This is a genomic window from Benzoatithermus flavus, from assembly GCF_037908215.1.
GTDB lineage: Bacteria > Pseudomonadota > Alphaproteobacteria > Geminicoccales > Geminicoccaceae > Benzoatithermus > Benzoatithermus flavus.
Genome location: NZ_JBBLZC010000023.1, coordinates 1 through 54,014, shown reverse-complemented (window position 1 = coordinate 54,014; position 54,014 = coordinate 1). Strand labels below are relative to the sequence as shown.

Here is a 54,014-nt window from a genome sequence, read left to right as displayed (position 1 = left end):
ATCGCTCCCGGTGACGGGCTTCCCGAAGGCTCGGCCGTCGAAGCGATCGTCCGCCCGGAGGCGCTCCGCGTCCAGGCCGTGGGCCTGGGCTCGGGCCTGCGCGCCCAGGTTCTGACCCGCCGTGATCTGGGCCCGGTGCACCTCTTGCGCCTGCGCCTGCCGGACGGCAGCAGCGTCAAGGTGCGCCAGGCGGGCCAGATCGAGGCCGCGGTCGGCGAGGAGGTGGAGATCGTCCTCGATCCGCGCCACCTCTTCGTCTACCCGGCGGCCGACTGAGACCGGCGGCGTTGCCCTTGTGGATTTTTTGCGCCACAAGCTTGCCCAGCGCCACGGCTGGTCCAAGATCGACGGCCGCCCCCTATCCGCGAAGGAGCTGCTGATGAGCGTCGGCTTCTGGCAGGTGGTTCTCATCCTCCTGATCGTCCTGATCATCTTCGGCGCTGGCAAGCTGCCCACCGTCATGGGCGACCTCGCCAAGGGCGTTCGGAACTTCAAGGCGGGCATGAAGGACGAGGACGGGAACGCGGCGGCATCGAAGGCGCCGGCCCTGGAGCAGAGAGCGGCCACCGAGCCTGTGGCCAAGAACGACGGGCCGGCCGTCAAGGGCTGACCCGCCGCAGCCAGATTTGGAGCATGGGTCGATGTTCCTAGACATCGGCTGGTCGGAGATGGCCCTCATCCTGATGGTCGCTCTGATCGTCATCGGACCCAAGGACCTGCCGCGCGTGGCCCGGCAGATCGGCAGATGGACCGCCAAGGCCCGCAGCATGGCGCACGAGTTCCAACGCTCGCTCGACGACATGGCGCGCGAGGCCGAGCTGCAGGACCTCAAGGCCGAGATGGAGAAGCTGAGCCGTACCGACGTGCGGCACGAGATCGAGAAGACCATCGATCCCGAGGGCGAGCTGCGCAAGAGCCTCGCCGCCCCGATCGATCTCGACGGCAAACCGGCCGCGCCGCCCGAGGCCAGCCTCGCCAACCCGGCCACGCCCGAGGCGGTGCCGAACCCGCCGCCTCCAGCGCTCGCGGAACCTGCGGCGCCGCACGCGCCTGCGGCCCCGGTGCCGCCGGCGCCGTCCAGCGAGCCTACCCCCTCCACCGTTCCTGCCGGCGAGAAGCGCTGATGCCGCTCATCAAGGACATCGACGAGCGCGAGATGCCGCTGCTCGAGCATCTGATCGAGCTCAGGAACCGGCTGATGTACTCGGCAGCCGCGGTGCTCCTGGGCTTCCTCGTCTGCTATTTCTTCGCCGAGGACATCTACGGCTTCCTGGTCCGTCCGCTCGCCAAGATCTACGAGAGCATGGGCTACCACGACCGGCGGATGATCTATACCGGCCTGACCGAGGCCTTCTTCACCTACGTCAAGGTCGCGTTCTTCGCCGGTGCTTTCATCACCTTCCCGTTCGTCGCGATCCAGCTCTGGCTGTTCATCGCTCCGGGCCTCTACCGGCACGAGAAGGAGGCGTTCCTGCCGTTCCTGATCGCGACACCGATCCTGTTCTTCATCGGCGGCGCCTTCGTCTACTATTTCATCTTCCCGATGGCCTGGAAGTTCTTCTTGAGCTTCGAGACTCCTGCCGGGGGACCGGCGGAGATCCCGATCCAGCTCGAGGCGCGGGTCGGCGAGTATCTCGACCTCGTGATGAAGCTGATCTTCGCCTTCGGCATCGCCTTCCAGCTCCCGGTGGCACTGACGCTCCTCGGCCGTGTCGGCATCGTCTCCGCCGATCAGCTCGCAAGGGGGCGGCGCTACGCCATCGTGCTGAACTTCGTCGCCGCGGCCATCCTGACCCCGCCCGACGTGATCAGCCAGTGCAGCCTGGCGCTCCCGCTCCTCGCGCTCTACGAGATCTCGATCTTCCTCGTGCGCCGGATCGAGAAGCGGCGGGCCGCCAAGGAGGCGGCCGAGCAGGCGGCCGAGAGCGAGAGCCGCGACATCCGGCCGGCCGGCTGAAAGGAATCGCTCATGTCGGCCCCATGGCACGGCATCGTCCGTGGGGCTCTCACCCCACGGGACCAAGCTCGTGATCGATCTCAAGTGGCTGCGTGACAATCCGGACGCGTTCGATCGGGCGCTGGCCCGCCGCGGCCAGCCGCCGGCGGCGGCCGAGCTGCTGGCACTCGATGCCGAGCGCCGCGCGCTCGAGACCCGACTCCAGGAGGACCAGGCCACGCGCAACCGCCTCTCGCGCGAGATCGGCTTGCAGAAGGGCAAGCCCTCGCCCGAGACACTGGCCGAGATGGCGGCGCTCAAGGAGCGGGTCAAGCAGGGTGAGGAGACGCTGCGCGAGCTGCAAGCACGGCTCGACGCGCTGCTTTCGACCTTCCCCAACATCCTCGCCGACGACGTCCCGGACGGGCGCGACGAGCGGGACAATGTCGAGGTGCGCCGCTGGGGCGAGCCCCGCAGCTTCGCCTTCACCCCGCTGCCGCACGACGAGCTGGGAGGGCGCCTCGGCATGGACTTCCCGCGCGCGGCCAGGCTCTCCGGCGCGCGCTTCGTCGCCCTCTGGGGCCAGCTCGCAGCCCTGGAGCGCGCCATCGCCCAGTTCATGCTGGACCTGCAGACGCGCGAGCACGGCTACACCGAGGTGGCCGTGCCTTTTCTCGTCCGCGACGAGGCCCTGTTCGGCACCGGGCAGCTCCCGAAGTTCGGCGAGGACCTGTTCCGCACCACGACCGGCCACTGGCTGATCCCCACAGCCGAGGTGCCGCTCACCAATCTCGTGGCGGGCGAGATCCTGGACGAGGCGCGGCTCCCCTTGCGCCTCACCGCCTGCACGCCCTGCTTCCGCTCCGAGGCCGGTGCCGCCGGCAAGGACACGAAAGGCATGATCCGCCAGCACCAGTTCACCAAGGTCGAGCTGGTCAGCATCACCACGCCCGAGGAGTCCGAGGCCGAGCACGAGCGCATGGTGGAGTGCGCCGAGGAGGTCCTGAAGCGCCTGGGCCTGCCCTACCGGATCGTGCTGCTCTGTGCGGGCGACACCGGCTTCGGCTCGCGCAAGACCTACGATCTCGAGGTCTGGCTGCCGGGGCAGGGGGTGTATCGCGAAATCTCGTCCTGCTCGAACTGCGGCGAGTTCCAGGCGCGGCGCATGAACGCCCGCTGCCGCGCCAAGGACGAGAAGCGCACCCGCTTCGTCCACACGCTGAACGGTTCCGGCCTCGCCGTCGGCCGCACGCTGATCGCCATCCTCGAGAACTACCAGGAGGAGGACGGCAGTGTCACCGTGCCCGAGGCGCTGCGGCCCTATCTTCATGGACGCGAGCGCCTGACTCCCGGGGAGCGCGGCGCATGAGCCGGCCGCTCCGGATCCTCGTCAGCAACGACGACGGCATCAACGCGCAGGGCATCAGGACGCTCGAGCGGATCGCGCGGGCGCTCAGCGACGACGTGTGGGTGGTCGCCCCCGAGACCAACCAGAGCGGTGCCGCCCACTCCTTGACCCTCTCGCGCCCCTTGCGGGTGCGCCGCGTAGGCGAGCGGCACTTCGCGGTCGACGGCACGCCCACGGACTGCGTGCTGTTGGCGCTGCAGCGCATCGTCGAGGGCCCGCCCGTCGATCTCGTTCTCTCCGGCATCAATCACGGTGCCAATCTCGGCGAGGACGTCACCTATTCCGGCACGGTCGCGGCCGCCATGGAGGCGATCCTGTTCAAGGTGCCGGCGGTCGCCCTCAGCCAGGTCTGCGAGAGCCGGCGGCACATCAGATGGGCGACCGCCGAGCACCATGCGCCGCGCGTCATCGAGCGCCTGCTCGCCGCGAAGTGGCCCGAGGACGTGCTGATCAACGTCAACTTTCCCGATTGTCCTGCCGAAGAGGTCGCAGGCATCCGCGTGACCACGCAGGGCAAAAGGAAGATCGGCGATACCCTGATCGAGCGGATCGATCCGCGCGGCGAGCCTTATTTCTGGATCGGCGCGCTCCGCGAGGAGACCGAGCACCGCGCGGACACCGACCTCGCCGCCGTCGCGGCGCGCTACGTCTCGGTCACGCCAGTGCATCTGGATATGACGCACCGGCCGAGCCTCGCCGTCCTGCGCGAGCTCATGGAGTAAAGTCCGGAGCGGATTTCATCATCGGTTGAGCGGATCGGGTCGGTATCCCGATTTCGGCAATTTTGCGCGCTGGATGCTGCAGCGGAGCCACGATTTCCAGGCTCGGAGCCGCCACCGGCGCCTTGATCGCCGATTGCCGTCAATCCTATGGTGACGCGGAACCCGAGACCGGGCGGGAGTCGAGACCGTGCGCAACTCCTGTGCGATCCTGCTGCTGCTTGTGATCGGCGCGTGCACGAAGTACCAGCCCGTCGCGTGGAACGGGCAGGGGAGCTGGGCCCAGGCCCGGGCCGAGGCGATGGTGCGTGCCGCCGCCGCCGAGCAAGTGGCCGCGCGCCGAGCGCCGAGCGCCGCCGATGCGCCGCGCCGGTTCGTCGCCGATGCCTCTCCCGGGTCCGACGGCGGGCAGCGCTACGTCGTCGCCTCGGGCGAAACCCTCTCGGGCATCGCCGCACGCTACGGGGTGCCGCTCGCGGTTCTGGCCAAGCGCAACGGGCTGTCGCCGGATGCCAGGGTCCAGGCCGGCCGGACGCTGATCGTCCCGCGCGCGGCCCCGAGCATGCCGCCGGACGGGCGCGTCGCCGTCGCGGCGACCTCGTCCCCGGCGCCGGCGAGCCCCCGTCCGGCTGCGCCGACCGTCGCATCCAGCGGGCTGCCGCCGCCCGCCGGGGACGAGAAGCGGGTCGCCGCGGCTCTGCGCAAGCTCGCGCCGGAGGCGGGCGCCATCACGGTCTCGGCGCTGCCGGCCGCCGTCCGGCCGTCGCCGCGGCTCGAGACCGCAGCGCTCGAGAGCCCGCCGCCGATGAGCCACGAGCAGGTGGAGGCATCCAAGCGCGCCGTCCGCAAGACCCCGCCGCCGCTCTCGGGCGACGGTTTTCTATGGCCGGTGCGCGGCGAGATCGTGAACGCCTTCGGCGAGAAGCCCAACGGGGCGCGCAACAACGGCATCGACATCAAGGCACCTCCGGGCACGCCGGTGCTCGCGGCCGAGAACGGTGTGGTGGTCTATGCCGGCGACGAAATTCCGGGCTATGGCAACATGCTCCTGATCAGCCACGCCCAGGGCTTCGTCACTGCCTACGCCCACAACAAGGAGCTTCTGGTCCGCGTCGGCGACGTGGTCACGCGCGGCGAGCGGATCGCCACCGTCGGCGCCACGGGCGGCGTGGCCGCGCCGCAGCTCCATTTCGAGCTGCGCGAAGGCAAGAAGCCGATCGACCCTGTGGCCCACCTCGACAGCGCCCGCACCCGTATGGCGAGCTCGCGCTAGAGGCTGCTTCGCCCGGGTCGAGAACGTCCTTTCCTCCTCGTCATGACCGGGCAAGGACCCGGCCATCCGGCACCTTGCCCTGTGACCTCGATGGCCGGCTCGAAGGCCGGCCATGAGCGACACGGGCAGCGATGCTGGGGCTTTAGGGCAGCATGTCGGCCACGGGCAGCCGCAGGCCCGGCAGCGCCTCGGGCTCGACCTCGTCGCCGCGCGTCGCGTAGCGGACCGAGCAATAACGGCTGCCGCGAGGGTCGCGGTGGACCTCGACCGTCTCGGCCGGCAGGTCCACCGGGCAGACCTCGGGCACGCCGGCGGCGGCGTAGCGTGACAGCTCGTCCCGCCGGTCCTTCGGGACCGTGCTGTCGGCGACCTCGATCAGCAAGAGCACGTCGCCCGGCCCCGGATGGGCGGTGGCGTAACCATCGGGGCTGGGCCGCAGGAGCATGACATCCGGTTGCGGCTCGTTGTGCGCGTCGAGCCGCAACCGGATGTCATGCACGGCGATGGTCGCCCGAGTCGCCGCCGATCCGTCCAGCAGGCGCGTGATCGCGCGAACGGTCCGGGCGTGCAGGCTGCCGATCGGGCTCATCTCCACCACCACCCCATCGATCGGCCCGACCCGGTCGTCCGCCGAGAGCAGCCCCACTTCGGCCATGCGATGGTACCCGTCCACCGTCCAGCGATGGGTATCGCGAACCGCCTTCACGGGGCCTCCTCGCCGTTTGCCGTCGCCTGTCGCGGTCGTGCTTCACCTTATCCCAGGCGGCGTTCATGGCAACGGGAGCGGCACCCGCCGCTATCCTCTCGGCGTGATGTCGAGCGGTATGCCGAGCCTGCCGGCCACGTCCTGGACGAGCTGCCAGGCGACCCGACCGGAGCGGCTGCCGCGCGTCTTCGCCCATTCCAGCGCCTGGCACCGGAGCTCTTCGGTGGCGATGGGCAGCCGGAAATGGGCGGCGTAGCGCTCGACCATGGCGAGATAGGTGTCCTGGCTGCAGGGATGGAAGCCGAGCCAGAGCCCGAACCGGTCGGAGAGCGAGACCTTCTCCTCGACCGCTTCGCCCGGATGGATCGCCGTGCTGCGCTCGTTCTCGATCATCTGCCGCGGCATGAGATGGCGCCGGTTCGAGGTAGCGTAGAACAGCACGTTCGGCGGCCGGCCCTCGATGCCGCCCTCGAGCACCGCCTTCAGCGACTTGTAGCTGGTCTCGCCGGCATCGAACGAGAGGTCGTCGCAGAACAGGAGGCAGCGGCGCGGCTGCAATGCCAGAAGATGCAGAAGCCGCGGCAGGCTCTCGATGTCCTCGCGGTGGATCTCGATCAGCGCGAGGCAGCTCGGCTCCTGTTCGTTGAGGCGCGCGTGGATCGCCTTCACGAGCGAGCTCTTGCCCATGCCGCGCGCGCCCCAAAGGAGCGCGTTGTTGGCCGGCAGCCCGTGCGCGAACCGGCGCGTGTTCTCGAACAGGATCTCGGCGACCCGCTCGATCCCGCACAGGAGGTCGTAGGGCACGCCCGCCACGCGCGGCACCGGACGGAGCCGCTCGCCGCGCGCCTCCCAGGCGAAGGCGTCGGCCCCGCCGAGGTCGACCGTCTCCACGGGCGGCGGGGCGATCCGCTCGAGCGCTCGGGCGATCCGCTCGAGCAGGGCTGCGGTCGGCGCAGGTTCCTCCATGAGATCTTCTTTCCGTTGCAGGGTCGTCGTACCGGCGCGGCACGCTAGCAGCGCGCCGAAAGCACGCAAGCCATGGCTGTTCTTCCCGGCAGAAGCGATTCGCTGATCACCGTCCTTTTATTTTGATTACTTTCCTATAAAAGCCGACCCGGCGCGCGAGGCGCTCGCCCGCGACGCCCCGCCCCGGCTCCGAGGCGCGTATCGCGGCTGCTACCGCCCGCCGGTGCCACGAGAGGCGTTCGGCAGCGGTGCGACCGGGGTGCCGGTGATCGACCCTGGGCGCGCGGAGGAAGCGCCGCCCGCTCCGGCCGCCGCCACCGGGCCGGCGCCGGCCCGGTGGCGAGCTTGCGGGCGCGGCGCGTGCGCCTGCTGGACCGCAAGGCGCCGCGGCGGGCGGGGATCGCGATCGATGGCGAGACGCTGAACTGGCTCGGCAGCCGCGAGCTCGAAAAGGCGTGCAAGGCCGCGCAAGGGCCCCGAGGGCCGGGACGACGGGTCCGGGCAGGGCCGTCGGCCCTTCCCGATCGCCTCTCCTGCCGGGCGACGGGCGGCGGCCATGCCTCTCCTTACCCGTGTTCCGTTCATCCGATCGCCCTGGCCGCTACTCCCCGCTGGCCGCGAGCTCCAGGACCGCATCCTTCCTCGGTCGAGGCGGGCGAGGACGGTCGGCGCCGCGGCGGCTCTTGTAGGTCACGAAGGCGATGGTGAGCCAGGTCGCGTGGAAAATGATGCCGGCCAGCAGCACGATCTGCCCTGGCACCGGCCCAATCGCGGCCCGCTGCCAGACCTCGCTCCACGAGGCGATCGGGGTGGGGTGGATCAGGAGCTTGCCGATATAGGCCGCCACCTGGATCGCGAAGATCCAGCCATAGTTGCGGCGCAGCCGTCGGCCGGCCGCCTCCCAGAAGGTGATGTGGAGCTGCGGATGCTGATAGTCCTGATAGAGGATCTCGTTCCAGCCATTGTCGACCCGAACTCCCTGGCCACGCAGGATCGGGCCGAAGAAATGCACCTCGAGCACGTGGGCGCGGATGCGCCAGAAATCGAAGAAGCGGTAGCGTCGCGCCTCGATCCGCAGGAACACGGCGACCAAAAGGCCGACCAGCGCCAGCGGCAGCGGCGAGGCCGAGGCGCTGCTGAAGCTCACCGAGAGAGCGATGCCGGTGGCGACGACCGCCCAGTTGGTGGTGGCGTCCAGCCGCGTGCGCCAGACCGTGCTGCGGTAGATCTCGGCCCGGTAGAGATGAGCGAGCGCCCCGATATCGGCGGCGCTGAATACGGGGCGAGAGGGCGGTGTCGTGCTGTCGTCCATGATTTCAGAGCCTGCCCGAACGCCAGTCGTCGACACCGGCGGCGCCCTGACGACGGCGTGATGCGCGGATGCCGCGGCCGGTCCTTGGTTGCAAACCGGATTCGCACGGCTATAGTCCCCGCCCGACGCGCTGGCCACCGCCATCGAGGACATTGATGCTCATCTCCCCGGCTTACGCCCAGGCGGCAGCTCCCGCCGCCGGCGGTGGCGACATGTTCATGTCGCTCCTGCCGCTGCTCTTGATCTTCGTCGTCTTCTATTTCCTGCTGATCCGCCCGCAGCAGGCGAAGATGAAGGCGCATCGCGAGATGATCGACAATCTCAAGCGTGGCGACCAGATCGCGACCTCGGGCGGCATCGTCGGCAAGATCGTCAAGGTCGAGCCGAACGACGGCATGCTCACGGTCGAGATCGCGCCCAACGTGCAGGTCCGGGTCATCCGCAGCACGGTCGCGGACGTGCTCAACAAGCCGGTTCCGGCGCCGAGCAACGAGAACCGCGCGGCCACGGCCTTCGGCGCCGGCAGCTTCCTCAACAAGCTGCTCGGCAAGAAGTAGGCATCGACGACCATGCGTCGCCCGCTCTCCTGGCGTCCTCTCGCCATCCTCGCCGTCTGCCTGATCGGCTTCCTGTCGATCGTTCCCAACATGGTCTCGCGGGCGACGCTGGATGCCCTTCCGAGCTGGCTGCCCAAGAACCAGATCGTCCTGGGCCTCGACCTGCAGGGCGGCTCCTATCTCCTGCTCGAGGTCGACCTCGAGCCGGTCTACAAGGAGCGGCTCGAGACCATGGTCGGCGACATCCGAGGGGCCTTGCGCACGGCGCGGATCAACTATCGCGGCCTCGGCGTTCAGGGCGACACGGTCGCCTTGAACCTGAACGATCCTGCGCAGCTCGACCAGGCGCTCGCCGAGATCGAGAGGCTCAACCCCTATTCGCTCGGCACGAGCGGCCGAGTGCGCGACTTCGACGTGTCCTCGGATCCGAGCGGGCGGATCGTGCTCCATCTTACCGAGGCCAAGCGTACCCAGCTCGCCCAGTCGGCGGTGAGCCAGTCGCTCGAGGTGGTGCGCCGCCGCATCGACGAGCTCGGCACGCGCGAAGCCTCGATCCAGCGTCAGGGCGCCGACCGGATCCTGGTCCAGGTGCCGGGCGAGCGCAATCCCGAGAACATCAAGCGCCTCCTGGGCAGGACGGCGCGCCTCACCTTCCACATGGTCGATCTCGGCGCCAGCGTCCAGGAGGCGCTCCAAGGCCGGATCCCGCCGGGCGACATGCTCGTGGAATCGGCCGACAAAGATCGCGGCGGCCCCAGCCATTATGTCGTCAAGCGTCAGGTCGACGTCAGCGGCGAGAACCTCATCGACGCGCAGCCGACCTTCCACGACGGCCAGCCCGTCGTGAGCTTCCGCTTCGACAATGCGGGTGCCCGCAAGTTCGCCCGCATCACGCAGGAGAACGTCGGCAAGCCGTTCGCGATCGTGCTCGACGACAAGGTGATCTCGGCACCTCGGATCAACGAGCCGATCCTGGGCGGCTCAGGCATCATCTCCGGCAGCTTCACCGTGGAATCCGCGAACGAGCTCGCCGTGCTGCTCCGCGCCGGCGCTCTGCCGGCGCCGCTCAAGGTGGTCGAGGAGCGCTCCGTCGGCGCCGAGCTGGGTGCGGATTCGATCCGCGACGGCACCATCGCCTGCATCGTCGCCGCCGCGCTCGTCATCACCCTGATGCTGATCTATTACGGCATCTTCGGCTTCATCGCCGACGTGGCGCTCGTCCTCAACGTCGTCCTGATCCTCGGCATCATGACCTTGATGGGGGCGACCCTCACCCTTCCCGGCATTGCCGGTATCGTCCTCACCATCGGCCAGGCGGTCGATTCCAACGTCCTGATCTACGAGCGCATCCGCGAGGAGATGAAGGGCGGACGCACGCCGCTCGCCGCCATCAACGCCGGCTTCGGCGAGGCCATGCGCACGATCGTCGATGCCAATCTCACCGCCCTCATCGCCGCGCTCGCCCTGTTCCAGTTCGGCTCCGGCCCCGTCAAAGGCTTCGCCGTGACGCTGGGCCTGGGCGTCATCACCAACATGTTCACGGCCGTCTATTTCAGCCGCTTCCTGGTCGGTATCTGGTACGACCGGGCCCGGCCCGCGGCCCTGCCGCTCTGAGAGGGCGAGAGCCATGCGTCGACCCCGTCTCGTCCCCGACAACACCAAGATCCCGTTCTTCCGCTATCGTTGGATCGCGTTCGGCTGGTCGCTGTTCGTGCTCGTCGGCACCATCATCCTGGTCGCGACCATCGGGCTCAATCTCGGCATCGACTTCAAGGGCGGCGTCCTGCTCGAGGTCAGGACGCCGGGTCCGGCCGATCTCGCCACCATGCGCTCGGTCCTGAACGATCTCGACCTCGGCGAGATCTCGCTCCAGACCGCGGGCAGCGACGAGCAGGTGATGATCCGCGCCAAGGCCCCCGAGGGCGACGAGCAGGCGCAGCGTCACGCCGTCGAGCTGATCAAGAGCGCTCTCGAGCAGAAGTTCGGCTCGGGCCTCGTCTGGCAGCGCGCCGAGTTCGTGGGCCCGCGCGTGAGCGAGGAGCTCCTGATGAACAGCGTCTGGGCGGTGCTGATCTCGCTCTTGGGCGTTCTGTTCTACCTCTGGTTCCGCTTCGAGTGGCAGTACGGTGTGGGCGCCATCGCCTCGCTCATCCACGACGTTTCGGCTTCGATCGGCATCTACGCCCTCTCCGGGATCGAGTTCAACCTGACCAGCGTCGCCGCGCTGCTCACCATCGTCGGCTACTCGCTCAACGACACGGTCGTGATCTACGACCGCGTGCGCGAGAATCTGCGGCGCTACAAGGCGATGCCGCTCGAGCAGCTCCTGGACCGCAGCATCAACGAGACGCTGGCCAGGACGCTCATGACCTCGCTCACGACGCTCCTGGCCCTGGTCGCCCTGTTCTTCTTCGGCGGCGAGGTGATCCGCGGCTTCACGATCATCATGATCTGGGGCGTGGTCATCGGCACCTACTCGACGATCTATATCGCCACCCCGGTGCTCTACTACCTCAACCTGCGCTCGACCGCCGAGCGGCCACAACCGGCTGCCGCGCCGCGCCAGCCGGCCGGCTGAGGGGAGAGGACCCCATGGTTCAGAGCAGCACGCCCGAGATCGCCCCGGACCGCCAGCTCATCCAGGGCTACGGCAGCGGCAGCTTCACCGTCTCGGGCGTGCGGCACCGGGGTTCGCTCCTGGTCTTTCCCGACCACGTGCTGTCCTGGTCGGTCGCCACCCCGGCCGAGCTCGACCTCGCGAGCTTGGCACCCGTGCGCGACGCCGTGCCCCGGCCCGAGATCCTGATCGTAGGCTCGGGCGCGGGCTTCGCCCTTTTTCCGCCCGACCTGCGCCAGGCGGTCCGGGAGTGGGGGATCGTCGTCGAGATCATGACCACACCCGCCGCCTGCCGTACCTACAACGTGCTCCTCGCCGATGAGCGGCGGGTCGCGGCGGCGCTGATCGCGATGCCGGCGGCCTGAGGGGCCGGCTCAGAAGATTCCGGCGATGCTCCGGGAGAGGCCGGTCACGAGCTGCGGCGCCGCCTCGGGCCAGTCGAGATTGACCTTGTTGGCCGTGCTCACGATCCGGGTGCGGTAGCGCTTGCGGTCGCTGGTGCCGCTGCTGCTCTGGGTGATCGTGCCCGAGCTGCCCTGGGCGATGCTGGCCTGCTCGCTCTGGCTCACGACCGTGCCGGGCGTGCGCTCGGAGACCTGGAGATCGGTCACGATGGTGTAGGTGGTATCCTGGACGTAGGCGTCGGCGATGCCCGAGGCCGCGGCCCCGAGGAGAGCACCGCCGATCGCGGCCACCGTGTCGTTCATGCCGAGATGCGCCCGGCCGAGGCCGTAGCCCGCAGCGCCGCCGACGGCGCCGCCGAACACCGAGCTGCCGAAGCCGCCATTGTAGGCCGCCTCGGCCGCTGTCTCGGAGGAGCGGCCGGCCTGGAGCACGTTGGCCTGCAGGACGAAGCGCGCCTGGCGTGGATCGCTCACGAGCCGGTAGCCGCGCGCGGCCACCGCGTTCCTGATCTGCGCCTCGACATCGAGATCCGGTTTGTCGGAGGTGTTCTTCACCTCGACATAGACCGTCCGCTCATCGGCCGGCACCGGATCCAGGAAGATCGTGTCGGTCATCTTGGTCTGGACGTCGAGGTTGCGCTTGGCCACGGCGGTGGTGGTGGCGGCGCAGCCCGAGAGCACGAGGCCGAGAGCCAGGGCGCTCGCGAGCGCCAGCGGAGCCTTGACGGACGGCATGGGCAACCCCGACGCGAAGAAGGCAGGGCCGGCACGGCGCCGGCCCACCCAGTTTGCGTCAGGCCAGGGCCTTGTGCAACTCGGCCTCGACCTCGTCCCAGTTCACGAGATTGTTGAGGAAGGCGGCGACGTACTCGGGCCGGCGGTTCTCGTAGTCGAGATAGTAGGCGTGCTCCCACACGTCGAGGCCCAGGATCGGCCGCATGCCGTGCACGAGCGGGTTCTCGCCGTTCGGGGTCTTCATCACCTTGAGCGTGTCGCCGTCCAGCGCCAGCCAGGCCCAGCCCGAGCCGAACTGGGTCACGGCCGCGGTCTTGAACTGCTCCTTGAACGCCTCGAACGAGCCGAAAGCGTCGTTGATCCGACGCGCGAGCTCGCCGCCCGGCGCACCGCCGCCGCCCTTCTTCATGATCCGCCAGAACAGGTTGTGGTTCCAGTGCTGGCCGGCATTGTTGAAGATGCCCTGCTTGGCGGGGTCGCCATAGGAGCCGGTCACGATCTCCTCGAGGGACTTGCTCGCGAACTCCGTGCCCTCGATCAGGTTGTTGAGGTTCGTGACGTAGGTCTGATGGTGTTTGTCGTGGTGGAGATGCAGCGTCTTCGACGACATGTAGGGCGCTAGCGCCTCGTAGTCGTACGGCAGATCGGGGAGCTGGAACGCCATGTCAGCCTCGCCTTTCCCTGTGATGGTGGCGGTTCGAACGCGGTATCGAGGGGCTAGATAAGCGCTCCATTCCGGCATGGAAAGGCCCGAATTGCCGTCACGCCAAGGCTTTGCCCGGGCGGAGGGCGAAGGTGCCACATCCGGCGCGCGCCGGGCGGTCTCGCCGGAAGATCCGCCGCCGCGCCGGTGTCCCGCCGGGGGGCATCCGCGAGCCGGCCCGCCCGGGCTCCCATCGGCGCTGCCGTGCAGCGGAGCGACGGTGCATCGTAAAATAATTGGAAAGTCTTTTTAGAATTCGCTCGTGAAGGACTGGTTGTCGCATTCGGCCGGGCGAACGTTGCCCGGATCCAACATCTCTGATGAAATCGACTGCATCGAGAACGAAAAAAGAGGCCGAATCCTGTTTGAAGCATCGCTCGCCAGAACGGCAGGCGGATTTCGGCCGATCGACCAAATTCGAGCTCTTTGGATCTTTTCCGGGCCGTCCCTCATCGGGCTTCGGGCTGCTCGCGGAGCTTTGCCCGGTGTGACCGGTCCCGGTCCGGGATCCCTTGCCGAAGGAATTCCCTGCATGGTTCGCACGCTTTCCGCTGCCGTTCTCGCTGCTCTTCTCACCGTGGCCACCGGGCCGGCCGATGCTGCCACCACCACCTGGACGTGGACCTGGAGCACGGCGTCGCGCCCCGTTTTCGGCACCAGCCTCACCAGCCCCAACTTCACCAGCCCCAAGCCCGCCGGCGCCAGCCCCGGCAGCGCCACCAGCCCCGGCACCACCACCGGCACGGCGACCGTTGCTGCCAGCCTTCAGGCCGCGCTGAACCGCATCAACAGCCTGCGCGCCCAGGCCGGCGCCGGACCGCTCGTCTTCAACGCCGCCCTCAACAGAGCGGCGCAGGCCTTCGCCGAGGACATGGCCGCCCACAACTACTTCTCGCACACGGGCCGCGACGGCAGCACGCCGGGCCAGCGCCTCACCGCGGCCGGCTACGACTGGTCCACCTACGGCGAGAACATCGCTCAGGGCTATGCGGACTGGAACGCGGCCATCACGGGCTGGATGAACTCGCCGGGCCATCGCGCCAACATGCTCAATCCCAATTTCCGGGAAATCGGCCTCGGCGTGAAGAACCGCTACTACGTCCAGGATTTCGGCGCCCGGCGCTGAGCCGGACCCGACCGGTCGACCCAGCCGCGGGCAGGCGGATCGGGTCCCGGCGCCGGGACCCGATCCGAACGGCCGCTCGATCCGTCCGCTCACGAGGGCGCGGCACGCCGGCAGCGATTCCTCACCGCACCTTCCCGACCAGATCCCCGATGCCCACGAGCCGCATGTTCTTCTGCTGCTGCACGTACGTCAGGAGCCGCTCGAGGGTGACGAAAGCCTCCTCGTTCATGACGGAGTGATGCGTCAGGAGCCCGACGGGCCTGCCGTTGGCGGCGCGCACCAGCGTCGTGAGCTGCGATACGGCCTGCTCGTAGGTCAAAGCGCCACGCGGCTCGAACCAGTGGTACAGGTCCAGATGGATGTTGATCTGCCGCAAGCCGGGCGCCGCCTCGGCTGCGGGCTCCCGGCCGCAGGTCGAGAGCGAGCTGAATCCCAGAGACGGCAGCATCGACGTCACATCGGGGTCGATCCGGTTCCAAGGAGGTGCCTGCATCGGCAGGAAACGGCCGCCGAAGGCGCTGCTCAGCCGTTCCCGTCCCCATTTGAGCCGCTCGGCCAGAAGCTTCCGGTCGATACGCCCGCCGAGCTCGATCTGCTTGCCGCTCGCGGCGTTGTTCGCATGCGCGATGCCGTGCTGCACGACCGTAGCTTGCGGACAGTTGAGAATGCGCGCGGTACAGCTCGCCTTCAGGTTGGCCGGCACCACCGCGAGCGCCACCGGCGCCTGCCGTCGCTGTGCCAGGGCCAGAAGGCGCACGAACTGCAGCGTGTCGACCCCGACATCGTCGCTGCGCCACCATATCGTCGCCGGCCCCGGCGCTGCGGCGAGCTTCGCCGCCAGCGCCACCTCGGGGATCATGGCCGTCAACGCAGCCGCCGTCCGCAGGAACGCACGGCGGCTGCCGACGGGCAAGCCGCCCGGGTTCCAGGCCGTGATTTGACCGACCTGATCGAAGTATTTGCTGTTGTTCATGGTGTTTGGTTCTTGATCGAGTAATACCGTTACGATGTTCGATGCCGACTGCACAATGACTATACAGCGTACCGCATAGGCTCATAGGTAGATTGGTTTCTCCGACGGCAAAATCTCGAGTTAATCGCCTTCGGGTATGCTGCCGGGCGGCGCCGTGCTCCGCTCCAAGCGCAACCCTGGCGTGGCCGCGGATCGAGCGGACGGCCCGAGTATTGCCCTGTGATAGAGAGGCCCGGCGGATGCAGGGCGGAAAGGTTGCCCTCGCATGGTGCCCCGGCATGGTCGACCGGCCGGGAGCGAGCTGGTCCCACCCGAGCGCCCCTCCGCCCGATGGCCGCGTGCCGACGCAGCTCGCACCTTGACGCTGCCGGCCGTTTGCGCCAATAGAGCGGCACCGCGGGCGCGGCCCGCGCATTCGACCTCGTGGCGGGCGTAGCTCAGTTGGTTAGAGCGCCAGGTTGTGGCCCTGGAGGTCGTCGGTTCGAGACCGATCGCTCGCCCCATTCTCTTTCCTCTCGCGACGGCTGCATGCCTCGTCCACCGCGACGGCATCCGATCGGCGGCGGCTCGGCAGGGTTCCTGCCAGGGATCGCGCGGCGTTCCTTCCTGCGCGCAGCATGCGCCGCCGGCATCTCGGCGGCGACCCGGGCGGGCGCGGCGGACAGGCCGGTCGTGGAGCTGCGGGCCGCGGCGTTCGGGCTGCGTTCCGATGCGATCGCCGATCAGAGCACGGCGCTGCTCCGGCTGCGGAACGCCATGACGGCCGACCGGACCAGGCACTACCGGGTCGTGTTCGAGCCCGGCGACTACCGCTACACCAACAATCGCTGGCTCTTCGGCGTGGTGTCCGTGACGATCGAGGCGAACGGCGCCAGCTTCGGCTGCCTGTCGCCCAGCGATGCCGAGCAGAACGCGAGGCCCTTGAACGTCAACTCGATCTTCCAGGACCATGGCGATCGGCCGTGGCCGGACGGGCTCACCTACCACACGGGCTGGCCGGCGGCCCGGAGCCTGCCGGCCGGCAGCGGCATCGTGCCCCTGCAGCGGCCCGACGACAGCCGCCGCTGCCGCGTGGGCGCGCCTGTGCTGGTGCACAGCTTCGACCAGCAGTTCGGCGGCTTTCCGCCCAATCTGCGCCGCTTCGAGTGGCGCCGGGTGGCGGCGGTGGATCGGGTGGCCGGCACGGTGGCCCTCGATGCGCCGCTCGCCTTCGACCACGACGCTGGGCTGCGCGATACGGTCTACGACGACGGCTCCGGCCTCGCGTTCGGCCGGGCGCGGCTGATGCTGCTCGATCGTCCGGCCTACCGCTATCCGGAGCGGATCGAGATCCTGGACGCGCGCTTCGTGCGCAACCCGTCCCAGCCGCAGGAAGCGGCGAACGGTCTGTGCCTTGCGGCCGACACGCTGATCCTGCGACGCTGCAGCCACGACGGGATGGTGTGGCCGTCCGAGAACCGGGTGGCGCTCTACGAGGATTGTCGGTTCACCGACGTCGAGGTCGACAAGCTCTGCGGCGAGGTGACGTTCCGCGGCTGCAGCTTCGCGCGGCCGGTGACCGGTGCGACGGGAGTGATGAACCTCCTGCTCGAGCGCTGCCGAATCGAGGGCTTCGTCGGCGTCTCGCCACGTCGGGCGCGGATCGTGGGCTGTGCCATCCACACGAGCGCCGACGATCCCTGGGGGGCGATCCGCTGCCATTACGACACGTTCCCGGTCGAGATGCTGGAGTGCATCGACAACGAGATCGTCACGGGCGGTCCGCTCCATTTCGCCATCAACGGCGGCCGCAGCCATACGCTGACCGTCTCGGCGAGCGGCGAGGGAAACGAGATCTTGCTCGACGACACGAGAGCGAACCGCGAGGGGGTGATCTCGCAGCTCGCCGAGGGTGCTCTGCTCCGACTCGAGACGGGCACGGCCACGGGAACGCTCGCGCGGATCGGCTGGACCGGGCGGCAATGGCTCTTATGCGGCGACTGGCCGGTTCGCGTCGCTCCCGGTCAGGTCTGGTCGTTCAGCAACGTCCAGGCGGTCCGCGAGCGCGGCACCCGGCTGATCGGCGCCGAGGCGCCCGTGCTGCGCACGCCGCCCGTGACCCAGAGGCTGCTGTGACAAGCTAGCCCGGCCGCCCGAACGGCCCCAGATGCGCCGCATGATGCTCGGCGCAGGCGAGGCCGAACGGGGTCACGGGCTCGGCAGGCGCGCGGTCGAAGACGGCAAGGCCCGCACGCAGGCCGAAGATGCGCTTGCCGTAGGCGATCAGGTGCTCGAGGCCGCGCATGACGAAGACGATCTCGGGCAGGACGCGGCGGTAATGCGCCTCGGCCACAGCCGCATCGCCCGCCTGCCAGAGCCGCCAGATCCGCACCGCGTGATCGACGATGTCGGGAGCCAGCACGAAGCCGCCGCAGCCGGCGCGCAGCGAATCGACCATCTCGAGCCCGCCCTGGCCGCCCAGCACGAGCAGATCGTCACCGCAGGCTTCGATCACCTGCGCGAGCCGTGCCACGGGCATCTCGCCCTTGAGATGGGTGACGTTGGGGTATGCGCGGACGAGACCCGCGATCCCGTCCACGCCGAGGCCCCGGCCCATGAGCCCCGGCGCGTTCTGGATCGCGACCGGGACGGTGGCGGCATCCGCGAGCCGGCCGTAGGCGCGGACGAGCTCGTGGGCGGGATACTGCCCGAGCGCCGGCGGCTGCAGGATCGTCCAGGCCGCGCCCATGGCTTCGGCCGTGCGCAGGAGGCCGAGCTGCTCCTGGACCGAGTTGCCGTAGATCGTGACCCCCAGGGGCAGGCGGCCGGCGATGTCCTCCGCCGCCCAGGCGATCACCTCCCGCCGCTCGGCCTCGGTCAGCTTCGCGACCTCGGTGGCGAGCCCGAGCACCACGATGCCGTCCACACCGGCAGCGAGGCAGCGCTCGACCTGGGCGCGCATGGCGGCGCGATCCAGCCGCTCCTCGGCGTCGAACAGGGCATAGAGGACGGCGTGGATGCCGGGAAAGCGCCGCCTGGTCATGGGACCGGCCCGCCTCGGGCGAGCCTGGCTTCGTAGCCGGCCGCATCGATCGCGGCGACGAGGCGCGCGGGATCGACCGTGGGCGACGCCTCGACCTCGGCCCAGCCGCCCTCGAGCTCGATCAGTGCCCGCACCACCCCCGGCACGTCCTCCAGCGCCTGCCGGACCGCGGTGACGCAACCCGCGCAGCCCATGCCCTCGACCTCGAGACGGATCGTCCGTGTCGCCTGCTGCTCGCCGCTCATGGATGTGCGCCCTCCGGTGGCTCGACGGCTCGTGATCAGGGACGATGTGCGGCCTGGGGCACCGGCGCGTCAAGCTCTTGCCGGACGGCGGCGGTGATGCAGACTGCGGGGCGAGAGGGAGATGAGGACGAAGCGCATGCGGCTGCTCGCCAGTCTCTGCGGATCCTTGGCACTCGCGGCCGCCGCCTCGGCCGAGGCGGCGGACTGGCGCGTCGATCCCGCGCGCAGCACCCTCACGGTCGAGGTCGACCAGGGCGGAAAGCCGCTTACCGGCCGCTTCGAGCGCTTTGGGGCCGAGATCCGCTTCGATCCCGTCGGTCTCGCGGACTCGCGGGTGGTGGTGACGGTCGATCTCGCGAGCTTCGAGACCGGCGATCCTCAGCGGGACCAGATCGCGACCAGCCACGAGTTCCTGGGTGCTGCCGCACAGCCGCAGGCGCGCTACGAGACGCGGTCGTTCAAGGCGTTGGGCGGGGACCGCTACGAGGTCGCAGCCGAGCTCTCCTTGAAAGGAGTGACGAAGCCGCTCGTGCATCCCGTCACGATCGCGATCCGGGGCGGGGAGGCCCGTGCCACGGGCGAGGTCGTGCTGACCCGGACCGATTTCGGCGTGGGTGCCCGGCAGTTCCCGCACGGCGATCAGGTCGGGCTCGAGGTCAGGGTGCGCTTCGACCTCGCGGCCACGCGGCAGGGTTAGGTGCGACCGTGGCGCTCCTCGACACCACGGCGGAATGGGGCTGGCCGACCAAGCTCCTGCACTGGGTCACCGCGCTCGCCGTCATCGGCATGCTCGGCCTCGGCTTCTCCATGGTCTGGCTCGTGGCGGATCTCGGCGCGCGGTTCCGCCTCTACCAGCTCCACAAGTCCACAGGCCTTCTGGTCCTCGTCCTGGCGCTGGTCCGCCTCGTCTGGCGCAGCCTCAATCCGGTCGTGCCGGAGCTGCCCGCGACCATGCCGGCCTGGGAGCGGACGGCGGCACGGCTCACCCATCGTGGGCTCTACGCGTTCCTCCTGCTGCTGCCGCTCACCGGCTGGCTCATGACCGCCGTCTCGCCGCTCGGCGTGCCCACGGTCGTGTTCGGCCTGCTCACGCTGCCGGATCCGCTGCCGCCGGACGGCAGGCTGGAGGGCGTGTTGCAGGTGGCGCACGCGCTCCTCGCCGTTCTCCTCGTGCTGCTGCTCGTCCTGCACGTGGGCGGCGCCCTCCGGCACCATCTCGTCCGACGCGACGACGTGCTGCGCCGGATGCTGCCGCGCCTGCGGCGGCGATCGCCGGCCGCTCCGGAGGTGTCGCGATGAGGGAGAGAGCGGTGGACGCTCTGGCCTACTGGGCGACCGGTCCGGGCCGCGGCGAGCTGCGCCCCTGTCGGCTGCCGCCGCCCGGCAAGGACGATGTGCTGGTGCGGACGCTCTTCTCCGGAGTCAGCCGCGGCACCGAGGCGCTGGTCGCCGCCGGCCGGGTGCCGCCGAGCCAGCATCAGGTCATGCGCGCCCCTTTCCAGGAAGGCTCGTTCCCGTTTCCGGTGAAGTACGGTTACAGCAGCGTCGGCCGGGTGACGGCGGGCGCGGACGATCTCCTGGGGCGGCTCGTCTTCTGCCTTCATCCCCACCAGACCGCCTATGTCGTCCCGCGCGCTGCGGTGATGCCGCTGCCGCCCGGCCTGCCGCCGGAGCGGGCCGTGCTCGCGGCCAACATGGAGACGGCCCTGAACGCGCTCTGGGATGCGGCCCCTCGTGCCGGCGAGCGGATCCACGTCATCGGTGCGGGGGTCGTCGGCTGCCTCGTCGCCCGGCTGTGCCGGCAGATCCCCGGTGCGGAGGTGACGCTCGCCGACATCCTACCCGAGCGTGCCGATGTCGCCGTGGCGCTGGATGTCGCCTTCGCGCCGCCGGACCGGCTCGCGGGCGATGCCGATCTCGTCCTTCACGCCAGCGGCCAGGGGGAGGGTTTACGCACGGCACTGGCCGTGGCGGGCCGCGAGGGCAGGATCGTCGAGCTCAGCTGGTACGGCACCGCCGAGGTCGCCCTGCCGCTGGGCGAGGCCTTCCACAGCCGTCGCCTCACCATCGCGAGCTCGCAGGTGGGGCAGGTGGCACCCGCGATGCGCCCGCGCTGGAGCCATGCGCGCCGCCTCGCGAAAGCCCTGGAGCTCCTGTGCGACCCGGCGCTCGACGCGCTGCTCACCGGCGAGGTGGCGTTCGGGTCACTGCCCGAGCTCATGCCGCGGCTCCTGGCGCCGGGAGGCCATGCGCTCTGCCATCGGATCGTCTATCCCGGAAGCGAGCAACCGGAGGGGGAGCCGTCCCATGCATAGCGTCGGCGTGCGCGACCATTTCATGATCGCCCACAGTTTCCAGGGCGAGGTGTTCGGCCCGGCCCAGAAGCTGCACGGCGCGACCTACATCGTCGACTGCGAGTTCCGCCGCCCGACGCTCGCCGAGGGCAACATCGTGGTCGACATCGGCCGGGCGAGCGAGGCGCTGAAGGCGATCCTGGCCGAGCTCAACTACCGGAACCTCGACGAGGTCCCGCAGCTCAAGGGCATCAACACCACGACCGAGTTCCTGGCCCGCCACGTCTTCGACCGGATGCGCGAGGCGATCCGGGCGGGCCGGCTGGGACCAGGGGCGGAAGGCGTCACCTCCATGAAGGTGACGCTCTGGGAGAGCCACGTCGCCTGGGCCGCCTACGAGGAGAAGGTATGACCGGCCGCCGCCGGCTCGTCCTGGCCTTTCCCGGGGCGCTTACGACCAGGACCGGCGGCTACGTCTACGACCGCCGCCTGGCGGTGGCTCTGGAAGCGCGGGGCTGGGCGGTGCGAAGGCTGAGCCTGCCCGCGGGCTTCCCGTTCCCGAGCGGGCAGGAGCTCGCCGCGAGCGCCGCGGCCTTGGCCGCGCTCCCGGACGGCGCTTCGGTCCTCGTCGACGGCCTTGCCTTCGGTGCCATGCCGGAGATCGCCGCACGGGAGTCGGGCCGGCTCGACCTCGTGGCGCTCGTGCACCATCCCTTGTGCCTCGAGACCGGCTTGGCACCGGCGCAGGCTGCAGCGCTTGCCGCCAGCGAAAGACGGGCGCTCGCCCATGCGCGCTCCGTCGTCGTCACGAGCCCGCGCACGGCGACGGCCCTCGAGGAGCTGTTCGCCGTTCCGCCGCGGCGGATTCGGGTGGCGCTGCCCGGTACCGATCCCGCGCCGGCGGCGCGCGGCTCCGGCGGGCCGGGCTGCCGGATGGTCTGCGTCGCCACCGTGACCCCGCGCAAGGGCCACGTGCTTCTGGTCGAGGCGCTGGCAGGGCTCGCGGATCTCGACTGGGAGCTGCTCTGCGCCGGCAGCATGCGGCGCGATCCGGCGACCGCGCAGACGCTTGCCGCCGCCGTCGCGACCCACGGGCTCGAGGGCCGCGTGCATCTCTTGGGCGAGATCGACGAGGCGGCCGTCGGTGCGCTCTATGACCGTGCCGATCTCTGTGTCTCGGCCTCGCTCCACGAAGGTTATGGCATGGCCCTGGCCGAGGCGCTGGCGCGCGGCCTGCCGATCGTCGCCGCGGCCGGGGGAGCGGTCGCCGATACCGTTCCCGCCGAGGCGGGTCTCCTCGTGCCGCCGGGCGACGTGCCGGCGCTGCGTGCGGCGCTCCGCCGCTTCCTCGACGAGCCCGGCCTCGCCGCGCGGCTCCGCATCGGCGCGCTTGCCGCGCGTACACGGCTGCCGCGCTGGAGCGACACCGCGGCCGCGGTCGAGGCGGCGCTTCTCGATGGCCGGGCATGAGCGAAGGCTTTTCTGCCGACTGGCTGGATTTGCGCGAGCCCTACGACGCGGCGGCGTGCAGCTCCTTTCTTCGCGACCATCTCGTCGCCTGGTGCCATGGCAGGGAAACGCTCCGTATCGTCGACCTCGGCGCCGGAACCGGCGCGCAGCTGCGCCGTCTCTCGCCGCGGCTCGGCACCGGCCAGCACTGGATCCTGGTCGAGCACGATCCGGCGCTGATCGCAGCCGGCGGAGCGAGGCTCGCCGCCGTCGGCGTGTCTTGGCGCTACCGCTGCCTCGATCTCGCCCGCGATCTCGAGGCCCTGGCCACCGAGCGGGCGGACCTGATCGCGGCCTCGGCGCTCATCGACCTCGTCGCCGCGCCCTGGCTCGGGCGACTCTTGGCGCTCCGCGCAGCAGCCGGTGCCGCGCTTTATCTGACGCTCTGCTACGACGGTCGGATGGTCTGGGAACCGGCGGATCCCGGCGATGCCGAAATCGCGGCCCTCGTCGACCGCCACCAGCGCACCGACAAAGGGTTCGGCCCGGCCCTGGGGCCGGAGGCCGCCGCGAGCGTGCGGGAAGCCCTCGCCGGCCTGCCGGGCGAGCTCCTGACCGAGCGCAGCGACTGGCGGCTGGGCGAGGGCGACGCGGCCATCCAGACCGCGCTGCTCGCGGGCTATCTCGAGGCGGCCGCCGCGATCGCGGCACCGGCGGCGCGCCGGAGAATCGCGGCCTGGGGCGAGCGGCGCGCCCGACTCGTCGCGAGCCGCCGCTCACGCCTGACGGTCGGGCACCTCGACCTTCTCTTCCTGCCGCCCGGCTAGGCGGGCGTAGACGTCCCCGGAATCGCCGGTCGGCTCGCAGGCGAGAAGCCAGGCGCGCACCGTCGCCGCGTCGACCCATTCCGGCAGCACGAAGCGCAGGCTTTCGCCGCGCGAGACGTTGAAGCGGTAGGCGCCCAGAAGCGCGAGCCGGTCGAGGCTCGAAAGCGCACTCGCGAGCGCCGAGGGCACGAACTCGAAGGAAAGTGCCGGTACCGGCCGCGAGAGGCCGGCCAGGACCTGGTGCTCCATCCCCTCGACGTCGATCTTGACGAAATCGGGCAGGCCGTGCGCCTCGACGAGCATGTCCAGCGTGACGGCCGGCACCTCGACGCGCTCGTCCCACCGTACCCAGGCGAAGGAGGGAACGCGCCTCGTCGCCGCGACGAAGTCGGGCGAACCCGTCGTGACCGTGGGCGTGCGTGGGCTCACGAGAAGCGTCACCCTGCCGGGCGAGGCCGCCACCGCTTCCGCGCGCACCACCACGCGCGGGTCGTTCCGGAACAGCCGGCGCAGGAACCGGGCGAAGTCCGGCTGCGGCTCGACGGCGACGACGCGCGCGCCCAGCCGCGACCAGGAGCGCGCGCGGCTGCCGACATGGGCGCCGATGTCGAAGCACAACGCTCCCGGGCGCACGAACGGGCGGTAGAACGCATCGAGCCTCCGGCCGTTTCCGGGCTTCCCGTAGTAGATCCACAGCGACCGGCCGAGGCCGTAGGCCCGATCGAGGAGGCGCATCGCCGGGCCTCAGTCCTGCTTCTCGCGGATCGCCTCGCACTCGATGATGATCTGCACCTCGTCGCCGACGAGGCCGTTGTCGACCCCGTAGGTCATGCCCCACTCGCTGCGTCTGATGGTCGTACGCGCCGAGATGCCGACCACGTAGTTGTCGACATAGGGATAGAGGCCGATCTTGTTGAGCCTGACGTCGAGCGTCACCGGCCGGGTCACGCCGCGGATGGTGAGATCGCCCGTCACCTTGCCGGTATCGAAGCCGGTGGGCTCGGCTCCGGTGCCGACGAAGGTGATCGCCGGATGCCGGGCCGCGTCGAGGAAGTCCTGGCTCCGGACGTGCTCGTCCCGCTTGGCGTTGTTCGTGAACACGCTCGCCGGGTCGATCGTCACCGAGAGATCGGTAAGGGTGCGCGCCTCTTCGTCGAAGACGTAAGAGCCCTTGACCTCGAGGAACTGGGCGAGGAGGTTGTGGTAGCCGATATGGCTCACCATGAACGCGACGAAGGTATGCTCGGGGTCGATGACGAAGCGGGCCGGCGCCGCGTCGGCCGGCCTCCCGGCGAGGAGGGCCGCGAGCAGGCAGGCCGTGGCGGTCGGCGACGTCCGCATCGTTGGGCTCCTTTCCCCCCGAAGAGCCGGCTTTCGACTCAGACGACGCTGAGCCGCGCCCCGTTCGGGCTCTTCTTGGGCTGCTGCAGCTCGTCCACGGCCAGCATGTGGCCGCTCTTCAGGGCCTTGGTCAGGAGATAGCCCCGGTTGTGGGCGTTGGCCTCGAAGATGTGCGGCACGCGCCCCGCGATCTCGATGCCGTACTGCTGGAGCTGCGCGATCTTGGCCGGGTTGTTGGTCAAGAGCCGCACGCGGCCGATCCCGAGCTGGCGCAGCATGGCGGCTGCGGCCCAGAAGTCCCGCTCGTCGTTCTCGAAGCCCAGGTGATGGTTGGCATCCACCGTGTCGAGCCCGCTATCCTGGAGCATGTAGGCCCGGAGCTTGTTGGCGAGGCCGATGCCGCGCCCCTCCTGGGCAAGATAGAGCAGGACACCCGCCCCCTCGTGCGCCATCCGCCGGATGGCGCCGCGGAGCTGGTCGCCGCAGTCGCAGCGGAGCGAACCCAGGAAGTCGCCGGTGAAGCACTCGGAGTGGAGCCGGGTCAGCGGCGCGGCCTCCCGCTCGGGCTCGCCCACCAGGATCGCGTACTGCTCGGGGCCGCCGTCGGCGGGGCGGAACGAGACGATCCGGGCGTTCTCCGCATCGGCCAGCGGCACCCGCGCCTCGCTCACCGGGCGCAAGGTGGAGGCCGAAAGGCGGCGATAGCCGGTGATCGCTTCCAGCGGCACCCCGGTACTGTCGATATTCACCGGCAGATCGATGCCCTCGGGCGCCAGGATCGCCGCCGGCAGGAGTCCGGCGAGCTTGCACAACTCGATCACGGCCAGCGCCGTCGGCCGGCTGCTGCGCTCGATTCCCTCGAGGCGGATCGCGGCGTCGTCGACCGGTGCCGTCGGGTCGGCGAGCATGGCGATCAGGCCCGGCGTGCGTGGAGCTCGAGCGAGCGGCAGCTCGTAGATGGCGCGCGGGTCGATCGGGAGGCCGAGAGCGGCGAGGCGCTGGCCGGTGAGGACGAGGGTGCCGCCATGCGGCATACTAGCCAGAAAAGCGTGATCGCACTCGCTCATGGCCGCTTCCGCGGCTATGGCATAGCCGACCTCGGAGCCGTTCTCGATCCGCACGAGGCCGCCGATGCGCAGCATCCGCGCCGCGTGCTGGACCGCGAGAAGCGGCGCGGTAGGCTTCGGCTCGGCGGTGACTTCCATGGCAACTCCCCTCGTCACGGACGACGATCCGTCTCCCGAGTACCTCTCCCACGGGAAGGGCCTCTTTCCGGCTCACGACCGTGCATGCACCCTATCTAGCCATCCGGGCGAGGCTGCACCAGGGGCGTCCGCGCAAGCATTGCCGGTAACGACTCCGTGGCGCCGTTGACGATAGGCCGACACGATCTATCCATTGATTGGACACTGGCACGCGGGGGCCACGTCCGGGCCGCTTACCATTCCTCAACCCTGCGTGGACCATGATACCCGGACGGTGAAGACGGGAACACTGCCGGTGAACGATCTTGCTCCGCCGCCGCTCGATGCGGACCTGCGCGCCGAGCAGCAGGCCCTGCGCCGGCGCAGGCTGCTTCTGGCCGTGTTGGTCACGGCGACCATCGCGGGCGCGCTCCTGGCCATGATCCGTCTCCTGGGCGGCGACGGCGCGCTCGGCCCCGCCGATCTCGTGCTCCTCGCCTGCTTCGCCGCGATGCTGCCCTGGAACGTGCTGGGCTTCTGGAACGCGGCGATCGGCTTCCTCCTCCTGCGCACGAGCAGGGATCCCGTCGCGCGCGTCCTGCCCGCCGCCCGCGCACCCATGGCGGGCCCGATCCGGGCTCGTGTCGCGATCCTCATGCCGGTCCACAACGAGGACCCCGAGCGCGTGCTGCGGCATCTCGAGGCGACCGTGGCCAGCCTCGATGCCACGGGCGAGGGCAGGGCGTTCGAGGTGTTCCTCCTGAGCGACACCCGGATCCCGGCTCTGGCCGAGCGGGAGGAAGCGCTCTTCGCCCGCTGGCGTGCTCGCCATCCGTGGCCGGAGCGGCTGCATTATCGCCGCCGGGCCGACAATCTCGGCCACAAGACCGGCAATCTCTGGGAATGGCTCGAGCGGGAAGGGGAGCGGTTCGACCAGATGCTGGTGCTGGACGCCGACAGCGTCATGTCGGGAACGGCGATCCTGCGGCTCGTGCGGATCATGGCGGCCCGTCCCGAGATCGGCATCCTGCAGCAGCTCGTCGTGGGCCTGCCGAACCCGAGCCCGTTCGCGCGCCTGTTCCAGTTCGGTATGCGCCACGGCATGCGCGCCTACACCATGGGCAGCGCCTGGTGGCAGGGCGATTGCGGGCCCTATTGGGGCCACAACGCGCTGATCCGCATCGCGCCTTTCATGGCGCATTGCCGCCTGCCCGTGCTGCCCGGCGGACCACCGCTCGGCGGACGCATCCTGAGCCACGACCAGGTCGAGGCGGTGCTGATGCGGCGCGCGGGCTGGCAGGTGCGGGTAGTGCCCGAGGAGGACGGCAGCTTCGAGGAGAACCCGCCCACCCTTTCCGATTTCATCAAGCGCGACCTGCGTTGGTGCCAGGGCAACTGGCAGTATCTCCACCTCCTCGGCTGCCCGGGGCTGCACGCGCTGGGGCGGCTGCAGCTGGCGCTCGCGATCCTGATGTACGTATCGGGACCGGCCTGGATCCTGTTCTCGCTCGTGGGCTTCGGCCGCGCCATCCTGGGCGACACGGCGCCGGCCGCGCCGGCAACGCCGCTTCTGGGCGTGCCCGGCACCTGGGAGGGCTGGGCGCTGCTCGTGGCGATGCTCGTGCTCGTCTGGGCGCCCAAGCTCGCCGGCGTCCTGCAGATCCTTCTGCTCGGACGCTTGCGGCGGGCCTATGGCGGCGCGGGCCGGGTCCTCGTCTCGGCCGTGGTCGAGATCCTGTTCTCGCTGGTGCTCGCGCCGATCGTGGCGTTCGCCCAGACCCTGTTCGTGCTCGGGATGAGCACGGGCCGTGCCATCCGTTGGGAAGCGCAGCTTCGCGACCCGCGCTGCCTGTCCTGGGGCGAGGCCTGGCGCGGCCTGCGCGGCCAGACTCTGTTCGGCGCCGCTCTCGGGGCCGCCACGTGGTGGCTGGCGCCCGAAGGGGTGCTGCCCTGGGCGGTCCTGTTCTGCCTGCCCCTGCTGCTCGCCGTTCCATTCGCCGTCGTCACCTCGTGGGCGTCCTTGGGGCAGGTCCTGATGCGGCTTGGCATCGGCGCCGTGCCGGAGGAGATCGACTCTCCGGCCGTGGTCGCCGCCGCCGGTCATGCCCTGTGGCCGCCGCCCATCACGGCGGGCGCCGTCACGGGCGGCGGCGCCATCGTCGGCGCGTTGGCCGCGCCGCCGATGGATTAGATGCCGCCATGAACCTGCGCTGGCGGCACCCGATGGAGCGGTCGCCTCGGGGAGGATGACGCGTGGCTTCCCGAGCGCCCCTTGCCGATGGCTCGCCCGGATCGGCGGAGCGGGTGATGTGGAGGCGACGGTTCGACGGAGGCACGCCACGGAGCGGTACGGGACGGAATCCCACGCTTTCCGGCCGAACGCGCCACGGATCGCGGCCGGCTTGGGTTGTGTGCGCCGGGTTCCGCAAATGGCTGGCGGCCACGAGGCTGGCGGTGAGGTTCATGCGGCCCTACCGTTCGGATGCCGTGTGAACGGTGCCCGACGTCGTGATCCTGGCATGCCAGGATCACGGCTTGGCGGTGGCGCCGGGGATCTGCCTCGCGAGCCGTCCAGGGCAGCCGGCACGAGAACCATCCCGGCGCCACCGCCAAGCCGCCGCGACCGCCGATCGGGCTCTGCGAGCCATCGCCTGGGCAGGGCGAGGACGGCGCGGGCGGGTAGAGCCGACGATCGATGAAGGTGCGGGCCCGATTGGACGGTTAAGGGGCGAACCCGCCGATCCGACAGGCGGTGATCCTGCCCGCCGAGCCGATACCCTGCCGCTGCACGCCGCAGGACACTTGACCCTGCTCGAGAAAGCCGGTCGCATCGATCACCGGCACCGCATCCGATGCCGTGCGGGCCTCAGGGCATCGTCGTGCACCAGATCACGTAGCGCGTCGGCATCCCGGCGGCTGTGATCGGGCACGGCCCGCTGCCGCCACGGGCCGAGATCGCCGCCGCCCCGGCGCGCATCCAGCCGGTCTTGCGCCGTTCCGGCCCGAGCAGCCCGTCGAGGCAAGCGCCGGCGCAGGCCGCCACACTCGCATGGCCGAACAGGGGCCGCCGCGCTTTGGCCGTGCCCGGCCCGGCCGACCAGAGAGCCGGCGTCTGCCCGATCGATGCACCCGACATCGGCAACCCCTTCCATCCCCAAAGGGATCAGACGAGGGCGCCGAGGTGCCTGGCATCGGCTGGCGCGAAGGAAGGCCGGCCGTCGGCCGTGGCGACCGGCGGCCGGGCTCGTCATCGAGGCTCACGCATGCCGGGCCGTCCAGAAGCGATGGGCGTTCGAGGTGTCGTGGGTGCGCAGGCTTGCCGCCCGAGCCATCTCGAACGCCTCGCGCGCGAGCGCCGGCACGTCGCCGCGGCTCAGACCGATATCGGCGAGCTCCCGATCGGTGTAGCAGGACAGCTCGGCCAGGACCTGACGCGCGGCACGCTCGGCGGCGAGCCAGCACCGAAAACGCCGGTAGAGGGTCATCTCGTTCATCCCACAGGTCGCAACGACCCGAAGATGGCCCCGCTTCGTCCATTCGAAACAGCTTATGCTGCAATGCAGCATTGCGTTTCATGCAAACAGGTCACAGACGTCGCATCCCTGGAGGATTTCGGGCAACAGCCGGACGGCCCGGATGCCGGCGGACAACGGGGCGAGATGGATGGGATGCCCGAAGCCCGGCCACTCCGCTTCCCGGACGTGGCCGAGCACGGTGCAGGGTGGCGCAAGCTTTGGCGCAGGTGGGTGGGAACGGCCCTGCCCGGGAGGCGCCCGGTGCAGGCAGTCGGAGGAATGGCGGTGCGACGTTTTCCGGGAGATGCGCCGCCATCCCGGCATCCGGAGGCGGCCCTGCGCCTCGTCGGGCCGCCTCGGACGTCGCGAGGGCGACGGGATCGGGCATCGCCGTGCGGCACGATCACACCGTGCGACGGGGTTGCGCGGGTGCGCTGCCGCATCGGCGCCGGGACGGCCGTGAAGCCGCACGGCGCGACGCCGTTCTCGGGCGGCGCTCCCTGCCACGGCGAGGCCTCTCGGGGCTGGCGCCGGCGCATGGCAGGGTTGCGCGGCGCGCGAGGATTGCCGCCAGCGCAGGGCAGATCGCATGCTGCCGCGGCACGCCCGTCTCCATCGGGGGAGCAGCGCCGGCACGTCGCGGCAAGGCCGCATCCGGGGTGGAGGGAGCCCTTGTCAGGCTGCCCGCGCCTGGGCCTGCCCGCGCAGCGCCTCGGCGTCGGGACAGCTGACGTGCACGTAGCGGCGGCCGCAGTACTTGCAGACGACGCTGCCTTCCTTCTCGAGGGTCATGTACTCGACCGGGTGCCCCAGGGGCCCGTTGCCGCCGTCGCAGCGGACGTGCATCGCGTCCGTGATGATCACCTCGCGGTCGTCGACCAGAAGAACTTCCTCGCTCGCCATCCCTAGCTCCGCTACATGTCGCTGCCGTCGGTCCCTAGATCCCCGAGGCGGCAATCCCCTGCCATGAGCCTGCTCACCCCGCAACGCCCTGTCGATTTGCGCGACGAATTGCCCGGCTCGAGCGATGGCTCCGGCCTTCCGGCCTTCGCCATCGAGCTCGAGGGGCTCACCAAGGTCTATGCCGGCTCGCGCCGCATGCTGCCCAAGCGGGCTCTCGAGGGGGTCGATCTCAAGATCCCGCGCGGCTCCTTCTTCGCACTCCTCGGCCCCAACGGCGCGGGCAAGTCGACCCTGATCAACATTCTGGCCGGCCTCGTGGTCAAGACCTCGGGCACGGCGCACGTGTTCGGGGTCGACATCGATGCCCACCCGCGCCGGGCGCGCCGGGTCATCGGCGTGGTGCCGCAGGAGCTCAACCTCGACGCCTTTTTCACCCCGCGCGAAGCGCTCGAGATGCAGGCCGGTCTCTACGGCATCCCGCCGGCCGAGCGGCGCACCGACGAGATCCTCGCGGCGGTGGGCCTGAGCGACAAGGCCGACGCCTATGCGCGCTCGCTCTCGGGCGGCATGCGGCGGCGGCTCCTCGTGGCGAAGGCGCTGGTCCACCGCCCGCCGGTGGTGATCCTGGACGAGCCCACGGCGGGCGTGGACGTGGAGCTGCGCCGCTCGCTCTGGGCCTACATGCAGGAGCTGAACCGCGAGGGGGTCACCGTGGTGCTGACCACGCACTATCTTGAGGAGGCGGAGCAGCTCTGCGACTGGATCGCCATCATCGACAAAGGGCACGTGGTCGCCTGCGACCGCAAGGAGCAACTGCTGCGCCAGCTCGACTCGAAGGAGCTGACGATCACGCTGGCACAAGCGCCGGCCGTCCTGCCGCCGGCGCTCGCGGCCATGGGAGCCGAGCTCGACGGGCTCGGGCGGGTCGTCGTGCGCTACCGGCCCAGCCGGGTGCAGGTCGGCCAGATCCTGGAGCAGGTACGCGCGAGCGGCTGCGAGATCGCCGATCTCGCCACCCGCGAGGCCGATCTCGAGGCGCTGTTCCTGCGGCTGACCGGCAAGCGGCCGGAATCCGAGGATCCAGAAGCCTGAGCCGGTGCGTTAGGCTTTGACCTCGGCCGGAGATGCGCTATAGGAGGACCCGCACGCGCCCGTAGCTCAGTTGGATAGAGCGCAAGCCTCCGGAGCTTGAGGTCAGAGGTTCGAGTCCTCTCGGGCGCGCCAGCTCCCTTCACCTCCACCCTGGCCGTCTGGTCCGGTGTGAACACCGATCGGCCGTGCACGACTCGAACGGTCCCTCCGGAGGAGGAGGGATGTACTCGGCTCCGTAGTCACTGGGTCGCGAGCGACAGCCTTAGTTCGCCCTCGTCCATGTTGGCCTCCTTCCAGGGCTCGTCGACGGCCTTGAATCAACCGGTCCCGGCAGTACCTTCGAACTTGCCGGTGCCCGAGATCAGCTGATGGTCGCCCTTGTCACTCTTGGCGTCCCAGCCTCCCGTGTAGCTGAGCGTGACCGAGTCGCCGTCCTGGGTGGCAGACATGAACGTTCCTCCATGCTGACATGTTCAAACGACATACCATATGCGACATGGATGGCCTCCATCGTCGGTTTTCGAGCTCTTGCCCTTTGTTTGGGGTAGCATCGTGAGCTGCGCCCGTCCGGCGAGACGGTCGTGGACTTCTGGCCGATCGCGCGGTTTCTAAAGTTCTCTTCATTTCATTGTCTTAGCCGAGCAGGAACTTTCCCCGATCGCGCTGCGTTTCTCCAGGCGACCTGCCCCGAGCGGGTCGGAGGAAACGAAAGGGGCGAGGCTTGGCTCAGGGTGCTTCTCGTCTCGTGGCGCTGGTTGCCGGCCTGATACTGGCGACCGCTGCGGCCTCTCCCGCCTGCCTCGCCGCCGGGGCCGTCCCGCCCGCTTCCGCCGCCCCGGCCGACGACGGGGAGTGGCGGATGCCGGCCAAGAACTATGCCAGCACCCGCTTCAGCGCGCTCGACGAGATCAACGCCGACAACGTGCGCGATCTCTCGGTCGCCTTCACCTTCTCGACCGGGGTGGAGCGCGGCCATGAGGCAGCGCCGCTCGTGACGGGCGGCACGATGTTCGTGGTCACACCCTACCCGAACCACGTCTACGCGCTCGACCTGACTCGGCCGGGAGCGCCCCTGAAGTGGAGCTATCACCCGCAGCCCGCCGCGGCTGCACAAGGTGTCGCCTGCTGCGACGTGGTCAACCGCGGTCTCGCCTACGCGGACGGGCGGCTGTTCCTCAACACGCTCGACGTCCACACGGTGGCGCTCGATGCGGGCACGGGCGAGGAGCTCTGGAACGTCCAGCTCGGCCAGATCAACCTGGGCGAGACCATGACCATGGCGCCCCTTGTGGTGAAGGGGAAGGTGCTGGTCGGCAACAGCGGCGGCGAGTTCGGCGTACGCGGCTGGATCACGGCCCTGGACGCCGCGAGCGGCAAGATCCTCTGGCGCGCCTTCAACACCGGGCCGGATGCGGACGTCCTGATCGGCCCGAGCTTCAAGCCGTTCTATCCCCAGTACCAGGGCAAGGATCTGGGCGTGGCGAGCTGGCCGCCGGACCAGTGGCGGATCGGCGGCGGCACGGTCTGGGGCTGGATCTCCTACGACCCCGATCTCGACCTGATCTATCACGGCACCGCCAACCCCGGTCCCTGGAACGCCGAGCAGCGGCCGGGCGACAACCTGTGGACCGGCGGGATCTTCGCCCGCGATCCCGATACGGGCGAGGCGCGCTGGTTCTACCAGTTCGTGCCGCACGACATCTTCGATTATGACGGCATCAACGAGAGCATCCTGCTCGACATGCCGGTGAACGGGCAGCCGCGCAAGGTGCTCGTGCGGGCCGAGCGCAACGGCTACGTCTACGTCATCGACCGCGCATCCGGCGCGGTGCTCTCGGCCGACCCGTTCGTTCACGTCAATTCCAGCCGCGGCGTCGACCTCGAGACCGGACGGATCGTCTACGCCGAGGACAAGACGCCGGTGCAGGGCAAGGTGGTCCGCGACATCTGCCCCACGGCACCGGGTGCCAAGGACTGGCAGCCCGCGTCGTTCTCGCCCGCGACCGGGCTCGTCTACATCCCGCACCAGAACCTCTGCATGGACTGGGAGAGTGTCGAGGTCAGCTACATCGCCGGGACACCCTATGTCGGCGCCAACGTGCGCATGCACGCCGGGCCTGGCGGCAATCGCGGCCAGCTCACGGCCTGGGATCCCGTCCAGCGACATCAGGTCTGGGCGATTCCCGAGAACTTCCCGGTCTGGAGCGGCACGCTCGCGACCGCGGGCAACCTCGTCTTCTACGGCACCATGGAGGGCTGGTTCAAAGCGGTCGACGCCAGGACGGGCAAGCTCTTATGGCAGTTCAAGACGGGCTCCGGGATCATCGGCCAGCCCATCACCTACCGCGCCCCGGACGGGCGGCAGCACGTGGCGGTGCTCTCAGGGGTCGGCGGCTGGTCCGGTGCGATCGTCGCGGGCGATCTCGACCCGCGCGATGCCACCGCGGCCAAGGGCTTCGCGGCCGCCATGGCCGATCTACCCGACCACACCACCAAGGGCGGAATGCTCTATGACTTCGCCCTGCCGCAGCGCTGAGCTCCTGCTCGTGGTCCTCCTGCTGGCGGCACCGGCCGCCGCGGCGGAGCCGGGCGATTTACGGGTCTGCGCCGATCCCGGCAACCTGCCGTTCTCGAACCGGGCGGGGGAGGGGTTCGAGAACCGGATCGCCGCGCTTCTCGGCCGCGATCTCGGCCGGGCGATCGCCTATACCTGGTGGGCACAGCGGCGCGGCTTCGTCCGCAACACGCTCAAGGCCGGCACGTGCGACGTCGTGATGGGCGTGCCCAAGGGGTTCGAGCCGGTCCTGACGACGCAGCCCTACTACCGCTCGAGCTACGTGTTCGTGACACGGACCGGGGACGGACCTTGGATCGCGAGCCTCGACGATCCGGATCTCCGGCACTTGCGGATCGGCGTGCAGCTCGTGGGCGACGACGGCGCCACCTCGCCGCCGGGTCTGGCGTTGAGCCGGCGCGGCATCATCGCCAATGTCCGCGGCTTTCCGGTCTACGGCGATCACCGGGCGGCCGTGCCGGCGGCGCCCATCGTCGACGCGGTCGCCGCGGGCGAGATCGACCTCGCCATCGTCTGGGGTCCGCTCGCCGGCTATCTGGCGCGGCACGCGCCCGTGGCGCTGACGCTCACGCCCGTGAGTCCCCTGGTCGACCGGCCCATGCTGCCGATGCTGTTCGACATCGCGATCGGCGTGCGGCGGGAGGACAAGGCCTTGCGCGACGAGCTGAGCCAAGCACTGGCCCGGAATCGGGTGGCGATCGATGCCATCCTGGACGATTACGGCGTCCCGCGCCTGCCGACCGTGGTGTCGGCGGCACGGCCCTGAGGAGAGGGCCATGCGCGCCTTCCTCGCCGTCGCCCTGATGGTGCTGGCATTCGCCGGCTGCAAGCGCGAGGAGCGGGAGCCGCGGCCCGAGCCCGTGGCCGAGCGCGACATACCGGCGATCGTGATGAGCGATCTCGCCCCGGGCGAGAAGCCGCCTTCGTCCCCCGACTACCCGCACTACACCGAGAACGCCTGGCAGGTGAGCGAGGGCAAGCGGCTGTTCGAGGCCATGAACTGCAACGGCTGCCATGCCCGGGGCGGCGGCGATATCGGTCCGCCGCTCATGGACCGGCAGTGGATCTACGGCAGCGAGCCCGGCAACATCTTCGCCACCATCATGGAGGGCCGTCCCAACGGCATGCCCTCCTTCCGCAACATGATCCCCGAGCAGCAGGTTTGGCAGCTCGTCGCTTACGTCCGCTCGCTGGCGGGCCTCGTGCGCAAGGACGTCGCATCCGGCCGGAGCGACGATATGAGCGCCCGCCCCTCGGAGCAGAGCCTGCCCGAGGAGCCGCCGCGGAACGCCGGCATACCGCCGAGCGCCACGGGCACGCAGCCATGAACGGCTTCCAGTCGGCGCTGCACCCGGCCGGGCCGCAGGCGCTCCACATCGAGCGGCTGATCTGGCTGTTCACGGGGATTTCCGCCTTCGTGCTCCTGGCCGTGACCGTGGCCCTGCTCTGGGCCGTCTTCCGCCGGCGGGAGCGCCGCGACCTCGCGGCCGAGCCGCGGCCGCCCGAGCTGCGCGAGCGCCGGCTCGGGCGCGTCGTGGGGGCGGCGGTGGCGCTCACGGTCGTCCTCCTGTTCGTGCTTCTCACCGCGAGCTTCGCGACCGACCGCCGGCTCCTCGACCTCGAGGGCAGGGAGCAGCTCACGGTTCACGTGATCGGTCATCAGTGGTGGTGGGAGATCCGGTACGCGCACGGCGAGCCGGCGCGCCGCGTGATCACCGCCAACGAGCTCCATATCCCCGTCGGCGTTCCTGTGCGCATCGAGCTTACCTCGCCCGACGTGATCCACAGCTTCTGGGTCCCGAACCTGCACGGCAAGCAGGACCTGATACCGGGCTCGAGCAACGCGATCACGATCGAGGCCGACCGGCCGGGCACCTATCGCGGCCAGTGCGCCGAGTTCTGCGGGCTGCAGCACGCCTTCATGGCCTTCCTCGTCGTGGCCGAGCCCGAGGAGACGTTCGACGCCTGGTACGAGCGGCAGCTCGCTCCGGCGCGGGAGCCCGGCAACGATCAGGCGCGGCGCGGCCGGGAGGTGTTCCTGCGCTCGGCCTGCGTCATGTGCCACCGCATCCGCGGCACCTCGGCCTCGGCGACCTACGGGCCCGATCTTACGCACCTGAAGAGCCGGCAGATCCTGGCCGCGGGTGCGGTGCCGGACACGCGCGGCCATCTCGCCGCCTGGATCGCCGATCCGCAAGGGATCAAGCCCGGTGCGAGGATGCCGATCACCGCGCTGCCGCCGCCCGACTTCCAGGCCCTGCTGGCCTATCTGGAGACGCTGGAATGAGCGCGTCCGAAGCCTCGGACCTGCGCGACGGCCCGGCGCTCGACGAGGCCGTGACCCGCGCGCGGCTGGAGCACACCTGGCGCCGGCCCGAGGGCTTGTGGGGCTGGCTCGTGACGGTCGATCACAAGGAGATCGGCCGGCGCTACATCGCGACGGCACTCGGCTTCTTCGCGCTCTCGGGGCTGCTCGCGCTCACGATGCGGCTGCAGCTCGCTCTGCCCGAGAGCCATCTCGTGGGCCCCGATCTCTATGGCCAGCTCTTCTCGATGCACGGCTCGGCCATGATGTTCCTGTTCGCCGTGCCGGTGATGGAGGCGGTCGCGATCTACGTGGTGCCGTTGATGTGCGGTACCCGCAACATCGCCTTCCCGCGGCTCGTCGCCTTCAGCTACTGGATCTATCTCTGCGGCGGCTTGTTCTTCTTCATCAGCTTTGCCGGCAACACTGGCGCCGACCGCGGCTGGTTCGCCTACGTCCCGCTCTCGGGACCGGAATACTCGCCGGGCAAGCGGGTCGACACCTGGGCGCAGATGATCACCTTCACCGAGGTGGCCGCGCTCGCGGTCTCGGTGGCGCTGATCGTCACCATCCTGAAGCAGCGCGCCCCCGGCATGTCGCTGGACCGGATGCCGCTCTATTTGTGGGCGATCCTGGTCACCTCGTTCATGGTCCTGTTCGCCATGCCGGCCGTGATGCTGGCGAGCTCGTTCCTCATCATGGACCGGCTGATCGACACCCATTTCTTCAACCAGGCCGAAGGCGGCAGCGCGCTCCTGTTCCAGCACCTGTTCTGGTTCTTCGGCCATCCCGAGGTCTACATCATCTTCATCCCGGCGCTCGGGTTCGTCTCCTCGATCGTCGCCACCTTCGCGCGGCGGCCGGTGTTCGGCCATCTGCCGATGGTGCTGGCGCTGATCGCGACCGGCATCCTGGGCTTCGGCCTTTGGGTCCACCATATGTTCGCGACCGGCCTGCCGCGGCTCGGCAACGGCTTCTTCACCGCGGCGAGCATCATGATCGCGATCCCGAGCGGCGTGCAGATCTTCTGCTGGCTCGCGACCTTGTGGGACGGACGGCCGGTGTTCAAGACGCCGCTCCTCTACGTGCTCGGGTTCGTCTTCATCTTCGTGCTCGGCGGGCTCACTGGTGTCATGGTGGCTTCCGTTCCGCTCGATCTTCAGGTGCACGACACCTACTTCGTCGTCGCCCATTTCCACTACGTCCTGATCGGCGGTGCCGTGTTCCCGCTCTTAGGCGCTCTCCACTACCATTTTCCCAAGATCACGGGCCGCATGCCGGGCGAGAGGCTGGGCCGGCTCGGCTTCCTCCTCACCTTCGTGGGCTTCAACCTCGCCTTCTTCCCGATGCACATCCTGGGCCTCTCGGGCATGCCGCGGCGGGTCTACACCTACCCCTCGGGCCTCGGCTGGGACGGAATGAATCTTCTCGCCACCATCGGCGCCTTCACGCTCGCGGCCGGCTTTCTCGTCTTCTTCCTCAACCTCCTCTTGAGCCTGCGCCGTGGTGCGCCTGCGGGCGACAATCCTTGGGGTGCTTCCACGCTCGAATGGGCCACGAGTTCGCCGCCGCCGGTCCATGCCTTCGCCCACGTTCCGCTCGTGCGCTCGCGCGAACCTTTGTGGGAGGAGCGGGAGAGCCTGCCCGTCGTCACGGGCCTGCGCGTCGATGCGCGCGAGGTGCTGGTCACGGCGACGGTGACGGCCGAGCCTCGGGTGCGCGAGCCGTCGCCCGAGCCCGCGATCTGGCCGCTGCTCACGGCGCTTGCCACCACGGGGCTGTTCATCGGCTCGATCTACACACCCTGGGCCGTGGTCTGGGGGACGGTCCCGGTCGCGGTGACGCTCATCGGCTGGTTCTGGCCGACGAAGCGCGAGCAGAGAAAGGAGAAGGCGACCGAGCACGCACCTGGGCTCGCGGAGGCGGGCGCATGAGGCAGCGCTTCGTCCACGACGTCTCCGGGCTGCCCGACCACGATTTCGGCAGCGACAGCATCGTGTGGTGGGGTACCTTGGGCTTCGTCGCGATCGAGGGCATGGGCTTCGTGCTGGCGGTCGCCGTCTATTTCTATCTCATGCGCGAGGTGCCGAGCTGGCCACCGGGCAGCATCGCCCCGCCGGGCCTGATCTACGGCTCCCTCTTCACCGGCGTCCTGCTCGTGAGCGCGCTGCCGAACCACTGGGCCAAGCGCGCGGCCGAGCGCTACCGACGCCGGGGCTCGCTGCTCGGCATGGGGGGTGTCGTGCTCCTCGGCATCGGGCTTCTCGTGCTGCGCGGCTTCGAGTTCACGGTGCTCCATGTCCGCTGGGACACGAACGCCTACGGCTCGATCGTCTGGACACTTCTGGGCCTCCACACCCTTCATCTCGGCACCGATGTCGCGGACACCGCCGTCCTGCTCGCCCTCTTCCTGACCGATCGCGACCCGCCGCAGCGGCGCTACACCGACGTCAGCGAGAACGCGGACTACTGGTGGTTCGTGCTCCTCGCCTGGCTGCCGATCTTCGCCGTCGTCTACCTCGTGCCGCGCCTGGGCTAGGAGGAAGCAGCCTTGGCCACCGCCATCCGTCACAAGCCCGGTCCTCTGGTCTGGACCGGTCTGGCACTCGGCCCGATCGCCTGGGCCGCGAGCCAGCAGCTCGGCTATCTCCTGGCGGGGCTCGCCTGCAGCGCGAGCGGCCGGAACGCCATCGTCGCCGTGAACGTCGCCGCGGCCCTCGTGGCGCTGCTCGGGGCCGGCATCTGCTGGCGGGGCCGGCGCCACGGCGGTGCCTCGGGGGGCGAGGCACGCGCCGAGCGCGGCTTCTCGAGCCTGCTCGGGCTGGGGCTGGGACTCCTGTTCACGACCGTGATCGTGGCGCAGGGCCTGGCCATGCTCTTCCTGCAGGCCTGCGAGCGATGAGCCGGCGGCTCGCGGCCGGCATGCTGGCGCTCCTGCCCGTCCTGCTCGCGGCCACCCCGGCCGCGGCGCACGAGGCGACGGCTCGCCGGGGTCCCGATCTCTGGCTTCTGCTCGCCATCGGTCTGCCGCCCGCCCTCTATACGCTCGGTGTCACGAGGCTCTGGCGCACCGCCGGGATCGGGCGCGGCGCTCGCTACGGCCGGGTCCTTTGCTTCGCGCTGGGCTGGGCCACCTGCGTGATCGCCCTGGCATCGCCGCTGCACGCTCTGGCCGACAGAGCCTTCTTCGCGCACATGCTGGTCCATCTCCTCCTGATGACGGTGACGGCTCCGCTCCTGGTGCTGGCCCGGCCGCTGGCGCCGCTGGCCTGGGCGTTTCCCGGCGGAGCCCGCTCGTGGCTCTTGCGCCCGGTCCTCGCCGCGATCCGGCCTCTGGCCGATCCCCTCGTCGCCACGGGCCTGCAGATCGCCGTGCTCTCGGTCTGGCATCTGCCGGCCCTGTTCGACCTCGCCGTCGCGGACCGGCGCGTCCACACGCTGCAGCATCTGATGCTGACCGCCTCGGCCCTGCTCTTCTGGTGGAGCATGCTCGAGCGCTGCCGCGGCGGGCAGCGGGAGGGTGTGGCGGCCTTCTGCCTGTTCCTCACCATGCTGCACGGGACGCTGCTGGGTGCGCTTTTGACCGTGGCGCCCCATCCCTGGTACGGCGGCGTCGGGATGGCGGCGCCGGTCGCGGGGCTCGCGCCGCTGGAGGACCAGCAGCTCGGCGGACTCATCATGTGGGTGCCGGGCGGTCTCGTCTACGCCGCTGCGGCGCTCGTCCTGTTCGCGCAATGGCTGCATCGGGCGGCCACGGCACCGGTCTGGATGGTGATGAGCCATGACGAGCCGACACGCGGCTAGCCGTCCCTTGAACGTGGTGCTGGCGCTCGCCGGGGGGGTGGCCGTGCTGACGGTCGCCGCGGGCATGGCACCGGAGCTTCGCGGCCTGGTGGTCACGGATCGGGCATCGCGCGCGGCGGCGGTCACGGGCGGCGATCCCGAGCGGGGGCGCACGCTGATCCTCGCCTATGGCTGCGGCTACTGCCATACCGTGCCCGGTGTGCGCGAGGCGCGCGGGCTGGTCGGACCTTCGCTCGAGCACGTCGCCAGCCGGGTCTACATCGCCGGGGTGTTGCCGAACAAGCCGAGCGAGCTCGAGCGCTGGCTGCGCGACCCGCCGGCGGTGGACCCCAGGACCGCCATGCCGAACGTCGGCGTCGGCGAGGAGGACGCAAGGGACCTCGCCGCCTATCTCTACACGCTCTACTGAGCCGAGGATCGATCGCCTCAGTCGGCATCGCCGGCGACGAGCGCGCGCAGGCTCGCCATGTCCGCGACCGTCACCGTCCCGCCGCTCACCTCGACCCCATGCTGGCGCAGCTTGGCGAAGGAACGCGACAGGGTCTCGGGCTGCATGCCGAGCCTTGCGGCGATGAAGGTCTTGTCCAGCGGCAGCTCGATCGTGCAGGGGCCGGAGTCCTGGCGGGCCAGGCGCAAAAGGAACAGCGCCACCCGTTCGGTCGTGGAGCGCGTGCTGACCTGCTCGAGCTGCTGCAGGAAGGCGTGCAGGCGGCGCGCCATCGCCGCCATCATGTTGAGGCAGAGCTCGGTGCTCTCGCGCAGGCGGGCGAGGAAGCTCTCGGAAGGGATGACGAGCAGCCGGCTGGGCTCCAGCACCTGCCCGTTCACCGGATAGCGCCCCGATTGCAGGATCGCGGCCTCGGCGATCGAATCGCCCTTGCCGAACAGCGCCACCGTCATCTCGTTGCCGTCCGGCGTCTGGCGGGTGAGGCGTACCCAGCCGTCGAGCACCACGAAGAAGCGGATCGCCGGATCGCCCTGGATGAACAGGCTCGTCCCGCGCGGGAAGGCGCGCACGCTGGCATCCTCGAGCAGGTCTGCGAGCTGCTCGGGCGTGGTGCCGGCGAACAGGGGCAGGGAGCGGACGAGGCCGAGCTCGTAGCCGCTGAGGCCGAGGCGTTTCTGGAGGGCGAGTACCGCCTCCGGCGGCGCCGCACGCATGCTGCTCGCGCTGGCCACGGGCATCCCTTCCCTGTCCTCTGAACACTGCTCCCCTAGTCTCGATCAAAATCCGCCGCAGGAGAAGGGCCGGCGGCATCGCGTCGCGGCACGGGCTCAGTTGTGGCGACCTGCCGCGAAGGCCTGCAGGCGTGCCACCTCCTCGATCGAGACCCGGTCGCCGTTCACCTCGACCCCATGCTGGCGCAGCTTGGCGAAGGCGCGCGACAGGGTCTCGGGCTGCATGCCGAGCCTTGCGGCGATGAAGGTCTTGTCCAGCGGCAGCTCGACCGTGGCGGCGCCGCGCTGGCAGCGGCAGAGCCGGAGCAGGAACAGCGCCACGCGCTGCACGGTGGGGTGCCGCGAGATCTGCTCGAGCTGCTGCTGCGCTGCGAGCAGGCGGCGGGCCATGAGCAGCATGGTGTTGCGGCAGAGCTCGCGGCTGCTCGACACCTGCTCGAGGAAGATCTGCGCCGGAATCGCCAGCACGCGACTCGGCTCGACCGCCTGCCCGGTCATGGCGTAGCGCTCGGGCTGCTGCAGGATCGCCTCGGCAAGGCTGTCGCCGCGGCTGAACAGGCCGAGCGTGATCTCATCGCCCTCGGCGGTCAGCCGGCTCAGCTTGACCCAGCCCTCCAGCACCATGAAGAAGCAGTCCGCCGGCTCGTTCTCGATGAACAGGACGGTACCGCGCGGGCACCGCCGCACTCCCCCTTTGCGGAGGAGATCGGCGACATGCCGGCTCGCGAGACCTTCGAACAGGGGGCTCGAGCGGACCACCGCCAGATCCTCGGCGCCGAGGGGGGGGCGATCCGCCGGGAAACGCAGACCGCTGCTCGACGTCTCGACGGTGCAACGCAGACGGGCGGTCGACAAATGCCAGGCTCCTCCGACGCGGGCACTTTCCCTTGGAGGAGAATGGTTACGCACAATTCGCGAAGACGAGCAAGAATCTACGTCGGCTCAGGAATGTCCCGCCGGGGTCGGCTGCGACCGGGAGGCGGCGGCCGCTGCAGCACGTCGTTCGCGCCGCTTGCGGCGCTCGATCATCGGTGGGCAGAGCCATTCGTTGTGATAGTTGCACTGGCATTTGAGGCAGTAGATGCATTCGCCGGGATGAATGCTGCCTTCGGGCTGGATCGCCTGAACCGGGCACTGGACCTGGCAGATCCGGCACTCGCGGCCGCACTGCCAGTGGCGCTGCAGCCATTCGAACTGGCGCATCCGGGCCGGCAGCGCCAGCGCGGCGCCCAAGGGGCACAAATAGCGGCAGAAGAAGCGCTCGACCACGAGGCTCGCCGCCACGAGGAGCAGCGCCCAGGCCACGAACGGCGCCTCGCGCATGAAGTGGAGCACGATCGCCGTCTTGAAGGGCTCGATCTCGACGAGGCGCAGCGCTTGCGCCAGCGAGCCCAGGGCGACGGCGAAGAGGGCCAGGAAGACGATGAACTTGAGGGTGCGCAGCCGCTCGTGCAGCCGGAACGGGATGGCGAGCTGCGGCACGCCCAGCCGGCGGGCGGCGAGGTTGGCGAGTTCCTGGAGTGCACCGAACGGGCAGAGCCAGCCGCAGAAGGCGCCCCGCCCCCAGAACACGAGCGCGACCGCGACGTAGCTCCACAGGATGAAGATCAGAGGCTCGAGCAGGAAGAAGTCCCAGCGGAACTCGGTGCGCAAGGCCTCGCCGAAGGTGAGCACGTTGACGACCGAGAGCTGGGCGGTCGCGTACCAACCGAGCCAGACCAGGGTGAACAGAAGAAAGCCGGTCCTGAGCCGGCGCCACAGCCACGGCCGCTGCGCCACCTGATCCTGGAAGAACAGGATCCCGGTCAGGGTGGCGAGAGCCGTCACCAGCACGGCGATGTCGAGCGCCCGCCGCTGCCAGACCTCCTGCCACAAGGGCATGGCGCTCGCTCCGGCCGGCGCCGTCGGCGCTTGCGCTGCCGGCTCTGCCGTGCCCGGAAGCTCGTAGGGCACCTCCACGACCGCCGACACGGGCGCTCCGCCCGCATCCACGCCACCGATCATGACCTGCAGCCGCCAGGGCCGGTCGGGACGGAAGCCGGATGCCGCCCTGAGCGCGAACAGGCCCGCCTCGCGCAGCTCGGGCGCTTGCGCCGCCTTCACCTCGTCGATCAGGCGATGGTCGGCGCCCGTGAGGCGGAAGGTCTGCTCGCCCTGCACGATCGCCAGCCGCTCGAAGGTGCCGGTGCGCCGCCAGGCCGTGCCCTTCACCGACCAGCGCCCGGCCGCGCCAATGAAGATCAGGGAATCGTTGGCGCCGAACTCGGCGGTGATCCGCTCGAAGGTGCTCAAGCCCGCGAGGTTGCCGCCGATCCTGGGAGCCGAGGCGAGGCCGGTCGCGACCTCGAGGAAGAGGTCGTCCGGCCTGCCGGGCGGCTCGACATGGCCACCCTGCGCGGCGAGGAGGCGGTCGGCGTCGGCGACCGTGATCCGCCGCACGGCGAGAAGCCCTTTCTCGACGAGCTGTGGCCAGGAGAGCGGCTCGAAGCCCGTGAGCGCCGCGGGTGCCGCAGGTGCTCCGAGGAGGTGGCGCGAGCGGGCGACGGCGCGGGCCGCGCTCAGGATCGTGTCGTTGAGGACGAGCGAGGTGACGGTGGCGCCACTGATCGCATCGACCTCGCCCTCGCCGTTCGCCCGCCGGACGACGGCGAGCGGCTTCTCGACGCTGCGGCCGGCATAGCTGCGGACGAAGGCGGCGAGATCCTCCACCGTCCTGCCGGTGGCGGCGATGGGTTCGTTCTGCTCGATCAGCTTCGCCCCGGTGATCCTGGCCTGAAGATCGAGGCCGACGAGGATGTCGAGCACCTTGCCGGAATAGCCCTTGGCGGTGCCGACCGCGCGGGTGGAGAACACGTAGCCGACGAGCCGGTCGCCGGCGAAGGCGGCGGCTGCGGGCGGGCTGCCTTCGACCGGGCCGATGCGGTCGGCCGCAGGCATCACCTCGCTCCATGCGGCCGGCGCCGTCTCGACGGCGCGGCACGGGCCCGGCAGCGTGGCCGCCGTGAGGACAAGGAAAGCCAGTACACCGCGCAGCCGAGTGCCGAATGCCATGGAGCCGGACCTCCACCGTCACGGGCGGGCATTCTGGAGTCGCATCGGTGGCGCAGCCTTGATCACGATCAAGGCGGGCTCGTGCAGGTCGGTTACCGTTCGCCCGGTGGCGCAGACCAAATCGGGGTATAGAGAATGTCGATGATGCGCGCTGCTCGAGCACCTTCCGTGTTGTTCGCCGCGACGGCGCTGGCTCTGGTGCTGGCGGCGCCCACCGCATCGGCGCAGGCCCAGCAGCAGGCCCAGCCCGCGCAGCCGGCGCCGAGCATGCTCAAGGGGCACGAGACCACACCCGGCAAGCGCTACGAGCCCGAGCTCAACGTCCTGCCCGAGCAGGCGATGCCGAAAGCGCCGGGTGCCGAGGCCGGCATCCCGGCCCTGACCAAGGCCGAGGCCGAGATCGCCAACACGATCTACTTCCAGCGCTGTGCCGGCTGCCACGGCGTGCTGCGCAAGGGTGCCACCGGCAAGCCGCTCACGACCGACATCACCCGCAATCTCGGCTACGACTACCTCAAGAACTTCATCACCTACGGCTCGCCGGCCGGCATGCCGAACTGGGGCACCTCGGGCGAGCTCACCGAGCCGCAGATCGACATCATGGCCCGCTATCTCCTCAACGAGCCGGTGGCTCCGCCCGAGTGGGGCATGAAGGAGATGCGGGAATCGTGGAAGGTGCTGGTCCCGGTGGACAAGCGCCCCGCGAAGCAGATGAACAAGCTCGACCTCGACAACCTGTTCTCCGTCACCTTGCGCGACAAGGGCCAGGTCGCGCTGATCGACGGCAAGACCTACGAGATCGTCAAGATCTTCGAGACCGGCTATGCCGTCCACATCTCGCGCATGTCGGCCTCGGGGCGCTATCTCTACGTGATCGGCCGCGACGCGCTGATCAACGTCATCGATCTCTACATGGACCCGCCCGCCGAGGTGGCACGGATCAAGATCGGCATCGAGGCGCGCTCGGTCGAGACCTCGAAGATGCACGGCTGGGAGGACAAGTACGCCATCGGCGGCGCCTACTGGCCGCCGCAGTACGTGATCATGGATGGCGCCACGCTCGAGCCGCTCAAGATCGTGAGCACGCGCGGCATGATCTACGACGAGCAGACCTATCATCCCGAGCCGCGCGTCGCCTCGATCGTGGCCTCGCACTACCGGCCCGAGTTCGTGGTCAACGTGAAGGAGACGGGCTTCATCGACCTCGTCGACTACACCGACCTCAAGAACCTGAAAGTCACCTCGATCGCGGCCGAGCGCTTCCTGCACGACGGCGGCTTCGACAAGACCGGCCGCTACTTCTTCGTCGCCGCCAACGCCCGCAACAAGGTGGCGGTGATCGACACCAAGGAAGGCAGGCTCATCAAGGTGATCGAGACCCAGGGCGACCGGCCGCATCCGGGGCGCGGCGCCAACTTCGACACCAAGGAGTTCGGCCCGGTCTGGGCGACCTCGCATCTCGGCAGCGAGCACATCACCCTGATCGGCTCCGATCCCGAGAAGCATCCCGAGAACGCCTGGAAGGTGGTGAAGGTGCTGGAAGGGCAGGGCGGCGGCTCCCTGTTCATCAAGACCCATCCCAACAGCAAGAACCTCTACGTCGACACGCCCTTGAACCCGGAGGCCGAGATCGCGTCCTCGGTCGCGGTGTTCGACATCGACAATCTCGACAAGCCTTACGAGGTGCTGCCGATCGGCGAGTGGTCGGGCATTTCCCAGGGCCAGCGCCGCGTGGTGCAGGGCGAGTTCAACAAGGACGGCTCGGAGATCTGGTTCTCGGTCTGGAACGGTAAGGAGCAGGAGAGCGCCATCGTCGTGGTGGACGACAAGACCAGAAAGCTCAAGAAGGTCATCAAGGACCCGCGGATCGTGACACCCACGGGCAAGTTCAACGTCTACAACACCCGCAAGGACATCTACTGAGCCGGTGCCGTGGCCGCGCGGGCGGGAGCGTCCGCTTTCCGTCCACGCGGCGCGAGGTCCGTTCTTGGGGAAGGCGATGCTGAAGCCGCAGGTCTATCTCGTCGGTGCCGGGCCCGGCGACCCGGAGCTCCTCACCGTGAAGGCGGTGCGGGTGCTGCAGGCGGCCGATGCCGTGGTTTACGACCGGCTGATCGGGGAGGGCATCCTCGAGCTGGCGCCGGCACGGGCACGGCGGTTCTACGTCGGCAAGGCCGTCGGCCGTCAGGCCATGCGCCAGGAGGCGATCAACGATCTGCTCGTCGAGCTGGCGCTGCCGGGGCAGAAGGTCGTCCGGCTCAAGGGCGGTGATCCCTTCGTCTTCGGCCGTGGCGGCGAGGAGGCGCTGCACCTCGTCCGCCACGGCATCCCGGTCGAGGTGGTGCCGGGCGTGACGGCGGCCCTGGGCTGCGCTGCCGCGACGATGATTCCGCTCACGCATCGCGGCCTCGCCACGAGCGTGCGCTTCGTCACCGGCCACTGCCGGGCGGGCTGGTGGCTCGACCTCAACTGGCCGAGCCTCGCCGACCCGCAGACGACGCTCGTGTTCTACATGGGCCTCGCCCATCTCGACGAGATCACGAGCCGCCTGGTCGAGGCGGGCCTGCCCGCCGCGACACCTGCGGCGGCGATCGAGAACGGCACGACCCCGCAGCAGCGGATCGTGCGTGCTCCGCTCGTCCGGCTCCGGGAGAGCGTTCAGGCGCAAGCGCTGGCCTCGCCCGTCCTGATCGTGATCGGTCCGGTGGTCGACGTGCTGACCGATGCCGAGCCCCTCGCGGCCCTGGTCGAGCCGGCAGCCGGTGCGGTGCTCGTGAAGCAGGTCGGGCATGCTTGAGCGCCGCTCACGGGCAGGAGCGCTGCTCCTGCTCGCGGTCGCGCTGGCGCCGGCTCTCGCAGCGGCGGCCGGGCCGCCCTCGGCCGAGCGGCAGGCGGCGCTCCTCTACCTCCTGCGGCAGGACTGCGGCTCCTGCCACGGCATGACCCTGAAGGGAGGGCTCGGCCCCTCGCTCCTGCCCGAGGCCTTGGAGGGCAAGGACAGCGAGGGCCTGGCCGAGATCATCCTCCACGGCGTGCGCGGCACGCCGATGCCGCCCTGGGACGTCGAGCTCTCGCCCGAGGAGGCGCGATGGCTCGCCCGAGAGCTCAAGAGCGGAATTCGTCCATGAGAAAGCTTCTGGTCTGCCTTGTGGCGCTGCTGCTGCACGGGGCCGTCGTCACGGCCGCGGAGCTGCGCGGCACGGGGGATCTCGGCATCGTGATCGAGCGCGCCGCGGGTTCGGTGCAGATCGTCGAGACCACGCACCGCGTGGCACTCGGCCGGGTCGAGGGTCTGGGCGACCTCTCCCACGCCTCGGCCGTGTTCAGCCGCGACGGGCGCTACGCCTACGTCTTCGGTCGCGACGGCGGGCTCACGAAGGTGGATCTCCTCGAGCGGCGGATCGCGAACCGGGTGGTGCAGGCCGGCAACTCGATCGGCGGCGCCATCTCGGACGACGGCTCGCTCGTCGCCGTCGCCAACTACGAGCCGGGCGGGGTCAAGGTGTTCGACGCCGAGACCCTGACCCCGGTCGCCGACATTCCGTCCGTGACGCTCGCCGACGGCAAGCGCGCCAAGGTCGTGGGCCTCGAGGATTCGGGCCACCGGCGCTTCGCCTTCAGCCTCTACGAGGCCGGACAGACCTGGCTCGCCGATCTCGCCGATCCGGCGCACCCCAAGGTCGAGCGCTTCGAGAACGTCGGCAAGCTGCCCTACGACGCGCTCGTGACCCCGGACGGGCGCTTCTACATCGCCGGCCTGTTCGGCGAGGACGGGCTGGCGCTGATCGATCTCTGGCACCCCGAGAAGGGTGCGACGCACATCCTCGAAGGCTACGACAAGGGCGAGGAGCCGCTGCCGGTCTACAAGATGCCGCATCTCGAGGGCTGGGCCGAGGCCGGCGATCTCCTGTTCCTCCCCGCCATCGGCCGGCACGAGCTGCTCGTGGTCGAACGCCGCGACTGGCAGGAGGTCGGCCGCATCCCCGTCCACGGCCAGCCGGTGTTCGCCGAGGCCCGGCCGGACGGGCGGCAGGTGTGGGTCAATTTCGCGCACCCCGACAACGACGTGGTGCAGGTGATCGACGTGCCGACGCTCCGGGTCGTCGACACGCTCCGGCCCGGCAAGGCCGTGCTGCATCTCGAGTTCACGCCGCGTGGCGAGCAGGTCTGGATCTCGGCGCGCGATTCGGACGAGGTGGTCGTCTACGACACCGAGACCCGCACCGTCATGACCAGGATCAATGCGGCGAAGCCTTCGGGCATCTTCTTTACCGCGCGTGCCAACCGCATCGGGCTGTGAGAACCATGGCGACGAACCTTTCCGGAACCGAGCAGCGCCTCGTCGACGAGTTCCAGCGCGACCTGCCGCTGGTGGAGCGCCCCTTCGCCGCCGTCGCCGAGCGGCTCGGGATCGACGAGGCGACCGTGCTCGCCATGCTCGGGCGTCTTCTGGCCGACGGCGTGATCTCGCGCGTGGGTGCGGTGGTCGAGCCCCATGCCGCGGGCTGGAGCACGCTCGCCGCCATGGCCGTGCCGGACTGGGCGCTGCCGCAGATCGCCGACTTCGTCAGCAGCTTTCCCGAGGTCAATCACAATTACGAGCGCGAGCACCATCTGAACCTGTGGTTCGTCGTGACCGCGCCCTCGCCGGAGCGGGTGCGGCAGGTGCTGGCGACGATCGAGTACCGCACCGGCGTGCCCGTCCTCGACCTGCCGCTCGAGGAGGCATTCCGGCTCGATCTGGGCTTCAGGCTGCAATGGCACTGAGCGCTGCCGACCGGCGGCTGCTCGCCGCGATCGAGACCGGACTGCCGCTGGTGCCGCGGCCTTTTCTCGTGGTCGGCGAGCGGATCGGGCTCACGGAAGCGGAGGTGATCGAGGGGCTGCGCTCGCTGCTGGCACGCGGCGTTCTCCGCCGGCTCGGCATCGTCGTCCGCCACCACGAGCTCGGCTACCGGGCGAACGCCATGACGGTATGGGACGTGCCGGACGAGATGGTGCGGGACGCGGCGGCGCGGCTCGTCGCGCTGCCGTTCGTGACCTTGTGCTACCGCCGTCCCCGCCGTCTCCCACTCTGGCCCTACAATCTCTTCTGCATGATCCACGGCAGGGACCGTGCCCGCGTCGAGGCCGAGATCGAGGAGGCGACGCGGGCGGCAGGGCTCATGGGCCTGCCGCGTGCCGTCCTGTTCAGCCGGCGGCGCTTCAAGCAGCAGGGTGCGCGCTATACGGCCGGATGGCCGGCGCAAGGGGAGGCGGGATGGACGACGTCGATCGCCGGCTCGTGAACGCGCTCCAGGGCGGCTTCCCGATTGCCGAGCGTCCTTACGCCGAGGTCGCCAAGATGCTGGGCCTCGCCGAGGCCGAGGTGATCGAGCGGCTTGCCGCCTTGCGCGAGGCAGGGGTGCTGTCGCGCTTCGGGCCGATGTACGACGCCGAGCGCCTGGGCGGGGCAGTCACGCTCTGTGCGATGGCAGTGCCGGAGGAGCGCTTCGAGGCGGTGGCGGCGATCGTGAACGGCTTTCCCGAGGTCGCGCACAACTATGCCCGCGCGCACGCGCTCAACATGTGGTTCGTCCTGGCGGTGGAGCGACCGGAGCAGATCGCGGCCACCATCGCCCGGATCGAGGTGGCCACGGGCCTCGAGGTCCTGAACCTGCCGAAGCTCGACGAGTATTTCCTGGAGCTGAAGCTCACGGCATGACTGCGCCCATCGACGAGACCGACCGGCGGATCGTCCGCGCCACGCAGGCGGGCCTACCCTTCGTGGCGCGGCCCTATCATGCGGTCGCGGAAGCGCTCGGGTTCGAGCCGGAGGAGGTCATGCGCCGGCTGCAGCGGATGCTGGATGCCCGGATCATCCGCCGGATCGGCGCCGTGCCCAACCACTACCGGCTGGGCTGGACCGCGAACGGCATGAGCGTGTGGGACGTGGACGACGAGCGGCTGCCGGCGCTCGGACCGAAGGTGGGTGGGCTTCCCTTCGTCACGCACTGCTACCGCCGCCCGCGCCGGCCGCCACTCTGGCCCTACAACCTCTTCGCCATGGTCCACGGCCGCGACGCGGACGAGGTCGCGGCCAAGGTCGGCGAGATCGCAGCACTCCTGGGCGATGCCGCAAGGGGCCACGCCGTGCTCATGAGCACGCGCATCCTGAAGAAGACGGGCCTGCGGCTCGGGGACTAGAAAGGACGACGATGTTCCGGCTCAGCCAGTTCATGCGCGAGATCGCGGCCCCGACGCCGGTCACGAGCCGCAGGCCCCCGGGGCCCGTCGTGATCTGGAACCTGATTCGCCGCTGCAACCTCAACTGCATCCACTGCTACTCGCTCTCGACCGACGTCGACTTTCCGGGCGAGCTCTCGACCGAGGAGGTCTTCAGGGTCATGGACGACCTCAGGGCCTTCCGCGTGCCGGTCCTGATCCTCTCGGGCGGCGAGCCTCTGCTCAGGAAGGACATCTTCGCGATCAGCCGGCGCGCGAAGGAGACGGGCTTCTATGTCGGCCTGTCCTCGAACGGGGCCCTGATCGACGAGGCCACGGCCGATCGCATCGCCGATGTGGGCTACGACTATGTCGGCATCAGTCTCGATGGCATCGGCGCCGTCCACGACCGTTTCCGCCGGCAGGAAGGGGCGTTCGACAGGTCGATCCGCGGGATGCGGCTCTGCCGGGAGCGGGGCATCAAGGTGGGCCTGCGCTTCACCGTCACCGAGCGCAACGTCGAGAGCCTGCCGGCGATGCTGGAGCTCATGGAGGCCGAGCGCATCGACAAGTTCTACCTCTCGCACCTCGTCTATGCCGGCCGTGGCAACCGCCACCGCGGCGACGATGCCTACCACCGTACCACGCGCGCGGTGATGGACCTCCTGTTCGAGCGCTGCTGGCGGCACGTGCAGGAAGGGCGCGACACCGAGTTCGTGACCGGTAACAACGATGCCGACGGGGTCTATTTCTTGCGCTGGGTCGAGCGCCGCTTCCCGTCCGCCGCCCCCCACATCCGCGCCAAGCTCGAGGCCTGGGGTGGCAATGCGAGCGGGGTCAACGTCGCCAACATCGACAATCTCGGCAACGTCCATCCCGACACGTTCTGGTGGCACTACAGCCTCGGCAACGTGAAGGAGCGCCCGTTCAGCCAGATCTGGCAGGACGTCTCGGACCCGATCATGGCGGGCCTGAAGGCGAAGCCGCGCACGATCTCGGGCCGCTGCGGCCGGTGCCGGGCGTTCGCGATCTGCGGCGGCAACACCCGGGTCAGGGCGATGCAGCTCACGGGCGATCCTTGGGCCGAGGACCCGGCCTGCTACCTCACCGATGCCGAGATCGGCATCGAGGCGGGCGCTCCCAGGCTCGAGGTCACCCCTTACCGGAAGACGCCCGATGCGACCCTGGCTGCGGAATAGCCTTCTCGCCGCCTCGTGCCTGATGCCGGGGATGGTCCTGGCGGACGGTATCGACGCGGCGGCGCTGTACGCGCAGAAATGCGCCTCCTGTCACGGGGCCGGGCGTCTCGGCGGCATGGGACCGGCGCTGCTCCCGGAGAATCTGGGCCGGCTCAAGCCCGAGGAGGCCGCGAAGATCATCGCCGAGGGGCGCCCGGCGACGCAGATGCGGGGCTTTTCCGGCGAGCTCTCGGCCGAGGAGGTCGAAGCGCTCGCGAGCTTCGTGATGACGCCGCTCGAGAAGGTGCCGGCCTGGGGGAGGGAGGAGATCCTGGCCTCGCGGCAGGTGCTGGTACGGCCCGACCAGCTTCCCGACCGGCCGCGGTTCACGGCCGATCCCTTGAACCTGTTCGTGGTCGTGGAGGCCGGCGACCATCACGTCACCATCCTGGATGGCGACACGTTCGAGCCCTTGACCCGCTTTGCGAGCCGTTTCGCGCTCCACGGCGGGCCCAAGTTCTCGCCCGATGGCCGCTTCGTCACTTTCATGTCGCGCGACGGCTGGATCACGCGCTACGATCTCTGGAGCCTCCAGGTCGTGGCCGAGGCGCGGGCCGGGATCAACAGCCGCAACATCGCGATCTCGGGCGACGGCAAGGTGCTCGCGGTCGCGAACTACCTGCCGAACACGCTCGTCCTCCTCGACGCCGCGACGCTCGAGCCGCTCGAGGTCAAGCCGGTCCAGGACCCGTTCGGGAAGAAGAGCTCGCGCGTCTCGGCGGTCTACCAGGCGGCACCGCGCCAGAGCTTCGTCGTGGCGCTCAAGGACCTGCCCGAGGTCTGGGAGGTGGCCTATAGCGATCCGCCGCCCAAGAGCTTCGGCTTCGTCCACTCCTACGAGCAGGGCATGGTGGAAGGACTCGACACCAAAGAGCGTTTCCCGGTACGGCGAAGCGAGGTCGCGGAGCCTCTGGACGACTTCTTCTTCGATCCCACTTATGCCTATGTGATCGGCGCCTCGCGCGACGGCAGGAAGGCGGTCGTGGTCAATCTCGACGTGCGCCGGCCGATCAAGGAGCTGCCGCTGCCCGGCATGCCGCATCTGGGCTCCGGCATAAGCTGGGAGCGCGATGGCAGGCGGGTGCTGGCGACCCCGCATCTGCAGGAGGCCGCGATCAGCGTGATCGACATGAAGAGCTGGGAGCTCGTGAAGCGGATCGAAACGGCCGGACCCGGCTTCTTCATGCGCAGCCACGAGAACAGCCGCTATGTCTGGACCGACGCTTCGCTGGGCAAGGCCAAGGACACGATCCAGGTGATCGACAAAGAGAGCCTCGAGATCGAAGCCTCGCTGCGGCCCGAGCCCGGCAGGACCGCAGGCCACGTCGAGTTCACGCGCGACGGGCGTTATGCTCTCGTCTCCATCATGGAGCGGGACGGAGCGCTTCTGGTCTACGATGCCACGACCCTGCAGCCGGTCAGGCGCATCCCGATGAACAAGCCCGTCGGCAAGTACAATGTCTGGAACAAGATCTCGCGCTCGGAAGGGACGAGCCATTAGCGGCCGCGGCACCCTCGTCCTGGTGACGCACGGGATCGACGGCGGGCCCGGCACGGCCATGGACCACGGCCGGGCGATCGCGGCCTCGGGCCGGTTCGAGGAGGTCCGCATCGGCTGCATCAAGGGCAGCCCCGATCTGGCAGCGGCGCTGGACGGCGCGCCCGACCCGGTATGCATCGTGCCCCTGCTCATGGCCGAAGGCTTCATCCACGAGCTGATGCTGCACCGGCTCGCCGAGCTGCCGAAGGCGGGGCTCCGGCGGGTGGCGGCACCGGTCGGCCGTCATCCCGGCCTCGCCCGTTTGATCTGGCGCAAGGCGGAAGCGGCCTGCCTGGAGCAGGATTGGTTCATGGATCGCACCGCTCTCCTCCTCGTCGGTCACGGCACGCCGCGCCACCGCGGCAGCGCGGACGCTGCGTGCGAGCAGATGCGCCGCCTGCAGGACGCCGGCCGTTTCGCCGCGACCGGAGCCGCGTTCCTGGAGGAGCCGCCCTCGCCGGCGGAAGCCGCAGCCGGCCTGCCGGGCGAGTGTCTGGTGGCCGTGGGCCTGTTCCTCGACAACGGCCCGCATGGCGAGGACGATGTCCGTGCGGCCTTGGCATCGCTGGACCGGCCGTATCACTATACAGGTGCGATCGGCGCCGATCCGGCGCTCGTCCCGCTCATCCTCGATCAGGCCGAGGCCGCCCTGCTCGTGGCCGCCTGATCCTTTCACCGGAGTACCGCTGCACCATGCCCGATTACGATGCCTGCTTCGCCGCCGCCGTTGCCAAGGTCCGCGCGGAGGGTCGCTACCGGGTGTTTGCGGACCTGGCGCGGCAGGCGGGGGCGTTTCCCACGGCGCTCTGGC

The 54,014-nt window shown here is 69.8% G+C and carries 59 protein-coding genes and 2 tRNA genes (1 of these 61 running past the window's edge); 43 read left to right on the top strand and 18 right to left on the bottom strand.

Annotation, left to right across the window (positions count from 1 at the left end; translation table 11 throughout):
- The 7 genes from U1T56_RS19070 to U1T56_RS19040 form a co-directional block, all read left to right on the top strand.
- Positions 1-276, top strand: the 3' end of a protein-coding gene (locus tag U1T56_RS19070; protein WP_418161086.1) for an ABC transporter ATP-binding protein. 798 nt of this gene lie to the left of the window's left edge; 276 of the gene's 1,074 nt are visible here — the last part of the coding sequence; its start codon lies beyond the left edge, outside the window; it ends in the stop codon at positions 274-276.
- Positions 277-379: 103 nt separating this feature from the next.
- Positions 380-610 carry a twin-arginine translocase TatA/TatE family subunit gene (tatA, locus tag U1T56_RS19065; RefSeq protein WP_418161085.1) on the top strand — a complete coding sequence of 77 codons (231 nt, stop codon included), beginning with the start codon at positions 380-382 and terminating at the stop codon, positions 608-610.
- 31 nt (positions 611-641) lie between these two features.
- Entirely contained in the window at positions 642-1,124 is a 483-nt protein-coding gene (gene tatB / locus U1T56_RS19060) for a Sec-independent protein translocase protein TatB (protein WP_418161084.1), read from the top strand.
- Complete coding sequence (gene tatC, locus U1T56_RS19055; RefSeq protein WP_418161083.1) at positions 1,124-1,957, top strand: twin-arginine translocase subunit TatC; 834 nt, start codon at positions 1,124-1,126, stop codon at positions 1,955-1,957. Before tatB ends, tatC begins: the two co-directional genes overlap by 1 nt.
- 70 nt (positions 1,958-2,027) lie before the next feature.
- Positions 2,028-3,305: a serine--tRNA ligase gene (gene serS / locus U1T56_RS19050; protein WP_418161082.1), complete on the top strand. Its 1,278-nt coding sequence runs from the start codon at positions 2,028-2,030 to the stop codon at positions 3,303-3,305.
- Positions 3,302-4,066, top strand: a complete 765-nt coding sequence (gene surE / locus U1T56_RS19045) for a 5'/3'-nucleotidase SurE (protein WP_418161081.1) — start codon at positions 3,302-3,304, stop codon at positions 4,064-4,066. The genes serS and surE overlap by 4 nt, the downstream gene beginning before the upstream one ends.
- Before the next feature lie 187 nt (positions 4,067-4,253).
- Positions 4,254-5,336, top strand: a complete 1,083-nt coding sequence (locus U1T56_RS19040; RefSeq protein WP_418161080.1) for a peptidoglycan DD-metalloendopeptidase family protein — start codon at positions 4,254-4,256, stop codon at positions 5,334-5,336.
- A gap of 142 nt (positions 5,337-5,478) precedes the next feature.
- Here the strand turns inward: U1T56_RS19040 and U1T56_RS19035 are convergent, their stop codons facing one another.
- The 3 genes from U1T56_RS19035 to U1T56_RS19025 all read right to left on the bottom strand — a co-directional run bounded on the left by U1T56_RS19035 (position 5,479) and on the right by U1T56_RS19025 (position 8,320).
- Positions 5,479-6,042: a Uma2 family endonuclease gene (locus U1T56_RS19035; RefSeq protein WP_418161079.1), complete on the bottom strand. Its 564-nt coding sequence runs from the start codon at positions 6,040-6,042 to the stop codon at positions 5,479-5,481.
- A gap of 90 nt (positions 6,043-6,132) precedes the next feature.
- Entirely contained in the window at positions 6,133-7,008 is an 876-nt protein-coding gene (locus tag U1T56_RS19030; protein WP_418161078.1) for an ATP-binding protein, read from the bottom strand.
- A 601-nt stretch (positions 7,009-7,609) separates the two neighbouring features.
- Positions 7,610-8,320: a DUF2270 domain-containing protein gene (locus U1T56_RS19025; protein ID WP_418161077.1), complete on the bottom strand. Its 711-nt coding sequence runs from the start codon at positions 8,318-8,320 to the stop codon at positions 7,610-7,612.
- Between the two features lie 155 nt (positions 8,321-8,475).
- Here U1T56_RS19025 and yajC point away from each other — a divergent pair, with 155 nt between their 5' ends.
- Genes yajC through U1T56_RS19005 form a run of 4 tightly spaced genes read left to right on the top strand, consistent with a single transcriptional unit; the run spans position 8,476 to position 11,859 of the window.
- Positions 8,476-8,877, top strand: coding sequence for a preprotein translocase subunit YajC (yajC, locus tag U1T56_RS19020; RefSeq protein ID WP_418161076.1), 402 nt, complete (start codon positions 8,476-8,478; stop codon positions 8,875-8,877).
- A gap of 12 nt (positions 8,878-8,889) precedes the next feature.
- Entirely contained in the window at positions 8,890-10,491 is a 1,602-nt protein-coding gene (secD, locus tag U1T56_RS19015) for a protein translocase subunit SecD (protein WP_418161075.1), read from the top strand.
- Between the two features lie 13 nt (positions 10,492-10,504).
- Positions 10,505-11,455, top strand: coding sequence for a protein translocase subunit SecF (gene secF, locus U1T56_RS19010; RefSeq protein WP_418161074.1), 951 nt, complete (start codon positions 10,505-10,507; stop codon positions 11,453-11,455).
- A 14-nt stretch (positions 11,456-11,469) separates the two neighbouring features.
- Positions 11,470-11,859, top strand: coding sequence for an Mth938-like domain-containing protein (locus U1T56_RS19005; RefSeq protein WP_418161073.1), 390 nt, complete (start codon positions 11,470-11,472; stop codon positions 11,857-11,859).
- Between the two features lie 9 nt (positions 11,860-11,868).
- On the opposite strand, the gene U1T56_RS19000 is transcribed toward U1T56_RS19005, so the two are convergent.
- Together U1T56_RS19000 and U1T56_RS18995 are read right to left on the bottom strand one after the other, a co-directional pair.
- Complete coding sequence (locus U1T56_RS19000; RefSeq protein ID WP_418161072.1) at positions 11,869-12,633, bottom strand: complement resistance protein TraT; 765 nt, start codon at positions 12,631-12,633, stop codon at positions 11,869-11,871.
- Between the two features lie 58 nt (positions 12,634-12,691).
- On the bottom strand, positions 12,692-13,297 hold the full coding sequence (locus U1T56_RS18995; RefSeq protein ID WP_418161071.1) for a superoxide dismutase: 606 nt from the start codon (positions 13,295-13,297) through the stop codon (positions 12,692-12,694).
- 301 nt (positions 13,298-13,598) lie between these two features.
- Here U1T56_RS18995 and U1T56_RS18990 point away from each other — a divergent pair, with 301 nt between their 5' ends.
- On the top strand, positions 13,599-14,462 hold the full coding sequence (locus U1T56_RS18990; RefSeq protein WP_418161070.1) for a CAP domain-containing protein: 864 nt from the start codon (positions 13,599-13,601) through the stop codon (positions 14,460-14,462).
- A 121-nt stretch (positions 14,463-14,583) separates the two neighbouring features.
- Here the strand turns inward: U1T56_RS18990 and U1T56_RS18985 are convergent, their stop codons facing one another.
- Positions 14,584-15,435: a polysaccharide deacetylase family protein gene (locus U1T56_RS18985; RefSeq protein ID WP_418161069.1), complete on the bottom strand. Its 852-nt coding sequence runs from the start codon at positions 15,433-15,435 to the stop codon at positions 14,584-14,586.
- 426 nt (positions 15,436-15,861) lie between these two features.
- Between U1T56_RS18985 and U1T56_RS18980 the strand changes: the two genes are divergently transcribed.
- Both U1T56_RS18980 and U1T56_RS18975 read left to right on the top strand, forming a co-directional pair.
- Positions 15,862-15,938: transfer RNA gene (locus U1T56_RS18980), tRNA-His, on the top strand.
- 169 nt (positions 15,939-16,107) lie between these two features.
- Positions 16,108-17,550 (top strand): hypothetical protein, encoded by a 1,443-nt coding sequence (locus U1T56_RS18975; RefSeq protein WP_418161068.1) that lies wholly within the window; start codon positions 16,108-16,110, stop codon positions 17,548-17,550.
- A 4-nt stretch (positions 17,551-17,554) separates the two neighbouring features.
- On the opposite strand, the gene U1T56_RS18970 is transcribed toward U1T56_RS18975, so the two are convergent.
- Together U1T56_RS18970 and U1T56_RS18965 are read right to left on the bottom strand one after the other, a co-directional pair.
- Positions 17,555-18,457, bottom strand: coding sequence for a dihydrodipicolinate synthase family protein (locus tag U1T56_RS18970; protein ID WP_418161067.1), 903 nt, complete (start codon positions 18,455-18,457; stop codon positions 17,555-17,557).
- Entirely contained in the window at positions 18,454-18,702 is a 249-nt protein-coding gene (locus tag U1T56_RS18965) for a heavy-metal-associated domain-containing protein (protein WP_418161066.1), read from the bottom strand. The genes U1T56_RS18970 and U1T56_RS18965 overlap by 4 nt, the downstream gene beginning before the upstream one ends.
- A 121-nt stretch (positions 18,703-18,823) precedes the next feature.
- Here U1T56_RS18965 and U1T56_RS18960 point away from each other — a divergent pair, with 121 nt between their 5' ends.
- The 6 genes from U1T56_RS18960 to U1T56_RS18935 are packed head-to-tail and all read left to right on the top strand — an operon-like array spanning position 18,824 to position 23,272.
- Positions 18,824-19,399, top strand: a complete 576-nt coding sequence (locus U1T56_RS18960) for a YceI family protein (RefSeq protein ID WP_418161065.1) — start codon at positions 18,824-18,826, stop codon at positions 19,397-19,399.
- Positions 19,400-19,407: 8 nt separating this feature from the next.
- On the top strand, positions 19,408-20,001 hold the full coding sequence (locus tag U1T56_RS18955) for a cytochrome b (protein WP_418161064.1): 594 nt from the start codon (positions 19,408-19,410) through the stop codon (positions 19,999-20,001).
- Complete coding sequence (locus U1T56_RS18950; protein WP_418161063.1) at positions 19,998-21,017, top strand: zinc-dependent alcohol dehydrogenase; 1,020 nt, start codon at positions 19,998-20,000, stop codon at positions 21,015-21,017. The genes U1T56_RS18955 and U1T56_RS18950 overlap by 4 nt, the downstream gene beginning before the upstream one ends.
- Entirely contained in the window at positions 21,010-21,408 is a 399-nt protein-coding gene (locus tag U1T56_RS18945; protein WP_418161062.1) for a 6-pyruvoyl trahydropterin synthase family protein, read from the top strand. Before U1T56_RS18950 ends, U1T56_RS18945 begins: the two co-directional genes overlap by 8 nt.
- A complete protein-coding gene (locus U1T56_RS18940; protein WP_418161061.1) occupies positions 21,405-22,466 on the top strand; it encodes a glycosyltransferase family 4 protein in 1,062 nt (353 codons plus the stop codon). The genes U1T56_RS18945 and U1T56_RS18940 overlap by 4 nt, the downstream gene beginning before the upstream one ends.
- Complete coding sequence (locus U1T56_RS18935; protein ID WP_418161060.1) at positions 22,463-23,272, top strand: class I SAM-dependent methyltransferase; 810 nt, start codon at positions 22,463-22,465, stop codon at positions 23,270-23,272. Before U1T56_RS18940 ends, U1T56_RS18935 begins: the two co-directional genes overlap by 4 nt.
- On the opposite strand, the gene U1T56_RS18930 is transcribed toward U1T56_RS18935, so the two are convergent.
- From U1T56_RS18930 to ribA, 3 genes are read right to left on the bottom strand one after another with little or no spacing between them, the layout of a single operon-like run.
- Positions 23,222-24,007 carry an FkbM family methyltransferase gene (locus tag U1T56_RS18930; protein WP_418161059.1) on the bottom strand — a complete coding sequence of 262 codons (786 nt, stop codon included), beginning with the start codon at positions 24,005-24,007 and terminating at the stop codon, positions 23,222-23,224. The two genes, U1T56_RS18935 and U1T56_RS18930, sit on opposite strands and share 51 nt — an antisense overlap.
- A gap of 9 nt (positions 24,008-24,016) precedes the next feature.
- On the bottom strand, positions 24,017-24,613 hold the full coding sequence (locus U1T56_RS18925) for a YceI family protein (protein ID WP_418161058.1): 597 nt from the start codon (positions 24,611-24,613) through the stop codon (positions 24,017-24,019).
- A 38-nt stretch (positions 24,614-24,651) separates the two neighbouring features.
- Complete coding sequence (gene ribA / locus U1T56_RS18920; protein WP_418161057.1) at positions 24,652-25,818, bottom strand: GTP cyclohydrolase II; 1,167 nt, start codon at positions 25,816-25,818, stop codon at positions 24,652-24,654.
- 295 nt (positions 25,819-26,113) lie between these two features.
- On the opposite strand from ribA, the gene mdoH reads away from it, so the two are divergent.
- Positions 26,114-27,988: a glucans biosynthesis glucosyltransferase MdoH gene (mdoH, locus tag U1T56_RS18915; protein WP_418161056.1), complete on the top strand. Its 1,875-nt coding sequence runs from the start codon at positions 26,114-26,116 to the stop codon at positions 27,986-27,988.
- 675 nt (positions 27,989-28,663) lie between these two features.
- Here mdoH and U1T56_RS18910 read toward each other — a convergent pair.
- The 3 genes from U1T56_RS18910 to U1T56_RS18900 all read right to left on the bottom strand — a co-directional run bounded on the left by U1T56_RS18910 (position 28,664) and on the right by U1T56_RS18900 (position 30,215).
- Complete coding sequence (locus tag U1T56_RS18910; protein WP_418161055.1) at positions 28,664-28,933, bottom strand: hypothetical protein; 270 nt, start codon at positions 28,931-28,933, stop codon at positions 28,664-28,666.
- A 121-nt stretch (positions 28,934-29,054) separates the two neighbouring features.
- Positions 29,055-29,291 (bottom strand): DUF1127 domain-containing protein, encoded by a 237-nt coding sequence (locus U1T56_RS18905; RefSeq protein WP_418161054.1) that lies wholly within the window; start codon positions 29,289-29,291, stop codon positions 29,055-29,057.
- A 696-nt stretch (positions 29,292-29,987) separates the two neighbouring features.
- Positions 29,988-30,215: a zinc-finger domain-containing protein gene (locus U1T56_RS18900; RefSeq protein ID WP_418161053.1), complete on the bottom strand. Its 228-nt coding sequence runs from the start codon at positions 30,213-30,215 to the stop codon at positions 29,988-29,990.
- Positions 30,216-30,278: 63 nt separating this feature from the next.
- Here U1T56_RS18900 and U1T56_RS18895 point away from each other — a divergent pair, with 63 nt between their 5' ends.
- Entirely contained in the window at positions 30,279-31,307 is a 1,029-nt protein-coding gene (locus U1T56_RS18895) for an ABC transporter ATP-binding protein (protein ID WP_418161052.1), read from the top strand.
- A gap of 55 nt (positions 31,308-31,362) precedes the next feature.
- A tRNA-Arg gene (locus tag U1T56_RS18890) sits at positions 31,363-31,439 on the top strand.
- A 185-nt stretch (positions 31,440-31,624) separates the two neighbouring features.
- Here the strand turns inward: U1T56_RS18890 and U1T56_RS18885 are convergent.
- Positions 31,625-31,756: a hypothetical protein gene (locus U1T56_RS18885; RefSeq protein WP_418161051.1), complete on the bottom strand. Its 132-nt coding sequence runs from the start codon at positions 31,754-31,756 to the stop codon at positions 31,625-31,627.
- Positions 31,757-32,028: 272 nt separating this feature from the next.
- On the opposite strand from U1T56_RS18885, the gene U1T56_RS18880 reads away from it, so the two are divergent.
- From U1T56_RS18880 to U1T56_RS18840, 9 genes are read left to right on the top strand one after another with little or no spacing between them, the layout of a single operon-like run.
- Positions 32,029-33,843 carry a methanol/ethanol family PQQ-dependent dehydrogenase gene (locus U1T56_RS18880; RefSeq protein WP_418161050.1) on the top strand — a complete coding sequence of 605 codons (1,815 nt, stop codon included), beginning with the start codon at positions 32,029-32,031 and terminating at the stop codon, positions 33,841-33,843.
- Entirely contained in the window at positions 33,818-34,648 is an 831-nt protein-coding gene (locus U1T56_RS18875; RefSeq protein WP_418161049.1) for a substrate-binding domain-containing protein, read from the top strand. The genes U1T56_RS18880 and U1T56_RS18875 overlap by 26 nt, the downstream gene beginning before the upstream one ends.
- 10 nt (positions 34,649-34,658) lie before the next feature.
- A complete protein-coding gene (locus U1T56_RS18870; RefSeq protein WP_418161048.1) occupies positions 34,659-35,210 on the top strand; it encodes a c-type cytochrome in 552 nt (183 codons plus the stop codon).
- A complete protein-coding gene (gene coxB / locus U1T56_RS18865) occupies positions 35,207-36,169 on the top strand; it encodes a cytochrome c oxidase subunit II (protein ID WP_418161047.1) in 963 nt (320 codons plus the stop codon). The genes U1T56_RS18870 and coxB overlap by 4 nt, the downstream gene beginning before the upstream one ends.
- Positions 36,166-38,121: a cytochrome c oxidase subunit I gene (gene ctaD / locus U1T56_RS18860; RefSeq protein WP_418161046.1), complete on the top strand. Its 1,956-nt coding sequence runs from the start codon at positions 36,166-36,168 to the stop codon at positions 38,119-38,121. The genes coxB and ctaD overlap by 4 nt, the downstream gene beginning before the upstream one ends.
- Positions 38,118-38,726, top strand: coding sequence for a cytochrome c oxidase subunit 3 (locus U1T56_RS18855; RefSeq protein WP_418161045.1), 609 nt, complete (start codon positions 38,118-38,120; stop codon positions 38,724-38,726). The genes ctaD and U1T56_RS18855 overlap by 4 nt, the downstream gene beginning before the upstream one ends.
- A 12-nt stretch (positions 38,727-38,738) precedes the next feature.
- Positions 38,739-39,089 (top strand): hypothetical protein, encoded by a 351-nt coding sequence (locus U1T56_RS18850; protein WP_418161044.1) that lies wholly within the window; start codon positions 38,739-38,741, stop codon positions 39,087-39,089.
- Positions 39,086-39,991, top strand: coding sequence for a cytochrome c oxidase assembly protein (locus U1T56_RS18845; RefSeq protein ID WP_418161043.1), 906 nt, complete (start codon positions 39,086-39,088; stop codon positions 39,989-39,991). Before U1T56_RS18850 ends, U1T56_RS18845 begins: the two co-directional genes overlap by 4 nt.
- Positions 39,969-40,400, top strand: a complete 432-nt coding sequence (locus U1T56_RS18840; protein ID WP_418161042.1) for a c-type cytochrome — start codon at positions 39,969-39,971, stop codon at positions 40,398-40,400. Before U1T56_RS18845 ends, U1T56_RS18840 begins: the two co-directional genes overlap by 23 nt.
- A gap of 17 nt (positions 40,401-40,417) precedes the next feature.
- Here U1T56_RS18840 and U1T56_RS18835 read toward each other — a convergent pair whose 3' ends face one another.
- The 3 genes from U1T56_RS18835 to U1T56_RS18825 all read right to left on the bottom strand — a co-directional run bounded on the left by U1T56_RS18835 (position 40,418) and on the right by U1T56_RS18825 (position 44,221).
- Positions 40,418-41,176, bottom strand: coding sequence for a Crp/Fnr family transcriptional regulator (locus U1T56_RS18835; protein WP_418161041.1), 759 nt, complete (start codon positions 41,174-41,176; stop codon positions 40,418-40,420).
- A gap of 90 nt (positions 41,177-41,266) precedes the next feature.
- Positions 41,267-41,929, bottom strand: coding sequence for a Crp/Fnr family transcriptional regulator (locus tag U1T56_RS18830; RefSeq protein ID WP_418161040.1), 663 nt, complete (start codon positions 41,927-41,929; stop codon positions 41,267-41,269).
- A gap of 183 nt (positions 41,930-42,112) precedes the next feature.
- Positions 42,113-44,221, bottom strand: coding sequence for a 4Fe-4S binding protein (locus U1T56_RS18825; protein ID WP_418161039.1), 2,109 nt, complete (start codon positions 44,219-44,221; stop codon positions 42,113-42,115).
- Between the two features lie 141 nt (positions 44,222-44,362).
- Between U1T56_RS18825 and U1T56_RS18820 the strand changes: the two genes are divergently transcribed.
- From U1T56_RS18820 to U1T56_RS18770, 11 genes are all read left to right on the top strand, one after another.
- Complete coding sequence (locus tag U1T56_RS18820) at positions 44,363-46,144, top strand: cytochrome D1 domain-containing protein (RefSeq protein WP_418161038.1); 1,782 nt, start codon at positions 44,363-44,365, stop codon at positions 46,142-46,144.
- 76 nt (positions 46,145-46,220) lie between these two features.
- On the top strand, positions 46,221-47,018 hold the full coding sequence (gene cobA, locus U1T56_RS18815) for a uroporphyrinogen-III C-methyltransferase (protein WP_418161037.1): 798 nt from the start codon (positions 46,221-46,223) through the stop codon (positions 47,016-47,018).
- A complete protein-coding gene (locus U1T56_RS18810; RefSeq protein ID WP_418161036.1) occupies positions 47,011-47,349 on the top strand; it encodes a c-type cytochrome in 339 nt (112 codons plus the stop codon). The genes cobA and U1T56_RS18810 overlap by 8 nt, the downstream gene beginning before the upstream one ends.
- On the top strand, positions 47,346-48,521 hold the full coding sequence (locus tag U1T56_RS18805; protein ID WP_418161035.1) for a cytochrome D1 domain-containing protein: 1,176 nt from the start codon (positions 47,346-47,348) through the stop codon (positions 48,519-48,521). Before U1T56_RS18810 ends, U1T56_RS18805 begins: the two co-directional genes overlap by 4 nt.
- Positions 48,522-48,526: 5 nt before the next feature.
- Positions 48,527-48,988: an Lrp/AsnC family transcriptional regulator gene (locus U1T56_RS18800; protein WP_418161034.1), complete on the top strand. Its 462-nt coding sequence runs from the start codon at positions 48,527-48,529 to the stop codon at positions 48,986-48,988.
- Entirely contained in the window at positions 48,979-49,509 is a 531-nt protein-coding gene (gene ahbB, locus U1T56_RS18795; protein WP_418161033.1) for a siroheme decarboxylase subunit beta, read from the top strand. The genes U1T56_RS18800 and ahbB (U1T56_RS18795) overlap by 10 nt, the downstream gene beginning before the upstream one ends.
- Positions 49,482-49,925, top strand: a complete 444-nt coding sequence (locus U1T56_RS18790; RefSeq protein ID WP_418161032.1) for an Lrp/AsnC family transcriptional regulator — start codon at positions 49,482-49,484, stop codon at positions 49,923-49,925. Before ahbB (U1T56_RS18795) ends, U1T56_RS18790 begins: the two co-directional genes overlap by 28 nt.
- Positions 49,922-50,407: a siroheme decarboxylase subunit beta gene (ahbB, locus tag U1T56_RS18785; protein ID WP_418161031.1), complete on the top strand. Its 486-nt coding sequence runs from the start codon at positions 49,922-49,924 to the stop codon at positions 50,405-50,407. Before U1T56_RS18790 ends, ahbB (U1T56_RS18785) begins: the two co-directional genes overlap by 4 nt.
- Positions 50,408-50,418: 11 nt before the next feature.
- Positions 50,419-51,624: a heme d1 biosynthesis radical SAM protein NirJ gene (gene nirJ / locus U1T56_RS18780; protein WP_418161030.1), complete on the top strand. Its 1,206-nt coding sequence runs from the start codon at positions 50,419-50,421 to the stop codon at positions 51,622-51,624.
- The gene (locus U1T56_RS18775; RefSeq protein ID WP_418161029.1) at positions 51,602-53,164 is read left to right on the top strand and encodes a cytochrome D1 domain-containing protein; all 1,563 of its coding nucleotides are present in this window, start codon (positions 51,602-51,604) and stop codon (positions 53,162-53,164) included. The genes nirJ and U1T56_RS18775 overlap by 23 nt, the downstream gene beginning before the upstream one ends.
- A gap of 22 nt (positions 53,165-53,186) precedes the next feature.
- A complete protein-coding gene (locus U1T56_RS18770; protein ID WP_418161028.1) occupies positions 53,187-53,870 on the top strand; it encodes a hypothetical protein in 684 nt (227 codons plus the stop codon).
- The last annotated feature ends 144 nt before the right edge of the window (positions 53,871-54,014 follow it).

What these genes read in the sequence shown, in the direction of transcription:
- tatA (WP_418161085.1), top strand. Translation starts at nt 380, where the DNA reads ATGAGCGTCGGCTTCTGGCAGGTGGTTCTCATCCTCCTGATCGTCCTG.
- tatB (WP_418161084.1), top strand. Translation starts at nt 642, where the DNA reads ATGTTCCTAGACATCGGCTGGTCGGAGATGGCCCTCATCCTGATGGTC.
- tatC (WP_418161083.1), top strand. Translation starts at nt 1,124, where the DNA reads ATGCCGCTCATCAAGGACATCGACGAGCGCGAGATGCCGCTGCTCGAG.
- surE (WP_418161081.1), top strand. Translation starts at nt 3,302, where the DNA reads ATGAGCCGGCCGCTCCGGATCCTCGTCAGCAACGACGACGGCATCAAC.
- U1T56_RS19030 (WP_418161078.1), bottom strand. Translation starts at nt 7,008, where the DNA reads ATGGAGGAACCTGCGCCGACCGCAGCCCTGCTCGAGCGGATCGCCCGA.
- U1T56_RS19025 (WP_418161077.1), bottom strand. Translation starts at nt 8,320, where the DNA reads ATGGACGACAGCACGACACCGCCCTCTCGCCCCGTATTCAGCGCCGCC.
- yajC (WP_418161076.1), top strand. Translation starts at nt 8,476, where the DNA reads ATGCTCATCTCCCCGGCTTACGCCCAGGCGGCAGCTCCCGCCGCCGGC.
- secD (WP_418161075.1), top strand. Translation starts at nt 8,890, where the DNA reads ATGCGTCGCCCGCTCTCCTGGCGTCCTCTCGCCATCCTCGCCGTCTGC.
- secF (WP_418161074.1), top strand. Translation starts at nt 10,505, where the DNA reads ATGCGTCGACCCCGTCTCGTCCCCGACAACACCAAGATCCCGTTCTTC.
- U1T56_RS19005 (WP_418161073.1), top strand. Translation starts at nt 11,470, where the DNA reads ATGGTTCAGAGCAGCACGCCCGAGATCGCCCCGGACCGCCAGCTCATC.
- U1T56_RS19000 (WP_418161072.1), bottom strand. Translation starts at nt 12,633, where the DNA reads ATGCCGTCCGTCAAGGCTCCGCTGGCGCTCGCGAGCGCCCTGGCTCTC.
- U1T56_RS18995 (WP_418161071.1), bottom strand. Translation starts at nt 13,297, where the DNA reads ATGGCGTTCCAGCTCCCCGATCTGCCGTACGACTACGAGGCGCTAGCG.
- U1T56_RS18985 (WP_418161069.1), bottom strand. Translation starts at nt 15,435, where the DNA reads ATGAACAACAGCAAATACTTCGATCAGGTCGGTCAAATCACGGCCTGG.
- U1T56_RS18970 (WP_418161067.1), bottom strand. Translation starts at nt 18,457, where the DNA reads ATGACCAGGCGGCGCTTTCCCGGCATCCACGCCGTCCTCTATGCCCTG.
- U1T56_RS18965 (WP_418161066.1), bottom strand. Translation starts at nt 18,702, where the DNA reads ATGAGCGGCGAGCAGCAGGCGACACGGACGATCCGTCTCGAGGTCGAG.
- U1T56_RS18960 (WP_418161065.1), top strand. Translation starts at nt 18,824, where the DNA reads ATGAGGACGAAGCGCATGCGGCTGCTCGCCAGTCTCTGCGGATCCTTG.
- U1T56_RS18950 (WP_418161063.1), top strand. Translation starts at nt 19,998, where the DNA reads ATGAGGGAGAGAGCGGTGGACGCTCTGGCCTACTGGGCGACCGGTCCG.
- U1T56_RS18945 (WP_418161062.1), top strand. Translation starts at nt 21,010, where the DNA reads ATGCATAGCGTCGGCGTGCGCGACCATTTCATGATCGCCCACAGTTTC.
- U1T56_RS18940 (WP_418161061.1), top strand. Translation starts at nt 21,405, where the DNA reads ATGACCGGCCGCCGCCGGCTCGTCCTGGCCTTTCCCGGGGCGCTTACG.
- U1T56_RS18935 (WP_418161060.1), top strand. Translation starts at nt 22,463, where the DNA reads ATGAGCGAAGGCTTTTCTGCCGACTGGCTGGATTTGCGCGAGCCCTAC.
- U1T56_RS18930 (WP_418161059.1), bottom strand. Translation starts at nt 24,007, where the DNA reads ATGCGCCTCCTCGATCGGGCCTACGGCCTCGGCCGGTCGCTGTGGATC.
- U1T56_RS18925 (WP_418161058.1), bottom strand. Translation starts at nt 24,613, where the DNA reads ATGCGGACGTCGCCGACCGCCACGGCCTGCCTGCTCGCGGCCCTCCTC.
- ribA (WP_418161057.1), bottom strand. Translation starts at nt 25,818, where the DNA reads ATGGAAGTCACCGCCGAGCCGAAGCCTACCGCGCCGCTTCTCGCGGTC.
- U1T56_RS18910 (WP_418161055.1), bottom strand. Translation starts at nt 28,933, where the DNA reads ATGTCGGGTGCATCGATCGGGCAGACGCCGGCTCTCTGGTCGGCCGGG.
- U1T56_RS18905 (WP_418161054.1), bottom strand. Translation starts at nt 29,291, where the DNA reads ATGAACGAGATGACCCTCTACCGGCGTTTTCGGTGCTGGCTCGCCGCC.
- U1T56_RS18900 (WP_418161053.1), bottom strand. Translation starts at nt 30,215, where the DNA reads ATGGCGAGCGAGGAAGTTCTTCTGGTCGACGACCGCGAGGTGATCATC.
- U1T56_RS18895 (WP_418161052.1), top strand. Translation starts at nt 30,279, where the DNA reads ATGAGCCTGCTCACCCCGCAACGCCCTGTCGATTTGCGCGACGAATTG.
- U1T56_RS18885 (WP_418161051.1), bottom strand. Translation starts at nt 31,756, where the DNA reads ATGTCTGCCACCCAGGACGGCGACTCGGTCACGCTCAGCTACACGGGA.
- U1T56_RS18875 (WP_418161049.1), top strand. Translation starts at nt 33,818, where the DNA reads ATGACTTCGCCCTGCCGCAGCGCTGAGCTCCTGCTCGTGGTCCTCCTG.
- U1T56_RS18870 (WP_418161048.1), top strand. Translation starts at nt 34,659, where the DNA reads ATGCGCGCCTTCCTCGCCGTCGCCCTGATGGTGCTGGCATTCGCCGGC.
- coxB (WP_418161047.1), top strand. Translation starts at nt 35,207, where the DNA reads ATGAACGGCTTCCAGTCGGCGCTGCACCCGGCCGGGCCGCAGGCGCTC.
- ctaD (WP_418161046.1), top strand. Translation starts at nt 36,166, where the DNA reads ATGAGCGCGTCCGAAGCCTCGGACCTGCGCGACGGCCCGGCGCTCGAC.
- U1T56_RS18855 (WP_418161045.1), top strand. Translation starts at nt 38,118, where the DNA reads ATGAGGCAGCGCTTCGTCCACGACGTCTCCGGGCTGCCCGACCACGAT.
- U1T56_RS18845 (WP_418161043.1), top strand. Translation starts at nt 39,086, where the DNA reads ATGAGCCGGCGGCTCGCGGCCGGCATGCTGGCGCTCCTGCCCGTCCTG.
- U1T56_RS18840 (WP_418161042.1), top strand. Translation starts at nt 39,969, where the DNA reads ATGACGAGCCGACACGCGGCTAGCCGTCCCTTGAACGTGGTGCTGGCG.
- U1T56_RS18835 (WP_418161041.1), bottom strand. Translation starts at nt 41,176, where the DNA reads ATGCCCGTGGCCAGCGCGAGCAGCATGCGTGCGGCGCCGCCGGAGGCG.
- U1T56_RS18825 (WP_418161039.1), bottom strand. Translation starts at nt 44,221, where the DNA reads ATGGCATTCGGCACTCGGCTGCGCGGTGTACTGGCTTTCCTTGTCCTC.
- U1T56_RS18820 (WP_418161038.1), top strand. Translation starts at nt 44,363, where the DNA reads ATGATGCGCGCTGCTCGAGCACCTTCCGTGTTGTTCGCCGCGACGGCG.
- cobA (WP_418161037.1), top strand. Translation starts at nt 46,221, where the DNA reads ATGCTGAAGCCGCAGGTCTATCTCGTCGGTGCCGGGCCCGGCGACCCG.
- U1T56_RS18810 (WP_418161036.1), top strand. Translation starts at nt 47,011, where the DNA reads ATGCTTGAGCGCCGCTCACGGGCAGGAGCGCTGCTCCTGCTCGCGGTC.
- U1T56_RS18805 (WP_418161035.1), top strand. Translation starts at nt 47,346, where the DNA reads ATGAGAAAGCTTCTGGTCTGCCTTGTGGCGCTGCTGCTGCACGGGGCC.
- U1T56_RS18800 (WP_418161034.1), top strand. Translation starts at nt 48,527, where the DNA reads ATGGCGACGAACCTTTCCGGAACCGAGCAGCGCCTCGTCGACGAGTTC.
- ahbB (WP_418161033.1), top strand. Translation starts at nt 48,979, where the DNA reads ATGGCACTGAGCGCTGCCGACCGGCGGCTGCTCGCCGCGATCGAGACC.
- U1T56_RS18790 (WP_418161032.1), top strand. Translation starts at nt 49,482, where the DNA reads ATGGACGACGTCGATCGCCGGCTCGTGAACGCGCTCCAGGGCGGCTTC.
- ahbB (WP_418161031.1), top strand. Translation starts at nt 49,922, where the DNA reads ATGACTGCGCCCATCGACGAGACCGACCGGCGGATCGTCCGCGCCACG.
- nirJ (WP_418161030.1), top strand. Translation starts at nt 50,419, where the DNA reads ATGTTCCGGCTCAGCCAGTTCATGCGCGAGATCGCGGCCCCGACGCCG.
- U1T56_RS18775 (WP_418161029.1), top strand. Translation starts at nt 51,602, where the DNA reads ATGCGACCCTGGCTGCGGAATAGCCTTCTCGCCGCCTCGTGCCTGATG.